The following is a 56,296-nucleotide window of genomic DNA, read 5'->3' as shown; positions in this document are numbered from 1 at the left end:
CGCGACGTCTTCGGACTGCGCATCGTCGGCGAGTCCATGATCGAAGCAGGCATCCACGACGGCGACTACGTGTTCGTGCGCAAGCAGCTCACCGCCAACCGCGGCGAAATCGTCATCGCGCTCGTCGGCGACGAGGCTACGTGCAAGTCCTACTTCCCGGAGCGCGACCACATCCGGCTGCAGCCCGCGAACAGCACGATGGCGCCCATCCTGATCCCCAAGACGGACTGGCGCAACACGCAGATCATGGGTGTCGTGGTGGGCATCTACAGGCGCCTCCACTGAGCGTGTTAACGTCCGAGACGACGCGGTCCCGAGCAACCGTCCGCCGCGGTCCCACGGCGTAGCGCAGGGGCAGCCCCGCGGCCCTTGGGCTGCTATGGAGAGCCTCGATGTTCATCCGAGAGAGCAAGCGCGTGCGTCACTTCGTCGGTCGATGTGAGCGCGGAGAGGACCTCCACGTCGCCCTGCTGCGGCTCGCCGTCGAACACGGCATTCAGGCCGCCTGGGTGCAAGCCGTGGGTTGGCTCGAGTCCGCCGAGCTACGTGAGTACGACCAAGACGAGCGCAGTCATCGGACGCCGACACGCTTCGATACACCCCTGCAGCTGCTGAACCTCTCGGGCACCATCTCGTCGATGGACGACCGACCGTTCGCCGACCTGCACGTCACGCTCTCGCGGGAGACCGACAATGGCGTCCAAGTGTTGGGGGGAGAGCTGGCCCGCGGCGCGGTGTTCTCCGTAGAGTTCCGCCTCGACGCGTACGATGACCTCGCGCTGGTCAGGACGGCTGACGCGGCGACGGGATTGCCGTCCTTCGCGGCCTCGCCTGCAGGTCGGGCGCACGCCCACGAGCGCACGACAGGCCCGGAGCTCAGTCGCGCGGCCGTTCGGCCGGCTGTCGAACCCGTGGTCGAGCGCGCCCCCTTGCGTAGCCGCGACGACGCACGCCGCGCGCCCGACCCTGCGCCGGCTCCCCCACAGCCTTCGGAGAGCCGCGCTCCTCGAGGGGTGACGTGGGCGATGGCCGCGAGCGCGTCCGAGGAAGCTCAGCAGGCGCCCCTCCCCAGCCGCGTGGCCCGCCCCGCGCGACGCGAGGCGGAGGTCTCGGTGCCTGCGCATCGCCCACCTCCCCTGCACGACTCGCCCGCCGACGACACCCGCGCGATGCTGTTCGACGAGCCCATCCCCGAGGTGGGTGAGTATCTGGACCACCGTCAGTTCGGGCTCTGCAAGATCGAGCGGATGGACGAAGACGGGGGCGTGATGTTGCGCATGCCCGACCGGCGCAAGAAGCTGATCAAGCTGGACGTGCTCCAGGTCTTGGAGCCCCGCATCGAAGGCGACCGCATCATCTATCCCGTGCGCCCCCGAGGTCCCCGCAAGGCTTGACCGACCTGTGCGCACCGAACCGCGTGCCGCGCACGCGCAGCGCAACCCGCTCGGCGAGCCGACCCAGACGGACTCCGGGCCGCGACGCGTCGCTCTCCAGCGGAGACGAGCCGTCGGCGTGGGCCATCCGTACGGTGCGAACGTCCCGCGTCAGTAGGGTGCGAACGTCCCGCGACTCTGGCGGCGACCGTTCAGCGCCGACAGCTCTGCGGGGCTGAAGGCGTGCTCGCTCCCCTGGGGGAGGTGACGTCGAACCCACCCCACGATGGCCTCGCGAGCGGCATCTCCGTCCAGGTCGTCTTCGGCACAGTCGTCCCAGAGCGCGAAGATGCGTCGTCGTCGCGCTTCGGGGCTGCGCTCGACCGTGTCCCACGTCTGTTGCGCGCGACCCGCCACCCGACGCGCGAGGGTGGTCCGCGCACGCTCTCGCGCCTCCCGTTGAAGCTCCTCGCGCAGCTCCTCGGTCTCCCGCATGAACCACGCGCGCTCCGCCTGGTACGGGTCCTGACCACGGCGACGATAGGCCGCGTCGGTCAGGTCGAAGCCGAACGACACCGAGACGGAGTCCGGGAGGTCGCCTCCGCCGTTGTAGGCCATGCCCGTGCGGTCGCTGAAGTGCACCTGACCTTCACGGTCGATCTGTGCGGTGAACGCGTGCCCCCGATAGCGGTACGAGCCATCCGCCTGACGACGCACCTGGGGGCGTGGCCGCTCGCTGACCGCCGGCCGGGTGGCCGCCTGCGCCGCCAAGTGGCGGTCGAGCGCGGCCTCGGCGCCGCGAAAGCGTGCTCCAGGGTCGACCGCGTCTGGAACCGCCTGCGGCGCCACCTCGTGAGGCGCCACGTCCAACACCCCGAGCGCGACGGCGCGCGGGTCGAGCGCTCGCGGCGGCACCCGCACGTCAGGGGGCGACGGGGGGGGCCCCTCCGCCGGCAGCTCGGACGGCGCGCTCACGCTCGGCGTCGGTCCGACCTCGGCTGCCGTCTCGCCCGGCTGTGCAGCGACGGGGTCGGCAGGCTGCGCGACCGACGGGTGCACGGGGTCCTCCGCCTCCGGGGGCGGCTCCAGCGGCGCGGGCGGCTCGACGGACTCCGGCTCTCGCACCGGCTCGTACGTGAGCCATTCGAGCTCGACGCTCTCTTCCCGGACGACCCCCGGGCGCTCCGCGCGCTCTTGACGGAACGCCGCCGCCGCGCCGGCCCCGAGCGCGTGCACCGCGATGGAAGCCCCGAGAGCGAGGAGGAAGGCACTGTCACGGTCGAGGGGCGTCAAGGGGCGAGGTGGCGGCTTGGGGCTTGCTCCACGAACCCGCGGAGGCCCCAAGCATTCCACACCCGTGAGGCGATGGCCCGCGAGCGAGACGCTGGAGGCTCGACGGATCTGTCGGATCCGAGGGCGTAGCGCTTGTCCAGCGCAAAATCGACAATCATTCCGACGGTGGCAGATACCCCTACATGGTGCTAGGTGCGGCGACGGCGGGAGTTTTCTGGGCGGCACAGCCGTTGTGTGAAAGAAACACCGCACACCGAGCCTCTGTGATGCCCCGCACTCCGACGAGCCCAGGACCGAGCCCCGTGAACCGACGTACCGTCCTGGTCGTGGAGGAGCACTCGGGCCAGCGTGCGACCCTCGGCCGGGTCCTGCGCGCCGAGGGTCACACGGTCCTCGAAGCAGCCAGCGCCGAGGCTGGCCTGGCCCTGTTGTCCGCGCCGACGGGCGACGCGACCGCCACCCCCGTGTCGCTGGTCGTCGTGGGCGAGGGACCCCTCGGCCGCACGGGGGCACGCATGCTGCGTGGCATGTCGCGGGCCAGCGCCCCCGCCACACCCGCGGTGGTGCTGACCGCCTGTGGGCCCCGAGGCAGTGACGCGGATCTGACGTTCGGCCTCCAGAAGCCGTTTCAGGTCGAAGAACTCCTGGCCCTGGTGAGTGACTTCGCGCAGCGTCGACGCCCCGACTGAGGTCCGCGGCCCCAGACTGGTACGACGCGCCGAGACGCGCTAAGCACGCGAGGGTGGAGCCCGCCACCGACACGCTCAAGAGCAAGCTGATCGCCACCTTCGGGGTGCTGTGCGTCAGCGGCATGCTGCTGCGGGCCATCGTGCGGCTGACGCACGCAGCGTTGGTCCCCATCACCGAGGACATGCTGACGCCCGCCCTCGGTGCCGCGTACGTGCTCTGGCTCGTCTTCCAGGGCTACACCGAAGGGTACCGAGGGTTTCAGCTGCGCTTCTGCCCACGCGTGGTCGCGCGAGCGGTGCATCTCGGTCGCAACCCACGGCCGCTGCACGTGCTGCTCGCGCTCCCCTTCTGCCTCACGTTGTTCCACGCGCCGCCGCGCAAGCTGCTGGCGCGATACATCTTCGTCGCGTGCCTCGTCGCCCTGATCACCCTGGTCCGCCAGGTCCCACAGCCGTACCTGGGCATCATCGACGGAGGCGTCGTGCTCGGGCTGCTGTGGGGTGTGCTGGGCCTGTGGTGGCTGCTCATCCGCTACCTGCTGGGCTACGGCAGCCCAGAGCCCACGGACCTCCCAGCGCCGAGCGAAGCCGAGTCGGGCACCGAGGACCTCGACAGCGCCCTCGCCTGACGCGCGCTCCGCTCAGCGCTCGCGGAGCAGCTCCAGCAGCGCCGTACGCCCCTCGGGCGAGATGGTGTGGGGCCCGTCGAAGGGTACCCAGCGAGCATGCGGATCGTGCCGGCGCAGAAGCGAATGAAGCGCCTCCCCCTGCGCGAATGGCAAGACGGTGTCGCGTTGCCCGTGCGCGACCACGAAGCGAACCCCGGCCGGCGCGCTCTGCTCCCAATGGTCCCGATCGAGCACGGCGCCGCTGAACGCGACGACGCCGCGCAGCAGCTCGGGATGGCCGAGCCCTACGTCCACAGCCAACATCGCCCCCTGGGAGAACCCGGCGAGCACCAGGCGCTCCCGCAAGACCCCGCGTTGCTGCAGCTCCCGAAGCGCCCCCAACACCGCGTCGCGCGCTTCGTCCGCCCCCGCTGGCCGCAGGCGCTCGAGCTCCGGCCAGTCGCCTCGCTCCCGCGCTCCTCGGACGCGTTCCAGATCGATGGGCCACCACATGCGGCCGCCGCCCGAGCGGGGCAAGCGAGCTTCGAGAGCGATGGCCGCCAGCGTGGAGTCTGCGCCGACCAGCCCGCGGGCGAACTCGACGAGGCCGTCGCCGCGGTCCCCGAAGCCGTGGAGCAAGACGACGACCGCCTCCGCCGAACTGAGTGGCGCACCCACGGAGTGCGCGGCCAACGACCCGAGGCGTGCAGGCACGTCATCCCCGCGAGCGTCGTGAGGCTCCAACAGAGGTGCGCTGGGGCGGGGTGCCGTCTCGGGCTCCGAGGCTGCCGTTGCCGCCACCGCGGAGGGAGGCGTGGAGGCCGACTCGGGGGCGACCGACGTGCCGCTGCGGCACCCGAGCAACGCGACGAGCGACCACAAGGCGAGCCCGCGCTGGACGTGCTCGACGCGGAGCACGATCATCGTGCGACCTCGGTCGCCGACCGCGACCAAGCGACGGCGACGCGTGATAGTGCCTCGCGCACCGGCGGAGACTCCACGTTCGCGACCAGGTACCCCGCCAGGGCCGGCTGCTCACGCTCCAAAGCAGCCGCTGGCGTGTCCCCCACGGCGTCCAGCTGCGCGAACGTCACCGGAGCTGGGGGCGTCGTCGCGCGTGCAAAACAGGCTTCCAGGACCGTCGCATGAAAGACGGCCTGCATGGCCTCCTCGGCCCCCACCTTGCGCCCGACCGCCAGGGTGAGGAAACGCGCCGCGTCGGGCTGCGACTCGACGAAGCCGCCGATGCTCACCTGACCGAAGGTGGGGTCGGCGAGCTGAGCGCTGATGTCGGCGACGACGGTCGCCACCACTTCCTCGGTGAGAACCATTCCGAGCACGGTACCAGTTTCTGGCCGGACGGCCGACCGAAGAGTGGTGCCGCTATGGCATACGCCCGAAGGCGATGGCATGGTGCCGCTCCATGACCTCCACGCAGCGCGAAATCGAAGTCTCGTACGACGTCTCCAATGAGTTCTTCGAGCTCTGGCTCGACGCCGACATGCACTACACCTCGGCGAGCTTCCACACGGGCGACGAGACACTGGAGCAGGCGCAGATCCAGAAGTGCGACATCCTGTACGACTACGCGGAGATCACGGCGGACACGCTCACGCTCGACATCGGCTGCGGCTGGGGGTCGAACCTGAACTACCTGCACGGGCGCGGCGTGAAGCGCGCGCACGGCATCACGCTGTCGACGGCGCAGTGCGAGTGGATCCACTCCCGCGGCCTCGAGGGCGTGAAGGCCATCGTGTGTGACTACAAGGACTACGAGCCCGAGGAGAAGTACGGCGCGCTCCAGTCCATCGAGATGATCGATCACCTCTGCTCGCCCGCGCAGGCGAACAAGGGCATGGCCATCGACATCTACCGCCAGTACTTCAAGAAGACGGCCGGCTGGGTGGAGGCGGGCAGCTGCTTCGGCTTCCAGGCCATCCTGCGCAACCGTGTGCCACGCAACCGCAAGGACCTGTCCGACCTCGCCTTCACGGCCGACGTCATCTTCCCCGGCGGGCTCAACCCGCGCCTCGAGGAGCTGGTGGCCGCGGTGAACCCCTACTGGGAGGTCGAGGAGCTGCGCACCCAGCGCGTCAGCTACGGCAAGACCACGGCCGAGTGGCTGCGCCGCATGCAGCAGCACGAGGCGCTCATCCGCGAGAAGTGGGGCGACCAGCTGTACGACGACTACGACCGCTACCTGAGCACCTGCGTGCGCGCCTTCGAGAACCACTACTCGAGCGACGTGCAGATGAAGCTCCGCAAGATCTGAGCGCTCGCTGCGCCGCTTCGCACGATGCGGTCAGCGCTCGAAGTCGCTGGCCGCGTGCCGCTCCCGTAGCTGACCTTCGGGCGGACCCCACACGCGGTTCACGCGCTGGCCGCGCTCCACCGCCGGGCGCGCCGCGATGTCAGCAGCCCAGCGCAGGACGTTCGGGTAGGCCGCGACGTCCAGGAACTCGGCAGCTCCGTAGACCTCGTCGCGGACGACCCCGCCGTACCACGGCCAGCTGGCGATGTCCGCGATGCTGTAGGCGTCCCCCGCGAGGAAGGGGTGCTGGGCGAGGCGCTGGTCCAGCACGTCGAGCTGGCGCTTGACCTCCATGGTGTAGCGGTCGATGGCGTACTCGATCTTCACGGGCGCGTACTTGTAGAAGTGGCCGAAGCCGCCGCCCAGGAAGGGACCCGCGCCCATCTGCCAGAAGAGCCACGAGAGCGCCTCCGTGCGCGCCGCGTGCTCGGTGGGCAGCAGCGCGCCGAACTTCTCGGCCAGATAGAGCAGGATGGCGCCCGACTCGAACACACGCACCGGCTGCGCGCCGCTCCTGTCGAGCAACGCTGGGATCTTGGAGTTGGGGTTCAGCGCCACGAAGCCGCTACCGAACTGCTCGCCCGCGTTGATGTTGATCGTGTAGGCGTCGTACTCCGCGCCCTCGAAGCCGAGCGCCAACAGCTCCTCGAGCATGATCGTCACCTTCACCCCGTTGGGCGTGGCGAGTGAATAGAGCTGCAGCGGGTGCTCACCGACGGGGAGCTCCTGCTCACGCTGGGCGCCCGCCGTCGGACGGTTGATGCTGGCGAACGCGCCGCCGTTGCCCGGGTTCCAGGTCCACACGGCGGGTGGGGTGTATGTCGTTTGGTCGCTCATGGTCGGACTCCGGGGCTCACGGTGAGGTGTGGGCGGAGTCGGACGCACGGGGCGAGCATTACGCCGCGCGGGCTCAGGGGGTGGGCGCGAGCGCCACCCGATACGGCAGGTCGAAGCACGCGTTCATGCTCTGCACGAAGCGCGTCTGGAACGGGTGCGCCTCCAGCTCGAGCTGGCGCAGCACGTCCGCGTGCGGGGAGTCGCCGAGCACGATGCCGTCGGTGGCCCCCTCGTTGACGGTGACCCCGCGCGACAGCAACGCGCCGAAGCGCGTGTTCAGGTGGAAGTCTCCCTCGAACGTGGTGTAGCTGCGCGCGAGCTTGCCCTCGAGCATGGAGCACACCGTGCCCACCTCGCGCATGTGCTTCGGCTTGCCGCTGGTGGGGACGCTGAGCTCGAAGAAGAGCTTCCCGTCGTCGTCCGTGGCGCGCGTGGTGCAGCGCCCGTCCTGCACGTCGATGTCGATGTCCTGCACCGTCTTCGGCAGCCCCCAGAACTCGTCTCCGCGGACCTTGTTCTCGAGCGACGTGACGGGCATGGCGAACACGTAGTAGCCCTTGTTCGGGTTCGGCGTGATGAGCGGCACGACGGGGGGAGCCTTCTTGCCGTCCAGCAAGACGGGCAGCGTCATCGCGACCTCGTTGTAGCCGGGGATGCCGCCGACATTGCGGTACACGTAGTTCGAGATGGTCAGCGCCGCGCGCCCACGAGGCATCCGGATGGGCGCCATGCGGGGATCCGGCAGGAGCGCCTGAGCGCGCGCGTAGTCGCACATGAAGACCGCCACCGAGCACGTCACGTCCCCATAGAACGTGGGGAACTTGTAGCTCTTCTGGATGTCGCCCGGGAGCTGGATGGCGCGTGGCCCTTCGCGCAGCGTGAACTCCTTGAAGAACGGGTGCTGGAAGCGGTCTTGGTTGTCGAGGAGCTGCGGCTCGATGGTCTTGGTGGACTTCATGATGGTGGCTTCCGGTCAGTCGTGGGCGTCGGAGGGTGCGTCGTCGTCGGCACCGTGTTCGTCGGGTGCTCCGGGCTCTTCCGGGGCTGCTCCAGGCGGTGGTGGGAGCGCGGCCCCAGAGAAGAAGTCTGCCAGCAGAGTCTCACGGATGCGGTCGCTGCCTGCACGATTGCGGAAGTTCCCGCGTGAGACCGACCCTGTGCGGAGGTACACGTCCGACGGACGCCCGCCGATCACCTGCGCCCAGCCAGAGTCGGTGAAAGCGATGCGAATGCGCGCGTTGTCCCGCCACACGCTGCGCAGGTTGAGGACCTCACCGTCGCTCAGCCGGTGGACGCGCGCGAGCGTTCCTTGCACGTGACCCAAGAGCCCCGAGTCCGGCGCGATGACGAAGCGGCCCCCCATGGGACAGCGCCCCAGCGGCCCACGCTCCACGCCGTGGTCGAGGTACTGCAGGTAGGTGGACCCCCCGCGACAGGTGACGGCGTAGCGCCCCTGGCCGTCGACGGCGCGCAGGCGCCCCGCCTCACGGCCACCGCTGATGCTCCCGTCTGCCGCGCTGAGCGTGGACGCTTGCCCAGCGGAGTCGAGCACGTGCAGGGCCGTACCATCGGCGTTGTACGCCAGCGCCGTGAGCGTGTGCGGGAGGTCCACGTGCCAGACCTCGCTGCCGTCCGTCGCGCGCAACAACGTCAGCCGCTTGCGCCGCAGGAACGCGACGAGCTGACTGTCGGGGCTGAACGTGAACGACTGACGCGCCTCCACGCTCCGCTCGGGCCCAGCCAAGCGACGCAGGCGCTCACCGGCCAGGTCGTGCAGGCCGACGGAACCGTCCGCCCCGATCGCGACGATGCGCTCGCCATCAGGGCTGAACTCGGCAGAGCCAACGGCAGCGCCCGGCTCCTCACAGCGCCCGTGGACGCACACGGTGCCGTCGCCGCACTCGCCCGCGCAACCACGGCCAGTCCGAAACGACCCGAGGCGCGCGCCGCTCGTCGTGTCGAAGATCTCGACGAGGTTGGCGTGCATGAGGGCGATGCGTCGCTCCTCGCGGTCCCAGCGGACGGAGATCGCGCAGCCCACGTACTCGTCACAGCTGAGCACGTGGGCGTCCGCCAAGGTCACGCGCGTGGAGCGGGTGAGGAGCACCGGTCGGTTGTGGCGGTCCACGCGCAAGACGCCGTGCCGCGTGGGGGAGCGCGCCACGAGACCGTCGAAGTAGCCCTCGTCGTCGTACCCCTCGTCGCCCTCGCCGACCTGGGTGCGTGCGCGCCGCACCCCAGCCGCGCTGAACGCCTCGGCTCCACCGCGCCGGTGCAGCACGGCGCGCCCCTCGCTGAGCTCGAGCGACCACAGGCTGTGCTCGCGACCGTTCTCGCCGGCCTGCCGCCTGTGCTCGGGGTGCAGCCCCTCGTCGTTGAGCGGCACCACGCGCGCCGAGGCCCCGTGGAGAGCGGGCCGGCTGGCGCCGGTGCAGGTCTGATCGGCGATCGGTTCGGCGGAGGGTGTCGTCCCGAGGTGTACATGCACCACGGGCCCGTCGTCCGCGCACAGCGCCACGCGGGATCCGTCGCGGTTGCCGATCATGCGCGTGTGCTCGGGCGCGCCCTGCAGAGACACCTCGCGCGCCACGGCGCCGTCACTGACATTGCGGAGCTGCACCGCCGTCTCGCTCAGCGCGACGAAGCTGCGACCGTTGGGCGTGAAGGCGTTGGACGCGATCCTGATCGCCCCGAGGTCCACCGGCTCGGAGCGGCCACGGACGTCGTACATCGTGGCGCCGCTCTCGCTCTGCGCGATGACGTGGTTGCCGTGCACGGCGAGGACGCGGACAGCCTCCTCGTCGGCGCCGCGCTCGACCGCCTTGTGTGGGTGGCCGCCGGGCGACCACGTGTAGATGGCCTCTCCGCCGTTCCCTTGCGCGCTCGCGAAGACCACGCGCCGCCCACCGCGGGCGACGGCGACTGGGCCGATCTCGTCGACGTCCACGCAGTCGTAGTCGTCGGTCGAGAGGTGCCACAAGCACAGCTCGTTGCCGGCGAACGCCGCGACGTGCGCGGACGAGCCGTCCCACGCGAACGACACGCCGGCGTCGTAGGCGCTCCGGAAGAGGCGCCTCGAGGCGCGCACGACGCCCTGGCGCGCGTCGTAGATGGCCGCCATGCCGGAGTACGAGGAGACGGCGGTCAGCCGCCCGTCAGGGCTGGGGAACGAGCTCTCGACGGTGCCCCCCGCCATGATGTCTTGAGGTACTGCCTCGAACAGGGCGTGCTCGCCACCGCGGGTGGGCGCGGGCGCGTCGAAGGCTGGGTCGACGCTGGGGGGCGGGGCCTCGGGCAGCGGCGGCTCCACCTCGTCGGGGCCGCTCGGAGCTGCTTCTCCGGCCGACGCGGCCTCTGCGGTGGGGGCCCCGCTGGCACCCGCCGGCGGGGTCGCCGGGCTCGATCCCGCCTGGCCCCCGCCGGTCTGACCCGCGCTGGGGTCCGACGACGAGGAGCCGGAGCATCCCCAACACGAAAGAACCAAGAGCAACCAAAGACTACGCCGCATCAGAGCCTCCACACCGACCCACCGCCGGCTGGCCGTGAGGGTAGGAGGTTCCGTCCCGGATTTCTATCGCGCTCTGCGACGCGCGCGTGCCCAGCGAGCGCTGCACGACGCCGCTACCGTGCCGCCGCTGGGACGACGCCCCCGTGCGGCCAGCGCGGCGACTGCGCGCCCCTTCTGCCTGGCGGCCCCCAGCCCGCTCCCAGCCCGGCCAGAGCGGATACTCGGACCTGGCCCGAGCGACTACTCCGCCGCCTGGCCCGAGCGGCGCTCCTCGCGCTCGCGACGCGCCGCGGCGCCCAGCTCGGCGCGGTCCACCCCGAGGCGCCGCAGCGTGGGGAAGAAGACCTTCTTGTAGAACAGGTCGCGGTCGACTGCGCCCTCTTCGCGCATCACCTCGATGCGCGCGTCGTAGTCGGGAACGATGCCCACGCCGGGCATCTCGAAGCCCTTCACCACGAGGTTGATGTCGCGCAGCGTGCCCTCGCGGTCCTCCTCGAGGCAGACCTTCGTCACGTCCTCGTAGAAGCGGGCGTGGGCCACCTCGTCACGCGCGGCCAGGCGGTAGGCCGTCGCGAGCGCCTCGTCGTCGTAGCGCTGCGCGACCTTCTCGTGGCGCAGGTAGATGACGAACGTCGCCATCTCCTGGAACACCCCGTAGATGGTCATCTGGCGCGCGCTCTCGAAGGGCCGCTCCCAGACCTGCTGCATCAGCTTCTGCTGGAAGTCGAACATCTGCGACTCGGTGCGCTTGCCCGAGCGCAGCAGGTACTCGGTGAGCACCATGCTGTGCTTGAGCTCCTCGTAGCCCCAGTTTGCTGCGAACCAGCGCTGGGCCACCGAGCTCGCCCGCACGGCGTCCATGCCGAAGCGGATGTAGTCAGGCAGGTACGCCTCGACACCGAGGAACGTCTCGGCGCACAGGGCCACGTGCTCCGGGAGCTCCGGGTTGATCTTGTCCCAGGGCACGTCTCGGTACGGGTTCCAGCGACGGTTTTGCTCCGCTTCGTCGAAGAAGGTGCGGAACCGTTGGTAGAGCTTCTCGTGGTACTGATCCGAGGCCATGGGGACCCTTTCCCGTCAGCCGATGGCGACGCGCTTCTCGACGAGGTCCAGCAGCTGGCGCACCGTCTCGATGCCGACCAGCTCGTCATCCGGGATCTGAACGCCGAGCTCGCGCTCCATCTCGCCCACGATCTCGAGCATGGCGAGGGAGTCGACGCCGATGTCGGCGATGACGCTGGCTTCCTCGAGGCCCGTCAGGTCCTTCTCGGCGACCTCGCCGGCCATCTTCTGAAACAACGTGAGCAGCTGTGGGCGATCCATGATGCGCATCCTCGTCGGAACAACAGTAACGTAGGCCGGGCCAGGGCGGCTCGAACCGGGTGCCCATAAAGCACGCGACACCGCGCTTGGCAAGTCTGTCGCATCGGCCAAGTGGCCAGAATTCAGGGGTTTTCGGCCGTTGGGCCGGAGTCCGGGCGCTCGCCCTGTGGCGCCTGCGTTGCGGCGGGCGGCGCAGCCTGCATGCTGGGGGGTCATGCGCCCCCAAGCCCGCCTCCCGTCGCCCGCGTTCGCGCTGATCGCGATGTTGGCGTCGCTCGCCGCGGTCGCTGAGAGCGCGGCCGACCTCCCCCACCCGCACACACGCGAGGAGCTCGAACGGGAGCAGGCGCACGCCGAAGGCCACGGGGAGCCCACGGAGGAAGAACAGCGCGACATCGACAGAGAGATCGCGGCCGAGGAAGAGGCGCGGGCCCAGCTGGCGGACACGGCCCCCCCTGCGCCGCCGGCCCCACCCCCATTCAGCGTCGAGGCTATCGTCGGGCACTCCCGCTCGATCTCCATGGGCACGGCCAACCGTGGGCTCTTGCGGCGCGGGGTGCCGATGCCACGGCTGCCCGTCGTGCGTGTCATCTCGGCGGCGCGTGGCGAGCACTTCGGTACGGCGGAGCTGGTGACGCTCATCGTCGCGGGCGCCGAGGCCGTCTCGGCCAGCGCACCGGGCAGTCAGCTGGTCGTGGGAGATCTCTCCCGCGAAGGCGGCGGGCGCATCCGTCCGCATCAGTCGCACCGCAGCGGCCGAGACGTCGACCTCGGGTTCTACGTGCTGGACCACCAGCGCCGTGCCCTCCCCGCTGGCCCCGGCTTCGTGTCCATGTCGAATCAGCTGATGGGCACGCACCGTGGCTCCCTCTATGCCTTCGACGTCGCCCGCAACTGGACCCTGGTAGAGGCCCTGCTGACGCACCCGGACGTGCAGCCCCAGTACATCTTCGTGGCGAACCCCATCATCGCCGCGCTGCTCGCGCACGCGCGGCGCCAGCGTGTCAGCGCCGACGTCCTCACGCGGGCCGAGGCGGTGATGCGTCAGCCCCGGGGCTCGCCCCATCGCAGCCACTTCCACCTGCGCATCTTCTGCCCGCGTGACGACGTACCCTCGTGCGAGGACGACCCCCCCTTCTACCCGTGGACGCGGCGCACGCCTTGAGCGTGTTGCGCACGCCAGCGACCTCGGTGGCCGGCTGGAGGGCCGCCTCGGAAAGAGGCGGATGGGCCGTCAGTGCTTCGCGAGCCGGTCCCGCAAGTCCAGTAGGTCGCCCTTCAGCTTCTTCCCCAGGCCGTCCAGGTCGTGCGCCGCCTGCTTCACTTCGGACCCGACGCCCTTCAGCTCCTTTCCGATCTCCGCCCCGGCCTGCTCGAGTCGAGCCTCGAAGTCGACCAGCTTGGGCTCGACCTCTCGCCACGAGTCCTTGAGGTCCATCCCGCCCAAGTGGACCTTCAGGCGGATCTCGTCGGCCAGGCCGCGCAGCTCGGTGCGGAACCGCTCGAGGTCCTCACGCACACTGGCTCCGAGCTCGACGGCCTTTTCCTTGGTGTTCGACATACGACTCTTCTCCTGGGTTGGTTGGACACCCGTTCACGAAGCACGAAGCACGCCAGCGGTCTCCGCACGGCCACTCGCTTGCGCCATGCGCGCGGGCGCCGTCCGCGCGTGCCACGCCACCTCGGTCCCGCCTCGTCGCCGTGGTGCAGGGATTGCGCGGAAGGTGCGCCACGCGCAATCCCCGCCTCGCCAACCCCCGCCCCCGAGCGGGTGAGGGCCCTGACGGATCCCCAACCGTCAGGGCCCTGGTCCTCGGCACGAGAATCGCTAGCCTCTGGCACATGACCACCCCGTACGAACAACTCGGAGACGACGGAGTGCGGGCGCTCGTCGCGCGCTTCTACGACGTCATGGGCGCACGCGCCGACGCGACCACCATCCGTGCCATGCACCAAGGGGACCTCGCCGAGATGACCGACAAGCTGGCGACCTTCCTCATCGGCTGGATGGGAGGCCCGCAGCGCTACAACGAACGCTTCGGACGAGTGGTCATCCCGGCGGCCCACCAACGCTTCGACATCGGCCCGAGCGAGCGCGACGCGTGGCTGGCGTGCATGCGCGATGCGATGGAGGACAGCGCGCTGACCCCCGACATGCGCCTCCGCGTGATGGCCTCCTTCGAGAAGATGGCGGACATGTGTCGGACGCGAGACTGACGCTCGCGCCTCCATCGACGACCCGTGGCGGGCGACCCCCAGTTGCGCGGTTGAATGTGCCCCAACCCACGGCATAGACTGAGCGGACATGGACCTGCACGGGCACCTCTGGACGTTCCGGCCCTACGTGGCGCATGTGCTGCGGCCCAAGGCGCCGCCTCCATCTCGCCACTTCCGCGTCCACGTCGACGACCCCGTGCGCGGGCCTGTTCGTCTGACGGGGCGGCTGACCCTCCCGGCGGGCTCGTTCGAGCCTGGGGAACTGGATCTCGTCGTCGCCATCCACGGCATGGGGGGCAGCCATCGCAGCCACTACATGGTGGCCGTCGCTCAGGACGCACACGCGCTGGGGATGGCCTGCCTGCGTGTGAACCTGCGGGGCGCCGACCGGCACGGCACCGACTACTACCACGCAGGCCTCACGGCCGACCTCGCGGCCGTGCTCGAGAGCCCTGAAATCACGGTGTTCCGGCGCGTCTTCGTGCTGGGCTACTCCCTCGGTGGGCACATGGCGCTGCGCCACGCTGCGGAGGGTGGACACCCGCGGATCGCGGGGCTGGCAGCCATCTGTCCGCCCATCGACCTGGCGGCCGGCGTCGTCGAGATCGACAAACCGAAGGGGAGAATCTACCGGCGCAACGTGTTGAAGGGGCTCAAGGACATCTACAAGAACGTCGCGGCGCGGGTGGACGTGCCCTACCGCGTGGATCTCGCGGAGACCATCGACACCCTGCGCGAGTGGGACGAGCGCGTCGTGGCGCCGCGCCATGGCTTCAGTTCGGCCGACGACTACTACGCGCGCACATCCGTCGCGCCGATCCTCCACCAGATCGAGGTGCCGACGCTGGTGGTCGCCACCACGAAGGATCCCATGGTGTTCGCGCACGTCGTGCGCCCCGTCCTCGAGGAATGCCGCGCGGTGCGCACGGTGTTCCTCTCTCGCGGTGGCCACGTGGGCTTCCCGCAGGGCACGCGCCTCGGTCTCGGCGACACCGGGAGCGTCGCCACCCAAGCGCTGCGCTACCTGCAGCGTCGCGCTGGTCCCTCGCGCGCCATCGTTTGAGCGAGCTCATGTCAGAACCCACCTCTCCTGCCCCCCCGCGCGACGCGCGCTGCCTGCGCGCGCGCCCGTCGCCTGCGCGTGGGCGCGGGGTCGCTGCGACGGCGCACCTGCTGTGTGCATACCTGTTGGGCTGCGGCGGCCCGAGCGATGGCGAACCCGAGCCCGCCCCGGAGCCCGCGGCGGGCAGCGAGGCGAGCACCGCGTGCCCCGCCCAGGCGCGCGCCCCCGAGCGGCTCCCCGGGGTGCTCGCCGAGCACGAGCGCTTGGACTACTGGATCACGCGTGCCGCCGCCTATGGCGACGTGGACGCTCCGCTGCTCTCGGCCGACGAGGTGCGCGACCATGCCCTCTCCATGGCACACGCTGGCGGCGACGACGGCCCCATTGGCCAGGTCGATCTGCTCGAGCCGCTGCGCACCGACCGGCTCCTCACCTCGGTCAACGAGCGCTTCGCATTCCTCCGGGAGCGCTTCGCCAGCGGCGCGTTCGTCCACGCAGACGGGGGGCCATGGAGCGGCGAGGAGCGCCGGGCGCTACGACGACTCGACACCCTGCCCCCCGTGGCACCCAGCCTGCACGTGGCCCTCGAGCCGATCGACCTGCGCTGCGCTCCCTTCGAGACGGGCTACTTCACCCCCACGCGCGACCTCGACTTCGACCGCAACGCATGCAGCACGGTGCGGCCCCAGGAGGTGGTGCAAGTCCTGGCGCGCTGGCCTGGAGGGCTGCGGCTGGCACGCACGCGCTACGCCATCGGCTTCATCGCGGACGCCGCGGCGCTCTCCCCGCCTGTGCCCGTCGAGCACGAGCAGGCGTTCGTGCGTGGCCCCTTCGTGTTCATGCGGGGCGCGGCCACGCTCCGTGGGAGCGGTGGCGCGAGCGTCACGTTGCCAGCCGGCGCACGCGTCCCAACGCCGGCCCCCGGTGAGGCTCTCGGCATGACGGCCATGGGGGTGGTCCGCGGCCGCTTGGACGCCGAGGGGGTGCTCACCGAGCGCCCTCTGACGCGTCGCGGGGTCCTCACGGAGGCGTTCGCGCTGCTCGGGACCCCTTATGGCTGGGGCGACCACGCGGGCGGCCGCGACTGCTCGCGCTACCTGCTCGACATCTTCGACACGTTCGGCCTGCCCATGCCGCGGCACAGCGCTCAGCAAGCTCGCGCGGGCTCGTTCGTGGTCGACGTGGAAGGCATCGTCAGCGAACGCGACAAGCTGGAGGTCATCGAGGAAGCAGCCCGCTCGGGCATCGTGCTGCTGCACTTCCCTGGGCACATCATGCTCTACCTGGGTCGCGACGCCGCGGGCACGCCCATGGTGATCCACTCGTTCAGTGAGTACCTGTCGCCGTGCCAGCCGGAGGGCGAGACGCTCATGCGTGTCGATCGCGTAGCCGTGAGCGACCTGACACTGGGCGCAGACACTACCCGGCGCTCGTTCATGGCGCGCATCACGAAGGTGATCGTGCTCGGACGTGCGCCGACTGCGGGGCTCCAGGGCGCAGCCGAGAGGCGCCCTGCCGCGCCTCCGTCGCAGGCCCCGGAGGCGTGCGACGACTCGGTGTCGGTCGCCTTGTTCCAGTCACCGCGGCGTCCCAACCCGCAGCAGCCGCTGCGCGTGATGGTGAGCAGCAGCGAGGATCTGGGCCCCATCGCGCTCGCGCTGTTCGACCCGGCGGGCCAGCGCCACGTGCCGGCCGTGCACGTGCTGGGGGGGCCGCCGTTCACCTACTGGGCCGAGCAGCCGAGCCCCGTCGAGGGGACCTGGACCGCCGTGGCGGGCGACGGCACCCGCGTGCTCGCCTGCGAGCGCATCCACGTGCGCGGACACCGCGGCGGCCTGCGCCGGCACGAAGCCGACGTCGACCCAGCGTGGCGCTCCGTGTGGCGCTGGGACGAGGACACCGAGAACCTCTACGCCGGCTTCGTGGAGCAGCTCTTTGCGCCCACGACGCCCGGGCAGCGCGAGGCCCCACCGGAGGAGTCGACCTGGCCGAACCTGAGCGTGCTCGTCCGGGACCCGGCGCGGAACCTGCTGCACGATCACTTCGGCGCCCGCGAGGACGAGCGCGTGCGGCTGCGCCCGGACTGCGCCGACCTGCCCTACTTCCTACGCGCCTACTTCGCGTGGAAGCTGCACCTGCCCTTCGCGTTCCGCGCGTGCAACCGCGGCGCCGACGGTCGGCCCCCGGCGTGCGACGGAACGCCGCAGCACAACCACCTGCCCGTGCCCGGCACGGACGAGGTCAACGCGTTCCAGGAGTTCTCGCAGCGCGTGGCAAACACGGTGCACTCGGCCAGCGCCCGCACGCACCCGGACTCGAACGCGACGGACGTGTACCCCGTGCCTCTGCGGCGCGAGAGCCTCGCGCCCGGGACGGTCTTCGCCGATCCGTACGGTCACCTGCTGATCATCGCGCGCTGGATCCCTCAGACGGCGACCGAGTATGGCGTGCTGATCGGCGCAGACGCCCAGCCCGACGGAACCGTGGCGCTGCGCCGCTTCTGGCGCGGCTCGTTCCTGTTCTCTCCCGACACCAGCAGCGCGGGCGCGGGGTTCAAGGCGTTCCGGCCAGTGCGGGCGCGCCGCGAGGGTGTGCAGCCGCGCGCGAACGACGCGCTCGTCGGTGGCCCTCGGGCGTGGTCACGCCAGCAGTACGCGGGCAGCGCGGACGACTTCTACGACCGCATGGAGGCGCTCATCAACCCGCGCCCCCTCGAGCCCTCGGGGCAGCTGCGGGTGCTGGTGGACGCGCTCGACGAGGCCGCCCAGCGGCGCGTGCAGTCGGTGGACAACGGCGAGGCGTACGTGCGCCAGAACGGCCCTTCGGTGCCCATGCCGGAGGGCTACGCCATCTTCGAGACCACGGGTCCGTGGGAGGACTTCGCGACGCCCTCGCGGGACATGCGCCTGCTGATCAGCATCGACGCGGTCACCGGGTTCCCTGCGAGCGTCGTGCGGCAGCCGGGACGCTTTGGGGTGGGCCCCGCGGACGCCGCCGCCGTGGCCTCGCGGCTGGAGGGCGAGCTGAGCACGCTCTTGGCCGGGCGCGCCATCACCTACCGACGCAGCGACGGTGCCGCCCAGCGCGTGACCCTGCAGGATCTCGTCGCCCGGCAGCGCGCGCTCGAGCTGGCCTACAACCCGAACGACTGCATCGAACAGCGCTGGGGGGCCCCGGCGGGGAGCGCCGAGGCCAGCAGCTGCCGCCGCCACGCGCCCCCCGAGCAGGCGCGACGCATGGCCGAGTACCGCGCCTGGTTCGCCCGCCGTCAGCGGCCCGCCCGATAGCCAAGGCCACCGGATTTTTCCCGGGTAGGAGTTCGCCGCGACCTGCGTATACTCGCGCTGGAGCATCACACCGGTGGGGTGACCGCCAATGGAGGACGTATGAGCAGCGAAGAGAAGAAGGATCCACAGAACAAGCCTGGGCAGCTGACGCTCACGGACGAGGACATCACCAGTGAGCGCGCGATGGGTCGTCGTGGGATGCTCCAGACGGTCGGCGGCTCGTTGCTCGCCGGCGCGGTGGTGACCCTGGTCGGGGCGCAGGTGAAGGCCGAAGAGCCCACCGAGGCGGCGACGGACAGCGACCCGAACGACGCTGCGGGTCGCGGCCGCACCGGCCGCACGGACAACGACTCGGGCAGCAACGCCGACCAAGCTGGTCATGGGCGTGGCCGTCGTCGCGGGGGCGGGGGCGGCGGCAGCCGTCGCCGCAGCGGTGCCACCGACAGCGACTCCGGCGCCAACGCCGACGCCGCAGGGCGCGGGCGTACGGGCCGCACCGACAGCGACTCGGGCAGCAACGCCGACCAGGCCGGTCACGGCCGCCGCTGAGGTCGTCGGTGGGGAAACGCCCCGCCGCGTCTGGCTCGCAGCCAGCGGAGCCCACGTCACCCCCCTCGCTCGAGGTGCGGGTCGCGTGGGCTTCGTGCGTCTGGTTCGTGCTGGTGGGGCTCGCGCTCGCGCTCGCAGGGCGCACGTGGGCCTTTGCTCCATGGCGCGAAGCCGCCGCCGACGTGCTCTTCGGGACACCCACGTTCCCTGCCGCGCTCGAGCCCTTCGCCGCGCTCACGGACGTCATCATCGGTGGGTCCATCGTAGGCAAGTGGGTCGCCGCCGCCTGGCTGGTGGCCCACCCGCTGCGCGCGGGGGAGCGTTGGGCACACCGCGCCTTGGTGGCCGGGCTCGTCTGGTGGTTCGCGTGGGACTCGGGCATGTCGCTCGCGGTCGGGGCCACCTTCAACGTGTGGATGATCAACCTGCTGCCGTTCATCTCCTTCGGCGCCTTGCTCGCGTGGGCGCACCGCCGGGGCGCTCTCGACGCGGCGCGCGTCATGCGACCGCCCCACGCCCCCATCACTGCCAGCTGGCGCGCGTTGACCCTCGTCTGCTGGCTGTTCGTCGCCGTGGGCGTCGCGCTGAGCCTGGGTAGCACCTCGCTACTTTTCGGGGTGTACCAGCGCGCGGTCGCAGAGGCGTGGTTCGAAGGCGCGCTCACCGTAGAGGCGCTGACGTGGATGCGCTTCAGCTACGGCATCATCGGGGCCACCTTCGGCGCGCACTTCCTGATGTTGGCCCTCGCGCTGCACGGCGCGCCGGGACAGCGCTGGGTGCTCACGGCCGTCGCCACGTCGATGCTCGCGTGGTTCGTCGTGGACGCCACCGGGAGCGCGCTGCACGGCGCCTGGTTCAACGTGTGGTGGGTCGACGCCCCGAGCCTCGTGGCCGTGGCCATCCCATGGGCCCTCGCGCGGCGAGAAACACGGGCGCGCCAGTCTGCCACGCCCTGACGCTCTGTGCGCTCCGTCGACCACACCCGGAGCCTCGAGCCTGGACCGAGTACGCGGAGGGGAGCACGGTCACGCGCTGGAGCGGGCTCGTCGGCGCCCGCTGCGACATGGGGCTCCTCTCCGAGACTCAGGGGAGCACGGTCAGATGCTCGCTGCGCTCCTCGCGCACCACCATGTGGAAGTTCTGCGTCTGGCCCTGGGCCGAGACGGAGAAATTCACGTCCACCACCACGCTCAGCGTGCCGGTGGGAGGTCGCGTGCTGCCGTCCACGGGGAACGCTCCCGTCGCGTTCATCTGCATGGTGCCGCTGCGGAAGGAGGCCGAGGGGGGCAAGTTGGGCAACCCGCGCAGCTGGCCCTGAATGTTGGCGGTCAGGGTGAGGCAGGGCAGCGTGTCGACGGTGACGAGCTCGGTGGCGCGCACCTCGCCGCGCAACCGCATGTCGGGGGCACCGGTCGCCGCCAGCTGCTGCTGCGCCGCCGTCGCGTTCACGTTCCAGCGCTCACCCACCCGACGTGGGGTCTGTGAACCGAAGACCTCGTCGTCCGTGGTGTCGGTCGCGCTGCGGGAGAGCACGATGGAGAGCGCTTCCGCGACCTCCTCCGAGACGTCGCGACCGTTCACGCGCATGTGGCCGTCGCCCCCTGGCTGCGTGGACCGCTCCAACGTCAGCACCGTACCGACGGCCAAGGGGGTGGTCCGCGTCCCGTCCCGTGTGATCTCGAAGGCCTCGATGGTGTACTCGAGCGTGGTCGCCTTCCCGATGGCGCTGATCGCTGTGACGCGCTCCACCGCGACGAAGCGCACCTGCACGGTCTCATCGCGCACGGACTCGCGGTTGCGCCCGTTCACGCGTTCCATGGAGATCTGCTTGCTGCCGGTGAGCTCGACACGCGCGCGGGCGCCAACGGCGAGCGGCCGATGAAAGTGGATGTCGTAGCGCTGCGCTCCGCCCCGCTGGGCGGAGAGGGTCGCGGCGCTCGCGAGGACCACGGCGCAGGACGCGAGAGAGAGGGAGAGCGCGCGCGTGACGCTCGGGCGAAGATGGCGTGTCGTGAACTGCATGGGACCTCCGTCACCACCGGCTTACGTCGGGGCGCGGGGAATCTACCACGGCGTGTCTCCTGCGGGCGACGACGGAAGCCGCGGAGCAGGAGGGCATGCGTCGCGTGCCGCGCTTCGCTCAACGGCGGATGGGCGTGCCCGTCGGGCCCATGATGCTGACGCCCTGGTTGTTGCTGACCGGTGTCCCGGGGGCCGCCTGCACCGGCCGGCCAGCGGGAGCGGAGATGGCCTGCCCTGCGCGGGGCGCGATGGGCACGGCGTTGCCCCCCATCGGGTCCACGGCACCCGGAGGCAGCTCACGTGGGGTCTCGACGGGCGTGCGGGTCGCCTCGACGCCCTCCGCGGTCCGCCGAAACGAGACGACGGTGCTGACGGTGATGGGCGCGCGCGGCACGGGCGATCGAAACCTGACCGAGAGGGCCCGTGCCTGCATGCAGGCGAGGCCGCCAGGGGAGAGCCCACCAGAGACCGTCGCCCGCAGGACGGATCCGCCTTGGTCGACGACGGTCGAGACGCGCACGTCGATGGTGGCCGCGTCCGGCGCGCCCGCCACGCACTGGACGGGTTGGCCCAACGCCGCGTGAAGCTCGGCGCTGAGGTCGCGTGGTGGTCCCTGGGGCACGCCGTTCTCGATGCTGGGCTCTCCCGAAGACTCGCTGGGTGGCGCGTCGGTCGGGAAGGGCGCGGGGCTGCCGAACGCCTCGCCCAGGGGACGGCGGCCTGGGGGACGCGCCCTCTGACCCTCGTCGGCAGACGGCAGGTTCGCCACTGCAGCAGGGTTGGGTCCCTCGAGCCCACGGCCGGGTCGCTCGCGGACCTCGTCGGGCTCGCAGGCGGACGCAGGGAACAACGCGCCGATCAGCACGAAAGGGAGCAGGCGTGAGAGCGCGGAGGACAACGGACGGTCGGCCATGCGCAGCAGCATATCGCGGTCGGGCGGACGTGCGTGCGCGTCGTCAGTACGACTTCGGCAGCTGCAGCGAGTGCTGCGCGATGAAGTTGAGGATCATCTCGCGGCTGACGGGCGCGATGCGGAGCGTGCGGGCGACGCCCCACAGCGCCGCGATGCCGTACTCCTCGGACATGCCGTTGCCGCCATGCGTCTGGATGGCGGCATCGACCGCAGCGAGCGCAGCCTCCGCAGCGGCGTACTTGGCCATGTTCGCGGCCTCCGCGGCGTCCAGCCCCTGGTCGAACAGCCAGGCGGCCTTGGTGGTCATGAGGCGGGCCAGCTCGACCTCGATCTTGGCCTGCGCGAGCGGGTGGGCGATACCCTGGTGCGTGCCGATGGGCGCGCCGAAGACGGCTCGCTCGTTCGCGTAGCGAGCCCCCGCCGAGAGCGCGTAGCGCGCGATGCCGTTGCCCATGGCCGCCCCGAGGATGCGCTCGGGGTTCAGCCCGATGAACACCTGCTGCAGCCCATGCCCCGGGTTGCCCACCAGCCGCTCGGCCGGCACGCGCACGCCGTCGAAGAACAGCGTGAACTGACGCTCGGCCGCGACCAACTCCATGGGGATGGGGGTCTTGGTCAGGCCGGGCGCGTCGGCGTCCACCAGGAACAGGGACAGGCCAGGACGCCCGTCTGCGCCCTGCGTGGCCGCCACCACGAGGATGGCGTCCGCCTCGTCGACGCCCGAGATGTAGTACTTGGTGCCGCTCAACACCCAGTCGTCGCCGTCGCGCTTGGCCACGGTGGAGATGCGATGCGAGTTCGATCCGGCGTCGGGCTCGGTGATGGCGAACACGAGCTTGGTCTTGCCGGTAGCCAGGCCGGGCAGCCACGTGTCCTGCTGCGCCGGGGTCCCGAAGCGCGCGAGGATGGTGCCGCAGATGGCGGGGGAGACGAGCAGCAGCAGCAGCGGACAGCCCGCAGCCGCCAGCTCCTCGCTGACCATGGCCAGCTCGGTGATGCCCAGCCCGCCACCCCCGTGCGACTCCGGGATGTTGACCCCCAGATATCCCGCGTCGCCCACGGCGTTCCAGAGCTCGTCGAGCGGCTCCCCCGCGCGCGCCTTGGCCAGGTAGTACTCCCGCCCGAACGGCTTGGCGAGCGCACGGATCTCTTGGCGCAGGAGGGTCTGCTCTTCGGTCTCTTGGAAGTTCATGACAGGCCACGTACCACCGCTGGGGCGAGCGGCCCACCAGAAAATGAATGGCGGTTCATTTTCGCGTCGTGTGACAGTCGGCACGCTCCGCTTGCGAGCGCCACCGACCTGACCCAGAACGAGGCCTCGCCGCGTGGAAGCGCCGGCCTGCTCGGCAGCCCGTTCTCGGACAGGCCGCGAGCGAGAGAAGAAAGGGTGCGTCGCGATGAGTAGGTGGATGCTCTACGGAGCCAACGGATACACCGGCCAGCTGATGGTCGAGGAGGCCGCCCGCCGTGGCGAGCGCCCCGTGCTGGCCGGCCGACGCGTCGAGGTGATCCGCCCCCTGGCCGAGCGCCACGGCCTCGAGTACCGCGCCTTCGACCTGAGCGACCCGGCGGCCATCGCGGGACAGCTCGCGGACGTGGACGCCATCGCGCTCGCCGCCGGGCCCTTCTCGGCCACCAGCGCGCCCGTCGTGGACGCCTGCCTGCGGAGCGGCACGCACTACACCGACATCACCGGCGAGATCGACGTGTTCGAGGCATGCGCCGCGCGCGACACCGACGCGAAGGCGCGCGGCGTGGTCCTGCTGCCAGGCGCTGGCTTCGACGTGGTGCCCACCGACTGCGTGGCGGCGTCGCTGCATGCCGCGCTGCCCGACGCGACCGAGCTGGTCTTGGCGTTCCGTGGCGACGGCGCGTCCAGCCGGGGCACCACCAAGACGATGATCGAGGCGCTCCCGCACGGCGGCAAGGTCCGGCGCGACGGGCGCCTGGTGTCCGTCCCCACGGCCCACGAGACCCGCGAGATCCCCTTCCGCGACAAGACGCGCCTGGGCGTCGCCATCCCCTGGGGCGACGTGTCGACGGCCTACCAGTCCACGGGCATCCCGAACATCACCGTGTTCCTGGCGCTCCCGCCCGGTCAGATTCGCGGCATGAAGGCCCTGCGCCACGCGGCTCCCGTGCTGGGCACGAGCCTGGTCCAGCGCGGCCTGAAGGCGCTCGTGGAGGCCACGATGACCGGCCCGGACGCGCAGCTGCGCGAGCGCGCCAGCTCCACCATCTGGGGCCAGGTGCGCAACGCCGCGGGAGACCGCGTGGAGGCCACGCTGACCACGCCCGAGGGCTACACGCTCACGGCGCGCACGGCCGTGGATGCCACGCTGCGCCTGGCCAACGGCGAGGTGGAGGCCGGGGCCAAGACGCCATCTTTGGCGTTCGGCGCGGACTACATCACGTGCTTCGAGGACTGCGACCTGCGTGTGGGGGCAGTCTCGTGAGCCGCGTCACGCTCTGGCACAACCCACGCTGCAGCAAGAGCCGGGAGGCGCTGGCCCTGCTCGAAGGGCGCGGCGCGACGGTCACGGTGCGCCTCTACCTCGAGGACCCGCCAGACGCCGACACGCTGCGGGCCGTGCTCAAGAAGCTGCGCATGACGCCGCGCGAGCTGCTGCGCCGCAAGGAGGACGCGTACAAGGAGCTGGGCTTGGCTGACGAGTCGTTGTCCGACGACGCGCTCATCGACGCGATGGTGGCGCACCCGAAGCTGATCGAGCGCCCCGTCGCGCTCGCGGGGAAGCGCGCCGCGCTGGGTCGCCCGCCCGAGGACGTGCTGCGCATCCTGTGACGACCCGCGACGCCGCCAGGCACTCCGCGTGCGCCAGCCGCCCTGGTGAGTGCATGGTGCGCGGCCAACGCGACGCGCACGGCGAGGCGCGACGCGCTCAGCCCTCGAACAAGGTGAGCTGTCGACGCGGCTCGATGGGCCGGGCGAAGGGGCTGGGCCCGAGGGGCTCCGGGCCGCGCTGCAGGTCGTAGCCGAGACGCAACGCCGTCTTGCGGAACAGCTGCTCGACGAGCTGGTAGTGCTCACCCTCGCCGCGCATGCGCTCGTGGAAGCCCCCGCGCTGCCCGCTGCGCATCTCCCCCACGCGGCGCAGCACCTTGTCGGCCCGCTGCGGGAAGGCCTCGCGCAGGCGCTGTTCGAACACGGGGCGCACCTCGGCCGCGAGGCGCACCAGCGTCATGAAGGCCTTGTCCGCGCCCGCCTCGCGCGCACGCTCGAGGATCTCGGGGATCTGTGCGTCGTTCAGGCCGGGGATGGTGGGGGCTAGCGAGACCGTCGTGGGGACGCCCGCGTCGCGCAGCACCCGCAGCGTCTCGAAGCGCTTGCTGGGTGGCGAAGCGAACGGCTCCAGCAGCCGCGCGTCGTCGTCGTCGGCGAACGGGATGCTGACGGCGACGCGTGCATCGGTCTCGCGCGCGAGGCGCCCCAACAACGCCGCGTCGCGGCGCACGAGCTTGCTCTTGGTGATGATGTAGACTGGGTTCTTGTACTCGGCGCACACCTCGAGGCAGCGCTTGGTGAGCTCGTAGTGCGCCTCGATGGGCTGGTAGGGGTCCGTGTTGCCGCTGAACACGAGCGGGCGCCCCGCCCAGCTGGGCTTGCGGAACGCCTCGCGGAGCCGCTCGGGGGCGTTCACCTTCACGACGATCTTGCGGTCGAAGTCGGTCCCAGCGCCGAAGTCGAGATACTGGTGCGTGGGCCGGGCGTAGCAGTACGCGCAGGCGTGGAAGCAACCCCGGTAGGGGTTGAGGCTGTACTCGAAGCCGATGTCGGGGCTGTCGTTGCGCGAGAGCACGCTGCGCGCGTTCTCTTCGAACAGCTGCAACTCGGCCGGGGGCACGGGCCCGTCCCACTCGAGGCTGTGGTGCGCGAACGGGTTGGGTGGGTTGCTGACGAGGCGCATGCTGAACATCCGTATAGCACCCTCGCGGTTCGTCGCGCTACGGGTCAGGGCGAGCTGGGTTCGCTGGCGGGCGACAGGGCCTCTTCGGTCGGGCTGAGCAGGACAGCCACCCACGCCAGGTCCGTGGTGTGCTCGAGCCAGTGCTTGAGCATCATGGTGAGGGGGGCGCTGAAGAGCGCTCCCACGGGCCCGAGCAGCCAGCCCCACACGAGCATCGACAGAAAGACCACGAGCGACGACAGCCCGAGCGCTCTGCCCATCCAGCGGGGCTCCAACATGTTGCCGATGGTGAAGTTGACCGCGAGGTAGCCGGCTGCAACCGCCAAGGCGGCGCCGACCCCGTGCTGCACCAACGCCAGCAGGACGGGCGGGACGGCGGCGATGATGCTCCCGATGTTCGGGATGTAGTTGAGCAAGAACGCGAGGAGACCCCACAGCAGCGGCAGGTCGACGCCGCACACCCAGCACCACGCGGCGACGAGCGCGCCCGTCATCGCGCTCGTGCCGCTCTTCACGTACAGGTACTTGTGCACGTGCCCTACCCCGTCGCGCAGGTCGCTGAGGTCGGCGCGGTCCTCCACCACGCGCACCAGCTTGCGCTCGATGCCGACGGCCTCGATCAGCATGAACGCGACCATCAGCAGCATGATGAGGATGCGCGAGAGCAGCTCGGCCACGCTCTGTACGACCGAGCGCGCCATCCCGACCAGCACCCCCGGGTCGACCACCTCGCGCAGCGCAGCGAGTGACACGTCGACCCCGTGCGAGAGCAACCAGTCGGAGACGTGGGTGCCCAGCGTGCTCATGCGCTCCTCGTACATGGGCAGGCGCTGACTGAACGCGGTGACCGAGCCCGCGACGAACGTGATCAAGCTCGCCACGAGCGCGACGTCGACCAGCACGCCAGCCGCGATGGCTAGCGCCACGGGGACACCGCGGCGTCGCAGCCCGAGCACCAGCGGGGCCGTGACGGTGGCTAGAAAGGCCGCCAACACCAGCTGGCTCAAGAGAGGAGAGGCGAGCTTGATCCCTGCGGCGATCACCACCACGCAGGCGACCACCAGGGCGACGTTGGAACCTCGGCGTTGGACCACGCACCGACTGTAGCAGCCAGTGGGCGTCGCGGTGGGCACAGCGCATGCAGAGGCCGGACGTGCCGCCACCGTCGGGCGGCGAATTCACCGACGATTCCGCCTCGCGCACTTCGGACATCCTGTCTAGGTGTGACAGAATGTCCAAGACCGCTGCCAAAACGACCACGGACCACCGATGAGCCTCAGCGACCTCCCCATCCTCGTCGTGGACGACGACACCGCCAACCTCGAGAGCCTGCGCCGCATCTTCGAGCGTGAAGGCGCTCGCGTGCTGACCGCCACCAGCGGTCGGGCGGCGCTCGACGTGTGCCGCCAGCACCGCGTGGCCGTCGTGGTGACCGACCTGATGATGCCAGGCATGAGCGGGCTCGAGCTCCTCAAAGCGCTGGCCACGGTCGCGGCCGACGCCGAGGTGGTGCTCATGACGGCCTACGGGACCATCGAGACCGCCGTCGAGGCCATGCGCGGCGGCGCCTACGACTTCGTCGAGAAGCCGCTCAAGCGCATGCAGATCGTGAAGACGGTCGAGAAGGCGGCGGAGCGCTATCAACTGGTGGCGGAGAACCGCGACCTGAAGCGCGAGCTCACCGCGCTCAAGTCGCGCACCATCGTCGGTTCTTCCCCTGCGTTGCGCCACGCGTTGGACATCGCGTCCCAGGCGGCGCCATCGACGGCGACGGTGTTGGTGTTGGGCGAGAGCGGCACGGGCAAGGAGCTCTTGGCGCGCTACATCCACGAGCAGAGCCAGCGCACGGGCGCGTTCGTGGCCGTGAACCTGGCGGCCCTGCCCGAGACCATCGTCGAGAGCGAGCTGTTCGGGCACGAGCGCGGGGCCTTCACGGGCGCGCACGCCAAGCGCGACGGGCGCATCGCGCAGGCCGCGGGCGGGACGCTGTTCCTCGACGAGATCGGGGAGCTGCCACCCGCCGTGCAGGTCAAGTTGCTGCGCGTGCTGCAGGAGGGCGAGTACGAGCCCCTCGGCGGCAAGACCCAGCGGGCCACCTTCCGGCTGGTGGCCGCCACGCACCGGGACATGCGCGCCGCGGTGGCCAGCGGTGACTTCCGTGAAGACCTCTACTACCGGCTCAACGTGATCGCGCTGACCAGCCCGCCGCTGCGCGCGCGCCGCGACGACATCCCCATCTTGGCGGACCACTTCCTCGACGTGTACGCGCGCAAGAACGGCAAGCCGCCGCTGAAGCCGTCGCGTGAAGCGATGGCGCAGCTGGCCGAGTACGAGTGGCCGGGCAACGTGCGCGAGCTGGAGAACGTGATCGAGCGGGCCGTGGTGCTGAACCGCACCGGGACGCTCGGGCTGGAGGACCTGCCCGAGCACGTAGCGCACGCGCAGCGCCGAGGTGACCAGCTGGAGTTCGCCGTGGGCACCACCATGGCCGACCTGGAGCAGCGGGCCATCGACGCCACGCTGGCGCACACGGACGGGGACAAGCAGCTGGCCGCACAGCTGCTTGGGATCAGCGCCCGGACGATCTACCGCAAGCTCGCGGAGCGCGACGCCGCCCTGGGGATCGAGGCCGGCGCTCAGCCCAGCCGTGACATTTTGTCATAGGCCCGGGAGATCTCCGCGGCACGCGTGACAGGTTGTCCCGCCGCGGGTCCCTCACACCCCCGAACACGCGAGAAACATGGGTGTTTCGCTGGTGTCGGGGACATTTTCGGAGTAGGCACGCCCGTTGCTTTGCACGGGAATGAGTTCGTATGGGTACCCCTCGACAGCAGCGCGTCGCCGCCGTGATTCTCCTCTCCACGCTGGGGATGTGCGCCCTGTTCTTGGCGCAGGGCGCCACCAACCTGATGGGGGCGGCGCTGATCGACCGCGCACCCGTGGTGGGGGGGGACGAGCACGAGCGGCTGACCACCCCTGGCGCTGACGCCGTCGCCACCAACCGGCGGGTCGATGTCGACCACGACAAGGTCAAGCTGATGCTGCAGGGTCCTCCGCCGCCCGTGGTCGAGGAAGACGCCGGCGTCCCAGAAGAGGCCATTGCCGGGCCCAGCGACTGTGTCGACCACCCCTGCGACGTGCCTGCGTGCGTCGGTCAGGCCGTGCTCACGGCGGCCATCGTGACCGCCTCGCAGGCGCACTCCCTCGTGGCCATCACGCTCAACGGCGCGTCGCGCCTGTACCGCGTGGGCAGCACCGTGGATGGCAAGACCATCGAGTACATCGACCGCCACCACGTGTTCATGATCTCGGGCACGCAGCGCTGCTACATGGCCATGTTCGAGCCCGAGACCAGCGGCGCCCCCGGGGCGGCCGCCCCCGCGGTCGCCGAGGCCACCCCGACCCCGACCGCCACGCCCGCCACCACCGCCGAGAGTGGCGACGGAATCTCCAACGAGGACATGGAGTCGGGCATCACGCGCCAGAGCGACCGCAACTTCACCGTCCAGCGCAGCTTCCTCGAGGAGGTCATGCGCAACCAAGAAGAGATCATGCGCACCGCCCGCGTCATCCCCCACGAGGAGAACGGCCGCGTGGTGGGCGTGAAGATGTACGGCATCCGCCGGAACAGCGTGCTGGGCCGTCTGGGCATCCAGAACGGCGACATGGTCCGCACCATGAACGGCTTCGACCTCACCAGCCCCGACACTGCGCTCGAGGCCTACACGCGCCTGTCCGGCGCCGACTCCCTCTCCCTCTCGGTCGTCCGCCGCGGACAGCCGCTCACCATCGACTACAGCGTTCAATGAAGCTCACCACCGCGCTCCCCCTTCTGTGTTTCTCCGCGTCCGTCATGCTCGCGGGGCTGAGCTACGTCGACGCTCAGGAGGCCCCGCCCACGGGCGCCCGCGCGCGCATCCGCCGCGCTCAACCCAGCGTGCGCACGCGCCCGCCCAACCCTGCCGCGAACGGCACCTCGGGGGCCGAGGGCGTGACCGAGTTCGACAGCGGCGTGGACTTCCGCCCGATGTCGCCGCGCGCGCGCGTCACGTTCAACCTGGAGGAGGCCGACCTGCCCGACCTGGTGCGCCTGATCTCCAACATGACGGGCAAGCGCTTCATCCTCCCGGGCAAGGTGCGCGCGATCAAGGCGACGGTGTACGCGCCCACCAAGGTGACCGCGGCCGAGGCGTACAACGCGTTCTTGAGCATCCTCGAGGTCAACGGCCTGACGGTGGTGCCGGCCGGCCGCTACCTCAAGATCATGGAGACCGGGGGCATCGAGACACAGCCACTCGGCATGTCCGACAGCGGCGCCATTCCCGCACAGGACCGCTACATGACGCGCCTGCAGCGCCTCGACAACGTCTCGGCCGAGGACGTGGCCAACCTGCTGGGCCGCTTCAAGTCGAGCGACGGCAGCGTCATCGCGTACGCGCCGACGAACACCGTCATCATCACCGACACGGGGACGCAGATCCGCCGCATGCTGCGGCTGATCGAGGCCATCGACGTCGAGCGCACGGGCGAACAAATCTGGATCGAGCCCATCCACTACGCGACGGCGGCGGACCTCGCGGCGCGCCTGATCGAGATCTTCCCCCCCGCCGACGGCTCTGGGGGGGCGGCTGCCCAAGCGACGCCACAGCCCCGCCGTCGCGCTCGGGCGCCGCAGCCGGCCACGCCGGATGGCGCAGCGGCCGCTGGCGGCGCGACGGCCACCGTGGGTGAAGCCGGAGGACGCAGCGAGAGCAGCAGCATCACGAACATCATCGCGGACGAGCGCACGAACTCGCTGATCATCATCGCGACCGAGCGCGCCTACCTGCGCGTGCTCGAGATGATCCGGCAGCTGGACATCCCGCTCGAGGGCGAAGGCCGTATTCACGTTCACTACGTGCAGAACGGCGACGCCGCCGAGATCGCGGGCGCGCTGCAAGAGCTGATCGGCGGCGTGACCTCGACGCCTGCGACGCCGGGGCCGGGTGGCCGCGCAGGGGCTGCCGGGGCCGCGGGGGCCACCCCCGACCTCTTCGAGGGGGCCATCCGTGTCACTTCGTACGAGCCCTCCAACGCGCTCGTGATCACGTCGTCGCTGCACGACTATGCGGCGCTGCGGACGGTCATCGACCGGCTCGATGCGCCTCGTCGGCAGGTGTTCATCGAGGCCGTCATCATGGAGCTCTCTGTGAGTCGCTCCAACACGCTGGGCTTCACGTTTCACGGCGGCGTGCCTGACTTCCCCAGCAACGGTGACCTGACGCTGCTCGGCTTCGACGCGGCACGGACGGCCGTGCCCGGGATCTCGCAGGACATGCTGACGGGTGTCGCGCTCGGCATACGCGGCCAGAACATCGAAGTGCCGGGCGTGGGCTTGAGCGTCCCCGGCTTCGGCGTGCTGGTGACCGCTCTGGCATCTTCGGGCGACGCGAACGTGCTCTCCACACCGCACATCATCGCGATGGACAACGTCGAGGCCGAGATCAGCGTGGGTCAGAACATCCCCCTGCAGACCTCGGGTATCCCGTCCAGCGCGCTCTCGAGCCTCAGCGGCCTCGGCGGTCTCGCTGGGGGCACGACGGGCACGACCAGTGCGCTCGGCGGGCTCGCGGGTCTGGCAGGACTGGCCGGTAGCAGCGGCGGTTTCGGCTCGGCTCCACGCCAAGACGTGGGCACCACCATCCGCATCACGCCGCACATCAACCAGAGCAACCAGATCCGCATGGAGATCGAGGAGGAGATCTCGGAGCGCGGCGCCACCGAGGGCGCCCTGCAGGTCGTGAGCATCAACCGGCGCACAGCCAAGACCGAGGTCATGGCCCGCGACCAGCAGACCGTCGTCATCGGTGGGCTGATCCGCGACTCGGTCAACACGAGCGAGACCAAGGTGCCCGTCCTCGGCGACATCCCGCTCATCGGCGCGCTGTTCCGGCGCACCACCAGCCAGACGCAGAAGACCAACCTCCTGCTGTTCCTGACGCCCTACATCATCCGCGACCCGGCCGACCTGCGCGCCATCTTCGAGCGCAAGATGCGCGAGCGCCAGGAGTTCCTGGACCGCTACTTCGTGTTCGGAGGCGACGACTACGAGCCGCCCATCGACTACTCGCGCACGCGCGGCCTCATCGCCGAGATGATGCAGAACCTGCGCGAGCTCGAGGCGGCGCGCGTCCTGGCCGAGGCCGCCGAGGCGGAGCCGCCTCCGGAGCACGTGCCCCGCGCCCCCGTCGGCATCTTCATCCGCGACGCCGCGGGTGGGGAGGACGTGATGCTGATCGAACCCGACAGCGGCGACGCGGACGATGGCGGCAGCGCTCCGACCGCCGCACCCGTTGTTGACGGTGCGGGGGAGGAGTGACGGGCTCGTGAACGTCGACTCACAGCGGTTCTTGGGTGAGATCCTGGTGCGCCGTGGGGCGCTCTCGGAGGCCGCGCTCGTGGAAGCGCTAGCCAAGGCCGAGGAGCGCGACGTGCCGCTCAAGGAGCTCTTGCTCGCCGCCCAGACGGTGGAGGAGGAGATCCTGGTCAAGGCGCTGGCCGACGAGATGGGCATGCCCTTCGCGCGCGAGATCGCGGTCGGCAGCGTGCCGGAGGACCTCGTCGCCAAGGTGCCCATCCAGTTCGCGCGCCACCACCGCGTGGTCCCCATGAGCGACCGCGGCGGGCGCGTGCAGGTGGCCGTCTCCGACCCGATGGACCCCTACGCTCTCGACGACCTGCGCGCGCTGCTGGGCCGCAAGGTCCAGCCCATCGCCGTCCCCGCGATGGCCATCGACGACGCCATCAACCGCATCTACGAGCGGCGCGACGAGGCGGCGCTCAACGAGGCGAAGGACAACAGCGACTCCGAGGAGCTGCTCGACATCATCGACATGACCGACGAGGCGCCGGTCATCCGCTGGGTCAACAACCTGTTCTTCACGTCCGTGCGCGAGCGCGCGTCCGACATCCACATCGAGCCCACCGACGACAAGGTCGTGGTGCGCTACCGCATCGACGGCAAGCTCGTGCCCTGGAAGGAGGCCCACCGCGGCTTCCTACCGTCCATCGTGGCGCGCGTGAAGATCGAGGCCGGGCTCAACATCGCCGAGAAGCGCCTCCCCCAAGACGGGCGCATCACGAAGAAGATCGCGGGCAAGGTGGTGGACGTGCGCGTCTCGACCATCCCGACGGCCAAGGGCGAGCGCGTCACGATGCGTCTGCTCGACAAAGAGAACGTCATGCTGGACCTCTCGGACCTCGGGTTCGCGAGGCGCCAGCTGGAGAGCATCAAGCACCTGGTGCACCGCCCGAACGGCATCGTGCTGGTCACGGGTCCCACGGGCTCCGGTAAGACCACCACGCTCTACGGCTGCTTGAACATGATCAACGAGCCGGACGTGAACATCCTGACGGCCGAGGATCCCGTCGAGTACGAGCTCCCCGGCATCGGCCAGCTGCACGTGCAGCCCAAGATCGGGCTCACCTTCGCGGCCGCGCTGCGCAGCTTCCTCCGTCAGGACCCGGACGTCATCATGGTCGGTGAGATCCGCGACCAGGAGACGGCCGAGATCGCGGTCCACGCGTCGCTCACGGGTCACTTGGTGCTGTCCACGCTGCACACCAACGACGCCCCGGGCGCCGTCACCCGCCTCGTGGAGATGGGCGTCGAGCGGTACAACATCACCACCTCGGTCATGGCGGTGCTCGCGCAGCGCCTGGTGCGGCGCCTGTGCCCGTACTGCCGGGTGCCCTACCGTCCCACCACCGACCACTTCCTCGAGCTGGGCCTCGAGATGGATCACCTGGACGAGACGCTGGCCGACCTGCGTCGCGCGGCCGCGAGCACCGTGCTGGGCAGCGACTCGGCGGGCGTGGCCAAGAGCAGCGCCGAGGGCGAGCTGCTCTTCTACCAGCCGTCCACCAACGGCTGTGAGAACTGCGGCCACAAGGGCTACCGCGGCCGCATCGGCATCTACGAGCTGATGATGCTCGACGACGAGGTGCGCAAGGTCATCCTCGACCCGGCGGCCGACTCGAAGGCCATCCAGCGCGCCGCGCGCCGCAACGGCATGCGCGTGCTGCGCGAAGACGGCGCGCGTCAGGTCATCGCCGGCATCACCAGCATCGAAGAGGTGCTCGCCGCCACTCAAGCCGGGGAGATGTAGTGGCCGTCTATGCGTACAGAGGCATCGACGCCAAGGGCAAGAACGTCAAGGGCGTGCGTGACGCGGACAACGCCAAGGCCGTGCGGGCCCTCTTGCGCAAAGAGGGCATCCTCGCCACCGAGGTGCTCGAGAAGGCCGACGCCGCCAAGCGCGCCGCGCGCGAGGTGGACTTCAAGAAGTACTTCAATCGACTCGGCACCATGGAGGTCGCCGTGGCGACGCGGCAGCTGGCCATCCTGCTGCGCAGCGGCATCCCGCTCGTCGAGGGCCTGACCGCGCTCATCGATCAGGTCGAGCACCCCGAGCTGAAGGCGGCCTTCACGGAGGCACGCAACCGCGTCAACGAAGGTGAGGCGTTCGCCGACGCCCTCAAGGCGCACCCGAAGGTCTTCCCCAACCTGTTCGTGAACATGGTGGCGGCGGGCGAGGCGTCGGGCACGCTCGAGGTGGTCTTGGCGCGCCTGGCCGACTTCCTGGAGAACCAGGCCAAGCTCAAGGGGAAGGTGGGAAGCGCCATGGCCTACCCGGCGTTCATGACGATCATGAGCCTCGGGATCATGGCGGTCATGATGACGGTGGTGGTGCCCAAGGTGACGGGCATCTTCGAGGACTTCGAGCAGGCGCTGCCCTGGTACACGGAGGTGATGATCTTCGTGAGCAAGGTGCTCACCGACTACTGGTGGGCGCTGCTGGGGATGATCATCGGCGGCGTCGTGTGGTTCCGCCGCTGGCTGGCCACCGAGGCCGGACGCGCCAAGTTCGACCACCTCTCGCTGCGCGTGCCTCTGTTCGGGAAGCTGCTGGTGATGGTGGCGGTCACGCGCTTCGCGCGCACCCTGGCCACGCTGCTGCGCAGCGGCGTACCCGTGCTGCGCGCCATGGAGATCACGCGCAACGTGCTCGGCAACCAAGAGCTGATGGCCGTGATCGACGTCGCCCGTGAGAGCGTGCGCGAGGGCGAGGGCCTGGCGAAGCCGCTCAAGGCCAGCGGCGCGTTCCCGCCGATCGTCACGCACATGATCGCCATCGGCGAGCGCTCCGGTCAGCTGGAGGAGATGCTCGAGAACGTCGCCGTGGCCTACGACCAGCAGATCGAGGTGCGGGTGCAGGCGATGACCGCGATGCTCGAGCCGCTCATCATCGTGTTCATGGGGGCCGGCTCGGGTGGCATCGCGTTCTCCATCCTCATGCCCCTCATGCAGATCTCCGAGTTCGTTCAGTGAAGGTGCGCGTAGATGGCTCGCAGGCGACAACAAGCAAGCTCGGTGCGGCTCCCCTGGGAGGACCGCCGTGGCATCCGTCGCTTCCTCGAGCGCTCGCGCCTGAGCGTCGTGCTGGGGCTGCTGGTGCTGGGGGTGCTGGCGCTGCTCGTCACGCGCGCCGCCGCCAACCGGCAGCGCCGCAGCGACACGCGCGCGACCATCGGGCAGATCCACCGGGCAGTGTCACGCTTCCGCGCCGACCTGGGGCGCTGTCCGCGCAACATGACCGAGATGCTGCACCCGCCCCGCGGGCGCATGACCTATCTGCACGGCGAGCCCCGCGACGCGTGGGGCAACGCCATCCTGTTGACGTGCCCCGCGCCGGACGACCCAGACACCCAGGAGGTGGTGTCCGCGGGCCCGAGCGGCGACTTCCTCGTCGACGACAACATCCAGTAGCCCCGCTCCCTCTGGCCGCGTCCACGGACGCAGAAACGAGACCAACATGACCCGCCCGAACGCCCCCGTTGCCCTCACCCCCGCCCTCCCCGCGCCCTCCCCGCGTGCACGGGGCCTGGCCCGCCTGGCGCGCCTCGTCCGTGCCCGCAGCACGCGCGGCATGACGCTGGTCGAGATCATGATCGTCGTCGTGATCATGGCGCTCATGGCCACCGCCGTGGGCGTGGCCGTCATCCCGCGCCTGCAGCGCGCGCGCGTCACGCAGACCCGCACGGACGCCATGACCGTCACGAGCGCGGCGCAGCAGTACTTCATCGAAAACCCCGGCGAGGGCTGCCCCACCATGGAGGACCTCGCAGGCGGCTACCTCAGCAGCAGCACGCGCCTCAAGGACGCGTGGGACAACGACTTCAGCATCGAGTGCAGCGGCAGCGAAGTGACGGTGCACTCCGCCGGGCCCGACGGGAACATGGGCACGGAAGACGACATCTGAGCCATGACCCCCGCCCTGCGCATGCTCGACACAGCCCCGCCGCACGGCTCCCCGAGGTGCCGGGGGCGGTCGCGCGCGTGGCGTGCGGGGGGCGCGGGGCGCGCAGCGGGCATGACGCTGATCGAGGTCATGATCGTGGTGGTGATCATGGCGCTCGCGGCGGGAGGCGCGACCATCGCCCTCAACTCGGTGACCCGCGCCAAGCTGCGCTCGGCGTGCGTCCGCACGGTGGCCGGCGCGCGCTTCGCGTACCATCGCTCCGTCGTACGCGGGCGGACAGTGCGCATGGTGCTCGACATCGACTCGGGCAGCCTGTCGTTCGAGGAGGCGGACGGCCGGGTGTTCCTGGCGCGGACGGACGACGACACGCGCGTGGAGCTGGACGAGACGGACGGAGACCTGGCCGCCGTGGACCCGTGGTCGGCTGCGCAGGCGCGCCTGGTGGACACCTTCACGCCCAGCTTCGGGCGCTCACCCTTCGGGCCCATCTCCAACGAGGACGGCGAGGCTCTCGCCCGCTACCAGCCGCAGGCCCTGGGCGACAACATCCGCATCCTGCGGGTCATGACCCCGCACGAAGAGGAGCCCCGTGAAGCGGGGCGCGCGTCCATCTACTTCTTCCCCGGAGGCCGCACGCAGCAGGCGGTGATCCACCTCGCAGACAGCTCGGACCGCGTGTTCTCGGTGGTCATCCACCCGCTGACGGGCCGCGGGCGCATCTACAACTACGCCTACGAGCCCGAGGAGCTGTCCGACGAGGGCCCGCAGGAAGTGAGGGACCCGGGATGACGCGGCGTGCCCTCACCGCTGGTTTCACGCTGCTCGAGGTGATGGTCGCCGTCGCGATCCTGGCGCTGTCGCTCACGGCGATCTTCTCGAGTCAGGTGGGCGCCATGCGCACCGCCGCCCGCTCACGGAACATCAGCACCGCGTCGCTGCTGGCGCGCTGCAAGATGGGCGAGGTGGAGGAGCAGATCGCGAACGAGGGCCTGCCCGCCATCGACGATCACGGGCGTGACGAGTGCTGCGAGGGGGCCGAGATGCCGGGCTTCCGTTGCGAGTGGCACATCGACCGGGTGGTGCTCCCGAGCGACATGGGTGGCGGCGAGGACGGCGCGACCGCCGGCCTGCCCGGCATGGGCGACGACGAGGGTCCCGCGCTCGCAATGGGTGACTTCCTCGGCGGCGGCACGGACACGTCGGGTCTGGCCGAGATGGCCATCGGCATCGCGTACCCCGTGCTCAAACCGCACATCGAAGAACAGGTACGGCGCGTGACCGTGGAGGTCTTCTACACGGAGGGCGAAACTGAGCGCAGCTTCGACGTGGTGCAGTACGTGGTGGGCGAGCAACCGCCCGCGGCCCCTGACGCCGGGGAGACGACGACACCATGAGGCGGCGCACGCTCCGTGGTATGCGCGTGTCGCGCGGCATGACGCTCATCGAAGCGATGATCGCCATCACGATCATGGGCATCGTCGCGACCATGGTGTGGACCGCGTTCTCGCAGACGTCGCGCAGCAAGGCGCGCGTCGAGGCAGACCTGGATCGTATGCACGTCATCCAGATGGCCCTCGAGCGCATGGCGCGCGAGCTGAGCATGGCCTACGTGTCGACGCACCGCCCCAGCAGCCCGGCGCTGCTCACGGTGCACACCGCGTTCATCGGGCACGACCACAGCGGCCACGACCGCGTCGACTTCACGTCCTTCTCACATCAGCGCCTGTACCGGAACGCGCACGAGAGCGACCAGAACGAGCTCAGCTACTTCGTCACGCGCGACCCCGAGGACAGCCGCCGGCAGGTGCTGGCGCGGCGCGAGCAGAACCGCATCGACGACGACCCCACACGTGGGGGTCAGGTCGAGATCATGGTGGAGGACATCCACTCCTTCGACCTCGAGTACCTGGATCCCACCAGCAAGGAGTGGGTGCGCAGCTGGGACACCACCCAGGGCACGGGCCAGGTCAACCGCCTACCGTCGCAGGTGCGCATCACCCTCGAGGTGCCGCACCCACGCGACCGCAACCGGACCGTGACCTACGGCACACGCGCCTCGCTGCCGATGGTGTGGGCCCTCAACCACGCCAGCTACAACCCATGACCGCCCGCCGCCACACCCCGCGCGGGTTCGCCCCGCTCGCACGCTCCGCCGACTCGCGCGCCCACGCGCGGCGGACGCGTCCGCGCAGCGCGCAGGGGGACCCGCGAGAGAAGGGCATCGCGCTCATCATCGCCATCACGGCCATCACCATCCTGTCGGTGCTGCTGGCCGACCTGCACGAGACCACCGGCGCGGCCTTCGCGACCTCTGCGCAGGAGCGCGACTCGCTGCGCGCCGAGTACATGGCCAAGAGCGGCCTCAACCTGACGCGCCTGCTCGTCGCGAACGAGCCTGCCATTCGGCAGGTGGTGCTGCCCATCTATCAGGCGATGGTCGGCCGCCCGCCGCCGCAGCTGCCCGTGTGGACCTACGCCGACCTGCTGCTGCGCCCCTTCTGTCGGAACGACCGCGCGGGCCAGGCGGCGCGCGAACAGGCCGAGGCGGACGGCGAGCCCGCCGAGGTGCCGTTCGACTTCGGCACCACGCAGGGCCTCGACGGCACCCCGGGGCGCTGCGAGATCGTCGCGCTGGCCGAGAACTCCAAGATCAACGTCAACCAGCCGCTGAACCTGACCGGCGACGACGCGCGCCGCAGCGTGGCCATGCAGGTGTTCGCGATGGTGGGCGGCTACCAGCAGCCGAGCCCCTTCGACCCGCTCTTCGGCCGCCAGGACGCGGACGGTCAGTTCTCGTCGCGTCAGGACATCGTGTCCGGGATGATCGACTGGTGGGACGGCGACACCGACCAGACCACGTTCGACCCGGGCGCCGGCACCGTCGACAACCAGGGGAGCGAGGACAACCCCTACCGGCGCTTCGACGACCCCTACGACCCCAAGAACGCACCCTTCGACTCGCTCGAGGAGCTCCGCTTGCTGCGCGGCGTGGGCGACGACTTCTGGGCCACGTTCATCGAGCCACGGCAGGACGACCCCGAGGCGCGCGCGGTGACCATCTACGGCAGCGGCTCCGTGAACCCGAACGAGGCGCCTCCCGAGGTGCTGCTCGCGCGCGTGTGCTCGATCATCCCGCAGCAGACGCTGTGTACGGACCCGGGCGAAGCCGCCAAGTTCATCCAGCTGACGAACACGGCGCGCAGCATCATCCAGGTGCCCTTCTTCACGCGCTCCAGCGACTTCCTCAACTTCCTCGAGGGGCGCGGCGGTTCGCGTGACCTCTACCCCATGCTGCGTGGCTTCCTCGGCGAGGACAACCCGCTGCTCTTCACGCCCGTGACCATCCCCCAGACCGCGCGCGCGGACCTCGACCGCTCGTTCGTCACCGCGGCACGCATCCTCACCATCCGCGTCACCGGTAGCTCGGGCCGCGCGCGGGTCAGACTGAACACCGTCATGAACTTCCACGACCGCTGGACCCCTCCCCCGCCCAACGGCGGCTCCATGCCGGGCCTCGGCATCTTTCACTACTACCGGGTGGACTGATGGCACGCATCCTTGGACTCGAGATCGACAGAGGCGTGGTGCGCGGAGCGCTCATCAACGTCGCGCTGCGCAGCACGGTGCTCGAGCGCTACGTCGAGGCTCCCATCCGCCCGGCGGTCGCCTTCCCACCCCCGAGCCCCGCGAATCCGCTCGGGCAGGTGCCAGCGCCCATGCAGCCGAACGTCTTCCCGACGCTCGCCGCCGTAGACGGCCTGGACGACGACGACATCATCCCAGACGCGGACGAAGCCGACGACGCGCGGGAACGCGGGAGCGACGGCGACGAGGACGTCCCGCCCGCCGTGCCGCTCACCCCCGTGGCGCTGGCCGTGCGTGAGGTGCTGCAGCAGTGCGGACGCACCCCAGACGGCATCCACGTCCACCTCGACGGACGGCAGGTCAGCCTGCGACCCATCACGCTCCCGGCGGGCGCAGCGAAGCGTCTGGACGACGTGCTGCCGGGCGAGCTCGAGGGCGTGCTCCCGTTCGACGTCTCCGACGCCGTCATCCATCACCAGGCTATCGGAAGCGCCGAGCTGACCATCACGCTGCTGGCCGCGGCCGTCCGTCGAGAGCACGTGGCCGAGAGCCTGCGCGAGTTCTCCCTGGCTGGAGTCGAACCGCGCCAGCTGGCTGCGGGCGCCGCCACGTTGGACGGTCTGGTGCCCCTGCTCACGGCGCTGCAGTCCCCCGCGCCCGTGCTGCTGATCCACCTCGGGCACGAGAGCATCGACGTCTGCATCGTCGAGGCGGGCCGCACCGTGCACGCGCGCACGCTGTCGGTGGGCATGGACGCAATCCGTGAGGGCGAGGCGGGGGCGGTCGAGGAATTGGCGGGGTCGCTGCGGCGCAGCGTCGCGAGCCACCGCATGAAGGGCGGCGCGCCTCTCGAACGCGTCCTGGTGGGTGGTGAGAGCAGCACCGAGGCCGAGACGCGCGACTGGCTGAGCGAGACGCTGGGACACGACGTCGAGACGGTGGCGCTGCCAGCCGGGGACGGAATGGTTCCGGAGGCGCTCCTTCCCGCGTTCATGCGCGTGGCGGCGCTCGCCGGACGCGCGGCTGTCAAAGGGCAACGCATCAACCTGCGGCAGGGCGAGTTCGTCTCACGGCACGCGGCCGGGGAGCTGCGTCGCTACGGGAAGCTGCTCGCGTTCTCCGCGGCGGCGGTGCTCGCGTGCTTCGCCATCTCGTTGTACACGCGCTACACGGTGCTCGACACGGAGCGGGGGGAGCTCCGCGCAGAGCTGGGCGCGATGACGCACCGCATGTTCCGCCAACGCACGGAGTCTCCGGAGCAGGCGCGCACCCTCATCCAGGGCGGCGCGAGCGAGCGCGACCCCATGCCGCGGATGGGCGCCTATCAGGTCATGGGCGCCATCGCCGAGCTGATCCCCGCCGACGCCGAGCACACCACACGCCGTCTGACCATCTCCTTCGATGACGAGGCCCGCGACGGGGACCTGGAGATCCAGGGCACGGTGGCCAGCGTGACCCAGCGCGACGCGATCGCCGCGGCGCTCGAGGCGCACGACTGCTTCACGGACGTGCGTCCCGGGGCCACCAGCTCGCGCAACGACATCCTCTCCTACCGCATCGAGGCAGAGATCCGCTGCCCGGGCGACCAACCAGACCCCGAAGCAGAGGGCTCCGCGGGAACCAACGGGAGGCGCGGCCGTGGCAATCAGTGACGTCTTGAAGCCAGCGCGAGACGCGTACGAGGACCTCACCGAGCGAGAGCGCCGCCTGGTCGCGCTGCTCGGCGTGGTGTTCGTCGCCATCGTGGTGTTGCTGCCCATCTTCTTCATGACGGCCGCCGTGTCGGACATGGAGACCGAGAACGAGGAGCTGCGCGCCGTGATGCGTGAGATCGAGCAGGCCCGACCGCGCCTGGCACGCATCGCGGCAGAGAACGAGGCCAACAACGAGCGCTACGCCAACCGGGCCCCTGCGCTGGGTGGCTACGTGGAGCAGCGCGCGCAGGCGTACGGCCTCGCCCTGCGCGAGATCAACGACCAGCCAGAGCTCGCGCTGGGGAACTACATGCGCCGCGGCGTGCGCGTGCGCATCCCGGACGTGGGCATCGACGGGGTGCTCCAGATGCTGCGGGACATCGACCGCAGCGAGTACCCGGTGGCCGTGTCCCGTTTGCAGATCGACCGCTACCGAGACGCGGGCAACTTCAACGTCGAGGTCGGGGTGAGCGCCTACGACAAGCAGGTCCACTCGCCCCGAGCGGCCGCTGGCGACACGGAGGCGAACTGATGGGGCCGCGAGCTCGCAAGGCGCTGCGCTTCATGGGCTACTCGACGTTCTTCTGGACGTTCTTCTGGCTCTTCGCGTACCTCACGTTCCCCTACGAGCGCGTGCGCGACCGCATCGTGCAGGAGGTGGAGTTCCCGAAGGACGCGCGGGGCAACCGGCGGCCCAGCGGGTACCAGCTGGAGATCCTGGAGCTCGAACCGTCGTGGTTCACCGGAGTCGAGGCGCGCGGCGTGCGCGTGATCAGGCCAGGTGAAGGCGAGGAGCCCACGGTCGACGTCGTCTTCGAAGAGGTCAACGCGCGCATCTCGCTGTTGTCGCTGCTTTCGGGGACGGTCGCGGTCACCTTCGACGCTCGGCTCGCGGGCGGCGCCATCGAGGGCGAGCTCGAGTACGGCGACGAGAGCTCCCTCGTGCTGAACGTCGTCGAGCCCGTGCGCCTGGGGGGCGTGTCCATCATCCGCGCGTTCTTGGGCCTCCCGCTGGGTGGCACGCTCTCCGGCAACATCGACGTCACGCTCCCGGAGGACATCAGCGCGGCGTCGGGGCACGTTGACCTGCGCACGGAGGGCCTCACCATCGGCGACGGGCAGGCCAAGCTGCGGCTCCCGGGGATGCCCAACGGCATCACCCTCGAGCGCATCAACGCCGGGCGCATGACCATCCGACTCGCCATCGAGGGCGGCGTCGCGACGGTGCAGCGGCTGCGGTCTCGGGGCGAAGACGCCGAGCTGGACGGCGAAGGCAGCATCAACTTGATGCAGCCCCTGCGTCAGTCGCGGCTGGACCTGCTCGTGCGCCTGAAGATCCTCGACGCCTATCGCCAGCAATCGGATCGCGCGAGGGCGATGATCAGCCTGCTCGACTCGGTGCCGACGCTCGCGCGCGCCCGTACGTCCGACGGGGCCCTTCAGTACCGACTGGGCGGCTCCATGGGGGGTGGCATCCGCAGCAGCGCGGCGGGCAGCACGCGCATGAACATCGCGCCAGACGACGAGGACGACAGGCCGCCTGCGACGGTACCGACGAGGCCCGCCGAAACAGCCGCTCCGGCCCGCCCCGCGCCGACACCTCCACCGACGCCCGCAGCGCCAGCGCCACCCACTCCGCCGACCCCCACGGATCCCGCGCCAGCCGCTCCGCCGACCCCCACGGCGGCACCCACGGCAGCGCCGGCGCCAGCGCCGAGCGACGGTGCCGACGGTGTGCACGACGAAGGTGATGACGAAGACCCCCCGCCGGGAGCGGACGCGGAAGAGGAGGCCCCATGAGCAAGCGCCGCGACACGCTGCTGTTCTTCCACCACCCCACGTGCAGCACGTGCAAGCAGGCGGCGCGCTGGCTCGCAGAGCACGACGTCGCCGTCGCCGCGCACCCGATCGCGACGACCCCCCCAACGGCCTCTCAGATCGAAGACGCCATCACGCGCTCCGGGCTCCCGCTCAAGCGCTTCTTCAACACCAGCGGTCAGTCCTACCGGGGCGGCGGGTGGGCGGACAAGGTCGACGGGCTCTCGCTGCGTGAGGCCAGCGAGGCGCTCGCGGCCGACGGCATGCTCATCAAGCGCCCGCTGCTGATCGGGCACGACGTGGTGCTCGTGGGCTTCAAGCCCGACGCGTACGCCGCCGCGCTGGGCTGAGCGCGCGTCGGATCGGTCAACGTGACGCGCGCGGCTTGAAGCACGAGAGCGCCGACCAGCCCCGCGGACGTTCCCGGAACGAGAGGGCCTCGGCCATGACGCGGGGTCCCGATACGGGCAGTCCGTGACCGGGAAGCAGGTGCTCGACGGGCAGCTGCCGGAGCAGCTCCTCGGTGCACGCCGAGGCGGCCTCGTCGACGTACTCCGGGTTGAACCACGCGCGCCCGTTGACCGAGACCACCGTGTCCCCCGAGATGAGCGTGCGCGTCTTCGCGTTCCAGAGGCAGGTGGAGCAGTCGGTGTGTCCCGGCGTCTCCAGCACCTCCCAGTCGGGCGCGCCAGGCAGCTCGCGCCCGTCGCGCAGGTAGCCGCGCACGGGCGGGTCGAAGCGGAACTCCCCTACCCCGAAGCCCGCGTCCTTCGCGGTGTCGAGCGCCTCGCGCAGGGCTGCCCAATGCAACGGCTGCTGGAACAAGACGGGTACGAACTGCAGCATGGCCCGGGGACCAGGGCTGCGGGGCGCCTCCCCCTGCACGTAGTCCTGCACCTTGCGGGGCAGCCAGATGCCGGCCGCGGTCGCCTCGTGGAGCAGCGGCAGACCCGCGACGTGATCGCTGTGGGCGTGCGTGGCCGTGAGGACCGCCTCCGAACCCGCGCCGAGCTCGCGCAGCGACGTGAGCGCGGCGCGGCCGTTGAGCGGTATGCCGGCGTCGACCACACACGGCGCGCCAGCCCCGCCATCCTCGACGACGTAGCAGTTGAAGATGTAGTGCGCGTGGAGGCGCACGCCGATGTCGCGCAGGCTGCTCATCACCCGCGAAGGTAGCGGACCAGACCCCTGCCGCGCTACGGCAGCGCCTCCGTCACGACCCGACCATCGTACGACGCGCTGCTCTCGATCCCGAGGTAGCGCAGCACGGTGGGCGTCACGTCCATGTGGCTCGCTGCGTCGAGCGTCGCAGGCGTCACGCCCGGACGCACGAACAGCAGCGGGATGGTGCGGTTGATGGGGTTGCGCGCCCCGTGCCCCGTGCCCTCCCCGCCATGGTCGGTCACGAGCACGAACATCCACGCCTCCTCGGCGTAGGTGGGCCGGGCCAAGACGCCGTCGATGACGGTCGCCACGTTCGCGTCCACACCCTCGACGGCCGCGATGTAGTCCGGGTTCTCGGGCCCGTAGCCCGTGGCGTGCCCCGCGTGGTCGCAGTCGTCGAAGTGCAGGAACAACAGGTCGCGGGGCTGCGTCAGGTAGCGCACCGCGGTGCTCGCGACGATGGGGTCGTCCCCGAAGCGGAAGCCCGCGGCGGGGCCGCTCTCCACCAGCAGCGGCAGCTGTAGCCAGTGCACGATCAGCCCCGTGTCGAGGCCCGCGTCGAACGCGGACCCGAGCAGCGTGGGGACGGCGCGGCTGATGCCCTCCATGACGGCCGTCTCGTTGCTCGTCACGCCGTGGCGTTCCACCTCCGTGCCCGTGAGGATCGACGCCCAGCCTGGACCCGACACCGTGTCCCCCGTGAGCTGCGTCTGGGCCGCGAAGGTGCCCACCCCGTGCGCGAAGAGCATGTCCAACGTGGGCGTCCGAGCGGGCGCGATGGCGTCGGGGCGCAGGCCGTCCACGCCGAGCACCACCACATGGCGGCTGGCGTCCCGTGGGGGCTCGGGCAGGTGGCGCAGCGTGAGCGTCAGCTCGGCCGACACGTCCGCCCCGGCGAGAGAGACCTGCACGTGGTGAAGCCCCGCAGGAGTTCGCGGCGAGAGCTCCACCTGCAACTCCCCCGCTGCGTCGTCGTAGGTGGCCGTGACGCCCGCCGTGTCCGTGCTCGCTTCGAGACGACAGGCGGTGTCGCCCGTGCGCGTGACCACGTACGTGGGACGCGGCGCTTCGTCGCCCGCCCACCAGTAGAGCGCATCGGACGTCGGGAGGCTCACGGACACGTCGGCCGCGGAACAGAGAGGCGCGGCCCCGTCGCACCCGGCGACCGCGAGCCCCCCCAGCAGCAGCGCGACCCATTGCGCGAGCGAGCGCCGTGCCGAGGAGAGCGCGCATGGGCGTGTGAGGACGAGGCGGGGAGAGCGGAACGTGGACATCAAGGGCGTCACCATGATGGACATCCTGCGCCGGGGCCACGGCGGAGCCAAGACTGGGCAAGAGCGGCGCACGAGCGGGTGAAGGTTGGGCTGGGCAGCGGCTGGGACCGCCGCAGGGCCCGGCGCAGTGGAGGCGTTCACGGGAGTCGGCGGATGAGGCAACCTTGGTCGAACCGGAGGATGCCGTCACGGTCGAGGCCGAGGGGGCCCCAGTGGCTTCCATCGAGAAGCTGACGGGTCGAGCCGCCGGAGCGCGGCACCGCGAGGAGCTCGCTCCGGGCGCCGTCCCGGTCGATCGGCCGGTTGTTGACGAAGACGACATCCCGGTCGGTGATGAGGAGCTCTTGTGGCATGTTGAGGTCGCGCGCCATGGTCGTCGGAGCCGATCCGTCGAGAGGCACGCGAACGAGCCGACCGGAGCGGTCGTTGTCGTCGCGACGATGGTGGAGGAGCACGTAGGCAACATCGTCGTCGAGCGCGACGTCCCGGGGAGCCAGCTCGCTCTCGAGGAGCGTGGTCGGAGCCTCGGGCGCTGTCCCGGTCGGGTGCGGGAGCCGCTGCACGCGCCGCTGGCTGCGGCTGACCCAGACCACGTAGCGATCGTTGACGGCGACCCGGTCGGCTGACTCGGCGAGCCGAACCAAGCGGCCGTCCGCGACGACGTGGAGCCACCCCCCGCTCACGACGTAGATGTGCCCTCCTCCGACGGCGACGTCCGCGACGCCGAACAGAGGGATCTCCCAGAACGCGAGTCGTTCTCGGTCACCGACGACGAGGCGGCCCCGCATTTGGCTGTCGGTGATGTGGAAGACGATCCAACGGCTGTCGAAGGCGAGACGATGCGCGTGCCCCGCTGCGGCGAAGAGGCGCCGCTCTCGACCGTCGTCGAGGTCCACCTGCCACAGCTCGCCCGGCTCGTCCCGGGCGCCGCGGACGAGGAGCAGCTCGCGCCCGTGGGTCGCGAACGTGTGAACGTCGTCGAAGCGGGTGACCGTGCGACCCCATCGCAGCGGGAGATAGACCGCGACGTAGAGCGCGACGGCGAGTCCGACGACGGCGGCGAGGACCAACGCGATGAGCCCGACCCTGTGAAGCCGACGTGTCGCGGGTTTCAGGGCGTCCCGAGGGCCAGGGGGTTCTGCGTCGGGGCGGAGCATGTCCGTGCGTTGGTCCGTCTGCGAGGTCCTAGAGCGTTGCCTCGAAGGCGCGCAGGCGCTCGGCCACCTCGGGGCGCGACGCGGCGACGATGGCGCTGCGCAAGGCCGGGCGGGCCTCCTCGCCGAAGTAGGTGCGGATGAGGTTCGCCGCGCCGTCGTGGTAGGTGGGCGACTCGAGGATTCGCAGCAGGATGCGGAGCACGTGCGGGTCGCCGCGCACGCTCGGGTCCATGGCGAGCGCCCGCTCGAGCTCGGACAACGCATCCCTCAGCCAGTCCTGGGCCTCGAACGCGCGCGCCAGCAGCAGGCGGGGGCGCGGATCGGTCGGGTGGTTGCTGGCGTAGGCCGCGAGCCGGCCGAGCGACCGACGAGACGGCTGCGAGCCACGCTCGAGGCGTGAGTAGACGCTCTGCATCTGCTCGTCCAAGCGGCGGCGGGGGCGCCACGGATCACGGGCCGGTGGCAGCGCCGCGGGCTGCTCCTCGGCAGCGACGACGGGCTCCTCGGCGGCGACGATGGGCGGAGGCGCGACGGTGGCAGGAACGTCGTCGGCCTGCGACCCGAAGTACCACAGCGCCAGTGCGCCGAGCGTCAGCAGGCCCCCGCCAGCGAGCGCGGCCAACCCAACGAACAAGCGGACGCTGGAACCCGAGGACACGACGGCGGCGCCCTCGGTGCTCGACGTGAGCGCCACGCTACGCCCCGTGGACGTGCTCCGCTCCCACGATGGCACAGCGCTCGCCACGGGCATCACCGCCACGGGCCCAGCACCCGGACCCGACGGGAACGCTGCCGAGGATGGAGGAAGCGCGGCCGCCCCGCTGATGGACGCGCCGCTGTACCGCAGCAAGTCCAAGGGCAATGCATCCAAGGCCTGCAGCATCTCACGCGCATCGTCGAACCGGTGGTCCACCTCGGCTGCCAGGGCCCGATCCAGCAAGCGTTGCAGCTCGGGCTGCTCACCCAGATGCGGCGCGGCCACCGACAACGGCGGCGAGGGCTCGACCAGGCGCTTGCGCAGCAGCTCGGGCCCCGAGCACTCGGCGAAGGGGGCCTGCCCCACCAGCATCTCGTACAGCAACAGCCCGGCGCTGAAGACGTCACTGCGAGCGTCCGCCGGGACACCGCACGCTTGCTCGGGCGACATGTAGGCCGGCGTGCCCACCATCGCGCCAGCCGTGGTGATGGCGGCGTCCACCTTGTCCTCGTCCAAGAACTTGGCGAGCCCGAAGTCGAGCACAGCGACGTGTTCGCTACCGTCGGGGAGTACGCGCACCATCACGTTGGATGGCTTGAGGTCGCGGTGCACGATGTGCAGGGCATGGGCGTAAGCCAGCGCGGAGAGCACCCCGCGCATCAGGAATAGGGCGCGACCGATGTCCGGCCGCTCACGCTGCAGCAGCTGGGCGAGGTCATGACCCGCCAGCAGCTCCATCACGACGAACGCCCGCTCGCCATCCAAGCCGAAGTCGGTGATGGTGACGATGTTGGGGTGCGACAGCGCTGAGAGCGCGCGCGCCTCCCTCTCGAAGCGCGCCCGCAGGGAAGGCGTCTCCGCGTGCTCCGCCAAGAGCACCTTGATGGCCACCTGCCGCCCCAGGCGCTCGTCCATGGCGGCGTACACCCGCCCGAGCCCCCCCTGCCCGAGCACGTGCTGCACCCGATAGCGGCCATCCACGAGGCGACCCAACGTGTCGTCGTGCACGGTATCGAGCAGGCTCGGGTCGTGTGGGTTCATGGGAGAGGCCTGGGTTCCTTGGCGCTCACCGGAGCCATGCCGCGGGGTGCGGGACCGACGCGAGCGCCGCGTGGAGCGTCACGGCGTCGGCGTAGCGTTGGTTGGCGTCTTTCGCCAGCGCTCGCTCCACGACGGCGTGCAGCGCGGGGCTCAGCGTGAGCCCGCGCCTGTGCTGATCGATCGGCGGCAGCGGCGACATGGCGTGGGCACGCACCAACGCGAGCCGGTCAGCGCCGTCGAACGGGGGCGCGCCGGCCAACATCTCGAACAGGACGACCCCCAGCGCGTAGACGTCGGAGCGCGTGTCGGCCTTCTGTCCGAGGCTCTGCTCTGCCGGCATGTAGAGCGGCGTGCCCAGCACGGCGCCGTCACGTGTGAGGGACTCCTTCTCTGCCCAGCGGTCTCGGTCGAAGAAGCGCGCCAGACCGAAGTCCAGCAGCTTGGCGAGCGGGTGCGGGCTGTCGGGCTGGACGACGAAGATGTTCTCGGGCTTGACGTCGCGGTGTACGACCCCCTCCGCGTGCGCCGCAGCGAGCCCCGCGGCCACCTGCCGGGCGAGGGCGACGGCTTGCTCGGGGGGGATGGGACTCTCGGCCAATACACGGTCCAGCGAGCGCCCCTCGAGCAGCTCCATCACCAGATAGGGCCCGAGCTCGTCGAAGCCGAAGTCCAGCATGCGGATGATGTGGGGGTGCTCGAGGCCGTTCAGCGCCCGCGCCTCCCGCTCGAAGCGCGCCCGCGCCTCGGCATCCGCGGCGTGCTGCAAGTGCAGCCGCTTGAGCGCTACCTCGCAGCCGTCGCGCAGACGCGTAGCTCTGAGCACGGCCCCCACGCCGCCCGCGCCGAGGCCTCCCTCGACGCGGTACGCCTGGTCGATGATCTCGCCGCGCGAGGGGGTGTGGGGGACGACGGCCATGGTTCGCTCGGGGCCTGCAGGCTACCACGTGAGCGACGGATGCCGACCGCTTGATGCGTCTGCTCACGGCGCGCGCGCTGGGCTGCGCCATGGCAGCCACTGCGATATCGTCGCCGCGATGGCACCCTCGGAGACCGCCGCACCGCCGACGCCGAGCGCCCTCCCGCGATGGAACGCGCTCGCCTGGTTGGCGGTGCTGACGCTGCTCGCCTTCACCGCCACACGCGCCGCGTTCGGCGACGAGCGCTGGCTGCTCCTCGTCTGGGGCGCGTACACGCCGTTCGTGCTGCTGCCGGCCTACGCGACGCTGGCCTACGGTCTGGCGCGCGCGCAACGCGCGCTCACGCTGCTGTCGCTCGGTCTCGTTGCCCTGCACCTCGTGCGGGTGGTTCCGCAGATCGCGCTCCGCGCTCCCTCGGACGCTCGGCCGCGGTCCGCGCTGCGCGTCGCGACGGTGAACGGCAACGGGTGGAACGAACGCCCGGAGCTCACGCTGCTGCCGCTGGAGCGCCAAGCCCCGGACCTCGTCTGCCTGCAGGAGCTCTCGCCCGCCTGGGCCGACGGGCTGCGGGACGAGGGCTTCCTCGACGAATACCCGCATCAGCACCTGGTGGTGCGCGAGGGAGTATGGGGCATGGGCCTGCTGTCGCGCTATCCGCTCCACGACGTGCGCGCCCACGATCTCAACGAGGCGCCCGCCATCGAGGCGGGTCTCACGCACGAGGGGCGCACACTGCGCGTGCTGTGCGTGCACCCGGCGCCCCCCGCCGGGGACCTCCTTCCGTCGCACCTGGATGCGCTGCGGCAGATCCTCGCGTGGACCGAAGCGCACCGAGAAGTGTCCGCGGTGGTCCTGGGCGACCTCAACAGCACGCCGTACAGCCGCTTCTCGGATGCCATGCGGGCGTACGTGAGCGACGCGTGGGAGTTGGCCGGTGCGCGTGGGTTCGGGCACACGTGGCCGAACAACGGCATGCTGTATCCGCCCGCGCGGCTGGACCACATCTACGTGACGCCCTCGCTCGGGGTTGCCCACGCCGAGCTGGGGCTCCCTGGTCTGTCGGACCACGCGCCCCTGGTGGCGGACATCGTGCTGCGCGACGCGCACCAACCGTAGCACGCGGTTCGAGCGCGAGGCGAAGCGCTCATGCCGCCGAGCGCTCCGTGGACGACGGGTGGCAACCTGACCGCGCGGCACGCGGCGACGGCTTCAGCGGGCCGGGGTCCGGCGCGCCACGAGCACGTTGGCGAGGTAGAAGCCGAGCTTCACCACCAACCAGCCACCCACGAAGCAGAGGCTCCCGAACATGCTGGCCTGAAACGCAGTCTCCATGACGCCCGCCACGGCCGGGTCTGCCTCCGGCCCAACGAGGAGCCCGCGCGTGACGCGCGCGGTCTCGACCTGCTGGAGCACCGTGACGGTCCCGAGGCCGAGGTCGACCAACACGTTGGCGCCGCACGCGATGACCGTCAGCAGCACCGCCTGCTGGTGCGCGCTCAGCATGAAGGCCCCCGCGACGATGAGCAGCGTCGAGGCGACGGCGTTGAGCAGCTGGACCAGGACCAGGAACGGCCCGTACTTCGCCGTCACCTCCTGCATCGCCGCGACCATGGCACGCTGCTGCTCCGCGTTCGGCATGCCCTGGGCACCCAAGACCTGCCCCTGAGCCTCGAGCATCGAGCTGCTCGCCATGTTGCCCATCGCCCCGCAGCAGCCGCCCAAGACGCCCAGCGAACCGAGCATGATGGCCACCACCGCCAGCGCCTTCTGAGCGGTCGACGCGCCCGGCGGGTGTGGTGCGGACTCTGGATAGGCTTCAAAGGGCTGCATCGGGCAGAGGATACCAGCCGCCTCGCCCCCGAACACGGCAAAGCCGCGCCGTGCTACACGCTTGCCATGGCCGGCCTGCTCTCGCTCGTCTCGACCCCCATCGGGAACCTCGACGACATCACCCTGCGTGCTCTCCGGGTGCTGCGGGAAGCCGACGTCATCCTGGCCGAGGACACCCGCCGCACGGGGGTGCTGACGGCGCATCATGGCATCCCCACCCGGCTGCGCTCATTGCACGCGCACACGGCGGACGCGCAGCTGGACGGCATCGCCGCAGAGCTGGCCGCGGGGGCTCGCATGGCGCTGGTCTCGGACGCGGGCACGCCCGTGGTGAGCGACCCGGGTCACGCCCTGGTCGCGCGGGCCATCGCGCTCGGCGTCCGCGTCGAGGGCATCCCCGGGCCCAGCGCCGTCACCACCGCAGTGGTGGTGTCGGGCCTGCCGTGCGACCACTTTCGCTTCGTGGGCTTCCTGCCGCGCACGGGCAGCAAGCGGGCGGCGGCGCTCGAGGGCATCGTCCAGGACACGGCAGCCAGCGTGTTCTTCGAGGCCCCCTCGCGGGTGGGGAAGACGCTCTCGGAGCTGGCTGCGCTGGCCCTCCCCGAGCGCCGTGCCGCGGCCTGCCGCGAGCTGACCAAGCTGCACGAGGAGGTCCGCCGCGGCACCCTCTCGGAGCTGGCTGCGTACTTCGAGGAGAGCGCCCGCGGCGAGTTCACCGTGGTCGTGGAGGGCGCCCCGCGCGACGCCGCGCCCGACAGCACCGACGACCTCGAGGCGCGCGCGGCGGCGCTGCTGGCGGACGGAATGTCGGTCAAGACCGTGGCCAAGGCGCTGGCAGCGACCACGAGCCTGTCACGCACCGCAGCGTACGACCTGGCCCTGCGCGTGGCGCGCCCGGACGGCAAACCGGACGGCGAACCCGACGCAGCGAAGGACGAGCCCTGAGGGCCGCTGAGAGCGCCGCCGCCAGCAACGACGTCACCGACACCCGCGGCGAGCTGCGGGGGTCGGAACCGCACCGACCGTCCGCGGCAGGGCGGCTTCAGGCCCTCGGCCTGCGCGGCCTCGTCCGCGGCGCTCAGGCCGGCTCGTACACGTCGATGACGGCCTGACCCAGCTCCGCGCTGAGGTACTCACGCAGCTTCCCGAGCAGGCGCTTCTCCAGCTGACGCACGCGCTCGCGGCTGACGCCGAACTCGGTGCCCAGGTCCTGCAGCGTGCGCGGATCCTCGGCCAGCAGGCGCTCCTCGAAGATGCGCTTCTCCTTGCCCTCGAGCAGCTCACCGAACTCGTGGATCTTGCCCTTCAGCTGGTCTCCCAGCTGCTGCTCGGCCAGCACGTCGTCCATGCCCGCGCCGCCACCCGGAACCAGCTCCACGCGGGCCACCTGGCGACCGTCGCCGGCGCCCACGGGCGCGTCCAGCGACGCCTCGCCGGCGCTCAGCCGTCGGTCCATCGAGATCACCTCGTGCTCGGGCACGTTGAGGCGCTCGGCGATGCGCTCGGGTGTCGGCTCGATGCCCATGGCGGAGAGTCGCGCCTTCTCCTTCTTGAGGTTGAAGAAGAGCTTCCGCTGCGCCTGGGTGGTGCCGACCTTCACCAACCGGTGGTTGTTGAGGATGAAGCGCAGCATGTAGGCGCGGATCCACCAGGCGGCGTAGCTCGACAGCTTGACCCCCTTGTAAGGGTCGTACTTCTTGACCGCCTGCATGAGGCCGATGTTGCCCTCCTGCACGAGGTCCAGGAGGTTCTTGTAAGCCTGGCGATAGTCGTAGGCGATCTTCACCACGAGCCGCAGGTTGCTGGTGACCAGCTCGCGCGCGGCGTCCAGGTCGCCCTCTTCGGCGTACTTCACGGCGAGCGAGTGCTCTTGCTCCGGCGTGAGCAGCTTGTAGCGGTGTACGTCGCGCATGTACGCAGCGAGCGGGTCGCGCTCGGCCAGGGACGCCTTGCTCGAGACGATGGCGTCCGAGGAAGCCCGCCGGAGGAGCTTCTGCGGGATCGCGCCGCCGTCCTCGTCGACCAACTCGGCCTCGATGACCTCCGAGTCATCGAAGTCGTCGAGGTCGTCGCGACCAGCCGCGTTTCGGTCGTCGTCGTCGCCGTCGCCGGCATCGAGCTCCAGCTCGTCTTTCGGGTCACCGATGTGCACTTGCAGATCCATACGTGGGGAGCGGGTGGGTGTAAAGCGGGCCCGCGAGTCCACAACAGTCGCTGACCCGGCTTGTTCCGTTACGGCGCCGCGGGCCTACCCCGCCGAGCGCTCAGAACTGTGCTCGCATCGACGCGAAGAGGTCGATGCGCAGCTGACCCCCGAGGGAGAAGCGCTGGCCGGGCGTGTCGAGCACGACACGGTAGTGCGGATCCACGATGCCGCGCGCGCAGCCCGCGATGCGCGGATCGGAGGCGTCACGGGGCGCGGCGTCGCCGTTGCAGCGGTCCGTCCCGGTGATCTGGTGCGGCGTCGTGTAGAAAAAGGCCCCCCCGAAGCCGAACCGCACGAAGCGCGCGGCCTGCAGCTCGAGGGCCACGCGCCCACCCAAGCGTCCATGCGCCTGCACGTCCGTGAGGCCGGTGAAGGGCACCAGCCGCAGCCCCCCTGGATCACCCGTGCAGTCCAGCGCGTCCGCTGGCGCGCCCTCGCAGCTGGGGTTCGCGAGCGTGGGATCCATCGACGTCCCGAGCGCGTCGAACAGCGGCGAGTAGTCGCGCCCCTGGGCCACCCACTGCGCGTTCAGGCGCACGTCGAGGGTCAGACGCTGCCACTTCCCGCGGTGTTCCCAAGGGATGAGCGCCATGCCGGCCACGAACTCGCCGATGAGCGGAGGGTTCACGTGGCGATAGCCCGGGAGGTCCCCGCCCGGCGCGAAGGCCCCCGCGGCGCGCCCGCGGAACTGCGCCGTGAAGCCAGCCCCCCCGTACGGCTCGGCGTAGCGGAAGCGGTGCGACATGCGCGTCTCGAAGGTGAGCGCGTGCGTCCCATCGCTCACGCCACAGTCGCTCTGACCCGCCACACAAGGATGCCGTACCTCGCCCACGGCGATGCGGCTGCTGAGCCGGAACACCCAGGTGGGCGAGTGAGGGTCGCGGTACTGGTTGAGCGGCGCCCAGCCCACGCTCAGGAGCAGCATGTCGATGCCGGAGCGCGTCGGCGACACGAGCGGCGAGGCTTGTACGAGACCCGCTGGCAGGGCGCCATCGACCAGCCCGAGGCGCCTGTCGTCGCTCAGCACCAGCGGCAGATCGACGCTCAGCTCGAGGTCCCGGAACAGGCCGATGTCGAGGCCCAGCTGCAGCTCGTGGCGCACCATGCGGTACGCTCCCACCCGTTCGAGCTCGGTGCGTCCGGTGCTGCTGGGGCGCTCGCGACGGACGTCGGCGCGGTCCTGCAGGCGGCGGAACAGCACCCTCACATTCAGGTCGAAGGGATCGCGGCCATCGGCAGCGTCCGCGACGTCGGTGTAGGTGGCGGGGGTCTCGAGCAAGTACAGGTCGCGCTCGTCGGCGCGCGCGCGTTGACCACCACACAGGCCGCAAACAAGCAGCGCAAGCCATGCCCAGGCGCGCACGCGGCGCCCCGGATCCAAGCGCGAGGACGACCCGGGCGAGCGCGGACCGGGTGCCTTCAACGCGGCCCCCCGGGGACCGCGTCGCCCGTGGGCGCGAGCGAGTCGATCATGGCGCGGAAGGCGGCCTGCTCGGTGGCGACGGCGTCTGCGGGACCCACGAGCTTGAAGAACACGAACCCACCGGGCGCCACGACCGCCGCCGCGAGCATGCGCTGATGCGGACGACGGGCCGTGTCCACGCTCGGCCCAGCGTGCATCCCGGCGTTCGCGCCCTCGATGTCCAGCGTGGTGACGCTCAGCCCGTGCACGCCCTCGGTGTGGACCTGGGCGCGCTCCTGAGCGGCCTCGTCGAACTGCCCCTTCCAGCGCTCGATGTTGGCGCGCACCGTCTCGCGCATCTCCGGGAAGTGGAAGACGGCGATGTTCACGCGGCCGTCGGTGGAGGCGTACTCGGCGGCACGCATCGAGTTCGAGGGGGTGAGCGCCACGAAGCTGGCCGGCGGGGTCCACGTGATGCCTGCCAGGGGGGGCGCCTGGGGCCGCGGCGCCTGGGCGGGCGTGGGCGCGCTGTCGCCTTCAGGTTCGGCGGGTTCGGCGGCCGCGACGGACGGGCGTGGGTTCACGGGTGGATGGTCGGGCGGGAGCTCGCCGCTGGGCGCGTGAGCGAGACCAGGGTCGGCCGCTCGCGCCGGTCCCTCGGCGCGCTCTTGGGGAACTGGCCCGCGAGGGCAGCCTGTGAGCAGCACGAACAACGGAGCGCACAGCAGCGACGACGTATGGAGCCGCGCGCGACCGCGCGCCACCCCCTGAGAGGAGCGAGCCAGCATGGGTGCTTCCTACGGTACCCGTCGCCCCTGGTCGAGGCGCGAGAAAATCGCCACGCGCGTTATTGACTTCGATTCAATACCGCTTAGGCTGATGTCGTGGAGCCGCTCATGACCCCCTCTCCGTCTGCCCAAGACAACGCCAACGTCGCCGGTCGCACCGACCGGACTGCGTTGCGCGAGGAGGCCAACCACGCCCCCGCGCGGCGAACGGGCAAGGCGCAGCGCGGCGCCATCTCGCTCGCGTGGGAGGCCTTCGGCCACCCGGGAGACCCCGTGGTGCTCATGATCGCGGGCATGGCCCAGCAGCGCATCGCCTGGCCCGACGCGCTGTGTGAGGCCATCGCGGCCGAGGGCTACCACGTGGTCCGCTACGACAACCGCGACGTGGGCGAGTCGAGCTGGACGCCGGGGCCTCCCCCGCCCACCCTGGGCAAGCGCTACGTGCAGGCCATGTTCGGGCGCCGGCAGCACATCCCCGTGGGTCCTGGGCGGGAGGCGCTCTA

54 protein-coding genes (1 of these 54 cut by a window edge) are annotated in these 56,296 nt (G+C 70.7%); 31 read left to right on the top strand and 23 right to left on the bottom strand.

Annotated elements, in window-relative coordinates:
• Window positions 1-285 carry the end of a transcriptional repressor LexA gene (gene lexA / locus H6726_26710; protein ID MCB9661269.1) on the top strand. 519 nt of this gene lie to the left of the window's left edge, so the window shows 285 of its 804 coding nt (coding positions 520-804); its start codon lies beyond the left edge, outside the window; it ends in the stop codon at window positions 283-285.
• Window positions 286-392: 107 nt separating this feature from the next.
• Entirely contained in the window at window positions 393-1,394 is a 1,002-nt protein-coding gene (locus H6726_26705) for a DNA-binding protein (protein ID MCB9661268.1), read from the top strand.
• Between the two features lie 150 nt (window positions 1,395-1,544).
• On the opposite strand, the gene H6726_26700 is transcribed toward H6726_26705, so the two are convergent.
• Window positions 1,545-2,666: a hypothetical protein gene (locus H6726_26700; GenBank protein MCB9661267.1), complete on the bottom strand. Its 1,122-nt coding sequence runs from the start codon at window positions 2,664-2,666 to the stop codon at window positions 1,545-1,547.
• Between the two features lie 302 nt (window positions 2,667-2,968).
• Here H6726_26700 and H6726_26695 point away from each other — a divergent pair, with 302 nt between their 5' ends.
• Together H6726_26695 and H6726_26690 are read left to right on the top strand one after the other, a co-directional pair.
• A complete protein-coding gene (locus H6726_26695) occupies window positions 2,969-3,355 on the top strand; it encodes a response regulator transcription factor (GenBank protein ID MCB9661266.1) in 387 nt (128 codons plus the stop codon).
• 53 nt (window positions 3,356-3,408) lie between these two features.
• Complete coding sequence (locus tag H6726_26690; protein MCB9661265.1) at window positions 3,409-3,984, top strand: hypothetical protein; 576 nt, start codon at window positions 3,409-3,411, stop codon at window positions 3,982-3,984.
• Window positions 3,985-3,996: 12 nt separating this feature from the next.
• Here H6726_26690 and H6726_26685 read toward each other — a convergent pair whose 3' ends face one another.
• Both H6726_26685 and H6726_26680 read right to left on the bottom strand, forming a co-directional pair.
• Window positions 3,997-4,887, bottom strand: a complete 891-nt coding sequence (locus tag H6726_26685) for a hypothetical protein (protein MCB9661264.1) — start codon at window positions 4,885-4,887, stop codon at window positions 3,997-3,999.
• The gene (locus H6726_26680) at window positions 4,884-5,294 is read right to left on the bottom strand and encodes a hypothetical protein (GenBank protein ID MCB9661263.1); all 411 of its coding nucleotides are present in this window, start codon (window positions 5,292-5,294) and stop codon (window positions 4,884-4,886) included. Before H6726_26680 ends, H6726_26685 begins: the two co-directional genes overlap by 4 nt.
• Before the next feature lie 92 nt (window positions 5,295-5,386).
• Between H6726_26680 and H6726_26675 the strand changes: the two genes are divergently transcribed.
• Window positions 5,387-6,235, top strand: coding sequence for a class I SAM-dependent methyltransferase (locus H6726_26675; GenBank protein ID MCB9661262.1), 849 nt, complete (start codon window positions 5,387-5,389; stop codon window positions 6,233-6,235).
• A 30-nt stretch (window positions 6,236-6,265) separates the two neighbouring features.
• On the opposite strand, the gene yghU is transcribed toward H6726_26675, so the two are convergent.
• The 5 genes from yghU to H6726_26650 form a co-directional block, all read right to left on the bottom strand.
• On the bottom strand, window positions 6,266-7,111 hold the full coding sequence (gene yghU / locus H6726_26670; GenBank protein MCB9661261.1) for a glutathione-dependent disulfide-bond oxidoreductase: 846 nt from the start codon (window positions 7,109-7,111) through the stop codon (window positions 6,266-6,268).
• A gap of 73 nt (window positions 7,112-7,184) precedes the next feature.
• Window positions 7,185-8,069: an acetoacetate decarboxylase family protein gene (locus tag H6726_26665; GenBank protein ID MCB9661260.1), complete on the bottom strand. Its 885-nt coding sequence runs from the start codon at window positions 8,067-8,069 to the stop codon at window positions 7,185-7,187.
• Between the two features lie 15 nt (window positions 8,070-8,084).
• Window positions 8,085-10,619 carry a hypothetical protein gene (locus H6726_26660; GenBank protein MCB9661259.1) on the bottom strand — a complete coding sequence of 845 codons (2,535 nt, stop codon included), beginning with the start codon at window positions 10,617-10,619 and terminating at the stop codon, window positions 8,085-8,087.
• Window positions 10,620-10,859: 240 nt separating this feature from the next.
• Entirely contained in the window at window positions 10,860-11,681 is an 822-nt protein-coding gene (locus tag H6726_26655; protein MCB9661258.1) for an acyl-ACP desaturase, read from the bottom strand.
• Between the two features lie 15 nt (window positions 11,682-11,696).
• A complete protein-coding gene (locus H6726_26650) occupies window positions 11,697-11,942 on the bottom strand; it encodes an acyl carrier protein (protein ID MCB9661257.1) in 246 nt (81 codons plus the stop codon).
• Between the two features lie 214 nt (window positions 11,943-12,156).
• Here H6726_26650 and H6726_26645 point away from each other — a divergent pair, with 214 nt between their 5' ends.
• Complete coding sequence (locus H6726_26645) at window positions 12,157-13,107, top strand: penicillin-insensitive murein endopeptidase (protein ID MCB9661256.1); 951 nt, start codon at window positions 12,157-12,159, stop codon at window positions 13,105-13,107.
• Between the two features lie 69 nt (window positions 13,108-13,176).
• Here H6726_26645 and H6726_26640 read toward each other — a convergent pair whose 3' ends face one another.
• Entirely contained in the window at window positions 13,177-13,503 is a 327-nt protein-coding gene (locus tag H6726_26640) for a hypothetical protein (protein MCB9661255.1), read from the bottom strand.
• Window positions 13,504-13,784: 281 nt separating this feature from the next.
• Here H6726_26640 and H6726_26635 point away from each other — a divergent pair, with 281 nt between their 5' ends.
• The 5 genes from H6726_26635 (at window position 13,785) to H6726_26615 (ending at window position 20,014) form a co-directional block, all read left to right on the top strand.
• Window positions 13,785-14,159 carry a group II truncated hemoglobin gene (locus tag H6726_26635; GenBank protein MCB9661254.1) on the top strand — a complete coding sequence of 125 codons (375 nt, stop codon included), beginning with the start codon at window positions 13,785-13,787 and terminating at the stop codon, window positions 14,157-14,159.
• Between the two features lie 88 nt (window positions 14,160-14,247).
• Complete coding sequence (locus tag H6726_26630; GenBank protein MCB9661253.1) at window positions 14,248-15,222, top strand: alpha/beta fold hydrolase; 975 nt, start codon at window positions 14,248-14,250, stop codon at window positions 15,220-15,222.
• An 8-nt stretch (window positions 15,223-15,230) separates the two neighbouring features.
• Window positions 15,231-18,509 carry a C40 family peptidase gene (locus H6726_26625; protein MCB9661252.1) on the top strand — a complete coding sequence of 1,093 codons (3,279 nt, stop codon included), beginning with the start codon at window positions 15,231-15,233 and terminating at the stop codon, window positions 18,507-18,509.
• A gap of 99 nt (window positions 18,510-18,608) precedes the next feature.
• A complete protein-coding gene (locus H6726_26620; protein MCB9661251.1) occupies window positions 18,609-19,058 on the top strand; it encodes a hypothetical protein in 450 nt (149 codons plus the stop codon).
• Between the two features lie 8 nt (window positions 19,059-19,066).
• Complete coding sequence (locus H6726_26615) at window positions 19,067-20,014, top strand: hypothetical protein (GenBank protein MCB9661250.1); 948 nt, start codon at window positions 19,067-19,069, stop codon at window positions 20,012-20,014.
• A gap of 127 nt (window positions 20,015-20,141) precedes the next feature.
• On the opposite strand, the gene H6726_26610 is transcribed toward H6726_26615, so the two are convergent.
• The 3 genes from H6726_26610 to H6726_26600 all read right to left on the bottom strand — a co-directional run bounded on the left by H6726_26610 (window position 20,142) and on the right by H6726_26600 (window position 23,185).
• Entirely contained in the window at window positions 20,142-21,080 is a 939-nt protein-coding gene (locus H6726_26610; protein ID MCB9661249.1) for a hypothetical protein, read from the bottom strand.
• A gap of 118 nt (window positions 21,081-21,198) precedes the next feature.
• A complete protein-coding gene (locus H6726_26605) occupies window positions 21,199-21,993 on the bottom strand; it encodes a hypothetical protein (protein MCB9661248.1) in 795 nt (264 codons plus the stop codon).
• A 43-nt stretch (window positions 21,994-22,036) separates the two neighbouring features.
• Complete coding sequence (locus H6726_26600; protein MCB9661247.1) at window positions 22,037-23,185, bottom strand: acyl-CoA/acyl-ACP dehydrogenase; 1,149 nt, start codon at window positions 23,183-23,185, stop codon at window positions 22,037-22,039.
• Window positions 23,186-23,390: 205 nt separating this feature from the next.
• Here H6726_26600 and H6726_26595 point away from each other — a divergent pair, with 205 nt between their 5' ends.
• Both H6726_26595 and arsC read left to right on the top strand, forming a co-directional pair.
• Complete coding sequence (locus H6726_26595; GenBank protein ID MCB9661246.1) at window positions 23,391-24,449, top strand: NAD(P)H-binding protein; 1,059 nt, start codon at window positions 23,391-23,393, stop codon at window positions 24,447-24,449.
• Window positions 24,446-24,796: an arsenate reductase (glutaredoxin) gene (arsC, locus tag H6726_26590; GenBank protein MCB9661245.1), complete on the top strand. Its 351-nt coding sequence runs from the start codon at window positions 24,446-24,448 to the stop codon at window positions 24,794-24,796. The genes H6726_26595 and arsC overlap by 4 nt, the downstream gene beginning before the upstream one ends.
• Window positions 24,797-24,893: 97 nt before the next feature.
• Here the strand turns inward: arsC and H6726_26585 are convergent, their stop codons facing one another.
• Together H6726_26585 and H6726_26580 are read right to left on the bottom strand one after the other, a co-directional pair.
• Window positions 24,894-25,919 carry a PA0069 family radical SAM protein gene (locus tag H6726_26585; GenBank protein ID MCB9661244.1) on the bottom strand — a complete coding sequence of 342 codons (1,026 nt, stop codon included), beginning with the start codon at window positions 25,917-25,919 and terminating at the stop codon, window positions 24,894-24,896.
• A 44-nt stretch (window positions 25,920-25,963) separates the two neighbouring features.
• On the bottom strand, window positions 25,964-27,013 hold the full coding sequence (locus H6726_26580) for an AI-2E family transporter (protein MCB9661243.1): 1,050 nt from the start codon (window positions 27,011-27,013) through the stop codon (window positions 25,964-25,966).
• A 175-nt stretch (window positions 27,014-27,188) separates the two neighbouring features.
• Here H6726_26580 and H6726_26575 point away from each other — a divergent pair, with 175 nt between their 5' ends.
• From H6726_26575 to H6726_26505, 15 genes are all read left to right on the top strand, one after another.
• On the top strand, window positions 27,189-28,583 hold the full coding sequence (locus tag H6726_26575) for a sigma-54-dependent Fis family transcriptional regulator (protein ID MCB9661242.1): 1,395 nt from the start codon (window positions 27,189-27,191) through the stop codon (window positions 28,581-28,583).
• Between the two features lie 149 nt (window positions 28,584-28,732).
• The gene (locus H6726_26570; GenBank protein MCB9661241.1) at window positions 28,733-29,728 is read left to right on the top strand and encodes a hypothetical protein; all 996 of its coding nucleotides are present in this window, start codon (window positions 28,733-28,735) and stop codon (window positions 29,726-29,728) included.
• Complete coding sequence (gspD, locus tag H6726_26565) at window positions 29,725-32,277, top strand: type II secretion system secretin GspD (GenBank protein MCB9661240.1); 2,553 nt, start codon at window positions 29,725-29,727, stop codon at window positions 32,275-32,277. The genes H6726_26570 and gspD overlap by 4 nt, the downstream gene beginning before the upstream one ends.
• A gap of 7 nt (window positions 32,278-32,284) precedes the next feature.
• Window positions 32,285-34,066: a Flp pilus assembly complex ATPase component TadA gene (gene tadA, locus H6726_26560; GenBank protein ID MCB9661239.1), complete on the top strand. Its 1,782-nt coding sequence runs from the start codon at window positions 32,285-32,287 to the stop codon at window positions 34,064-34,066.
• On the top strand, window positions 34,066-35,289 hold the full coding sequence (gene gspF / locus H6726_26555; protein ID MCB9661238.1) for a type II secretion system inner membrane protein GspF: 1,224 nt from the start codon (window positions 34,066-34,068) through the stop codon (window positions 35,287-35,289). The genes tadA and gspF overlap by 1 nt, the downstream gene beginning before the upstream one ends.
• 12 nt (window positions 35,290-35,301) lie before the next feature.
• Window positions 35,302-35,727 carry a type II secretion system protein GspG gene (locus H6726_26550; protein MCB9661237.1) on the top strand — a complete coding sequence of 142 codons (426 nt, stop codon included), beginning with the start codon at window positions 35,302-35,304 and terminating at the stop codon, window positions 35,725-35,727.
• A gap of 46 nt (window positions 35,728-35,773) precedes the next feature.
• On the top strand, window positions 35,774-36,220 hold the full coding sequence (locus H6726_26545; protein MCB9661236.1) for a type II secretion system protein GspG: 447 nt from the start codon (window positions 35,774-35,776) through the stop codon (window positions 36,218-36,220).
• 111 nt (window positions 36,221-36,331) lie between these two features.
• On the top strand, window positions 36,332-37,009 hold the full coding sequence (locus H6726_26540) for a prepilin-type N-terminal cleavage/methylation domain-containing protein (GenBank protein MCB9661235.1): 678 nt from the start codon (window positions 36,332-36,334) through the stop codon (window positions 37,007-37,009).
• On the top strand, window positions 37,006-37,614 hold the full coding sequence (locus H6726_26535; GenBank protein MCB9661234.1) for a type II secretion system protein: 609 nt from the start codon (window positions 37,006-37,008) through the stop codon (window positions 37,612-37,614). The genes H6726_26540 and H6726_26535 overlap by 4 nt, the downstream gene beginning before the upstream one ends.
• A gap of 20 nt (window positions 37,615-37,634) precedes the next feature.
• Window positions 37,635-38,324 carry a prepilin-type N-terminal cleavage/methylation domain-containing protein gene (locus tag H6726_26530; protein MCB9661233.1) on the top strand — a complete coding sequence of 230 codons (690 nt, stop codon included), beginning with the start codon at window positions 37,635-37,637 and terminating at the stop codon, window positions 38,322-38,324.
• On the top strand, window positions 38,321-39,766 hold the full coding sequence (locus tag H6726_26525) for a general secretion pathway protein GspK (GenBank protein MCB9661232.1): 1,446 nt from the start codon (window positions 38,321-38,323) through the stop codon (window positions 39,764-39,766). Before H6726_26530 ends, H6726_26525 begins: the two co-directional genes overlap by 4 nt.
• Window positions 39,766-41,457, top strand: a complete 1,692-nt coding sequence (locus tag H6726_26520) for a hypothetical protein (GenBank protein MCB9661231.1) — start codon at window positions 39,766-39,768, stop codon at window positions 41,455-41,457. Before H6726_26525 ends, H6726_26520 begins: the two co-directional genes overlap by 1 nt.
• Entirely contained in the window at window positions 41,444-42,031 is a 588-nt protein-coding gene (locus H6726_26515; protein MCB9661230.1) for a type II secretion system protein M, read from the top strand. The genes H6726_26520 and H6726_26515 overlap by 14 nt, the downstream gene beginning before the upstream one ends.
• A complete protein-coding gene (gene gspN / locus H6726_26510; protein ID MCB9661229.1) occupies window positions 42,031-43,299 on the top strand; it encodes a type II secretion system protein GspN in 1,269 nt (422 codons plus the stop codon). Before H6726_26515 ends, gspN begins: the two co-directional genes overlap by 1 nt.
• On the top strand, window positions 43,296-43,667 hold the full coding sequence (locus H6726_26505; GenBank protein MCB9661228.1) for an arsenate reductase family protein: 372 nt from the start codon (window positions 43,296-43,298) through the stop codon (window positions 43,665-43,667). Before gspN ends, H6726_26505 begins: the two co-directional genes overlap by 4 nt.
• A gap of 16 nt (window positions 43,668-43,683) precedes the next feature.
• Here H6726_26505 and H6726_26500 read toward each other — a convergent pair whose 3' ends face one another.
• From H6726_26500 to H6726_26480, 5 genes are all read right to left on the bottom strand, one after another.
• On the bottom strand, window positions 43,684-44,478 hold the full coding sequence (locus H6726_26500; protein ID MCB9661227.1) for an MBL fold metallo-hydrolase: 795 nt from the start codon (window positions 44,476-44,478) through the stop codon (window positions 43,684-43,686).
• Window positions 44,479-44,513: 35 nt separating this feature from the next.
• Window positions 44,514-45,770 (bottom strand): alkaline phosphatase family protein, encoded by a 1,257-nt coding sequence (locus H6726_26495; GenBank protein ID MCB9661226.1) that lies wholly within the window; start codon window positions 45,768-45,770, stop codon window positions 44,514-44,516.
• A gap of 122 nt (window positions 45,771-45,892) precedes the next feature.
• Window positions 45,893-46,912 carry a hypothetical protein gene (locus tag H6726_26490; protein ID MCB9661225.1) on the bottom strand — a complete coding sequence of 340 codons (1,020 nt, stop codon included), beginning with the start codon at window positions 46,910-46,912 and terminating at the stop codon, window positions 45,893-45,895.
• A gap of 28 nt (window positions 46,913-46,940) precedes the next feature.
• On the bottom strand, window positions 46,941-48,650 hold the full coding sequence (locus H6726_26485; GenBank protein MCB9661224.1) for a serine/threonine protein kinase: 1,710 nt from the start codon (window positions 48,648-48,650) through the stop codon (window positions 46,941-46,943).
• A 25-nt stretch (window positions 48,651-48,675) separates the two neighbouring features.
• Window positions 48,676-49,566: a serine/threonine protein kinase gene (locus tag H6726_26480; protein MCB9661223.1), complete on the bottom strand. Its 891-nt coding sequence runs from the start codon at window positions 49,564-49,566 to the stop codon at window positions 48,676-48,678.
• A 118-nt stretch (window positions 49,567-49,684) separates the two neighbouring features.
• On the opposite strand from H6726_26480, the gene H6726_26475 reads away from it, so the two are divergent.
• The gene (locus tag H6726_26475; protein MCB9661222.1) at window positions 49,685-50,683 is read left to right on the top strand and encodes an endonuclease/exonuclease/phosphatase family protein; all 999 of its coding nucleotides are present in this window, start codon (window positions 49,685-49,687) and stop codon (window positions 50,681-50,683) included.
• A 93-nt stretch (window positions 50,684-50,776) separates the two neighbouring features.
• Here H6726_26475 and H6726_26470 read toward each other — a convergent pair whose 3' ends face one another.
• Entirely contained in the window at window positions 50,777-51,397 is a 621-nt protein-coding gene (locus H6726_26470) for a hypothetical protein (GenBank protein MCB9661221.1), read from the bottom strand.
• A gap of 66 nt (window positions 51,398-51,463) precedes the next feature.
• On the opposite strand from H6726_26470, the gene rsmI reads away from it, so the two are divergent.
• Window positions 51,464-52,342 carry a 16S rRNA (cytidine(1402)-2'-O)-methyltransferase gene (gene rsmI, locus H6726_26465; GenBank protein ID MCB9661220.1) on the top strand — a complete coding sequence of 293 codons (879 nt, stop codon included), beginning with the start codon at window positions 51,464-51,466 and terminating at the stop codon, window positions 52,340-52,342.
• A 133-nt stretch (window positions 52,343-52,475) separates the two neighbouring features.
• Here the strand turns inward: rsmI and H6726_26460 are convergent, their stop codons facing one another.
• The 3 genes from H6726_26460 to H6726_26450 form a co-directional block, all read right to left on the bottom strand.
• Complete coding sequence (locus H6726_26460; GenBank protein MCB9661219.1) at window positions 52,476-53,309, bottom strand: RNA polymerase factor sigma-32; 834 nt, start codon at window positions 53,307-53,309, stop codon at window positions 52,476-52,478.
• Window positions 53,310-53,661: 352 nt separating this feature from the next.
• Window positions 53,662-54,966: a hypothetical protein gene (locus H6726_26455; GenBank protein ID MCB9661218.1), complete on the bottom strand. Its 1,305-nt coding sequence runs from the start codon at window positions 54,964-54,966 to the stop codon at window positions 53,662-53,664.
• A 56-nt stretch (window positions 54,967-55,022) separates the two neighbouring features.
• Window positions 55,023-55,793 carry a hypothetical protein gene (locus tag H6726_26450; GenBank protein MCB9661217.1) on the bottom strand — a complete coding sequence of 257 codons (771 nt, stop codon included), beginning with the start codon at window positions 55,791-55,793 and terminating at the stop codon, window positions 55,023-55,025.
• 108 nt (window positions 55,794-55,901) lie between these two features.
• Between H6726_26450 and H6726_26445 the strand changes: the two genes are divergently transcribed.
• Window positions 55,902-56,296 (top strand): hypothetical protein (locus H6726_26445; protein MCB9661216.1); only part of this gene is annotated, 395 nt, incomplete at its 3' end.

Source organism: Sandaracinaceae bacterium, from assembly GCA_020633055.1.
GTDB lineage: Bacteria > Myxococcota_A > Polyangia > Polyangiales > Houyiibacteriaceae > JADJJE01.
Note: the sequence above shows the minus strand (reverse complement) of the source record. Positions and strands in the feature narration are given on the sequence as shown.

Bases quoted from the DNA above. Each gene is read 5' to 3' on its own strand.
- H6726_26705 (MCB9661268.1), top strand. From the start codon at position 393: ATGTTCATCCGAGAGAGCAAGCGCGTGCGTCACTTCGTCGGTCGATGT.
- H6726_26685 (MCB9661264.1), bottom strand. From the start codon at position 4,887: ATGATCGTGCTCCGCGTCGAGCACGTCCAGCGCGGGCTCGCCTTGTGG.
- H6726_26680 (MCB9661263.1), bottom strand. From the start codon at position 5,294: ATGGTTCTCACCGAGGAAGTGGTGGCGACCGTCGTCGCCGACATCAGC.
- H6726_26675 (MCB9661262.1), top strand. From the start codon at position 5,387: ATGACCTCCACGCAGCGCGAAATCGAAGTCTCGTACGACGTCTCCAAT.
- yghU (MCB9661261.1), bottom strand. From the start codon at position 7,111: ATGAGCGACCAAACGACATACACCCCACCCGCCGTGTGGACCTGGAAC.
- H6726_26665 (MCB9661260.1), bottom strand. From the start codon at position 8,069: ATGAAGTCCACCAAGACCATCGAGCCGCAGCTCCTCGACAACCAAGAC.
- H6726_26660 (MCB9661259.1), bottom strand. From the start codon at position 10,619: ATGCGGCGTAGTCTTTGGTTGCTCTTGGTTCTTTCGTGTTGGGGATGC.
- H6726_26655 (MCB9661258.1), bottom strand. From the start codon at position 11,681: ATGGCCTCGGATCAGTACCACGAGAAGCTCTACCAACGGTTCCGCACC.
- H6726_26650 (MCB9661257.1), bottom strand. From the start codon at position 11,942: ATGGATCGCCCACAGCTGCTCACGTTGTTTCAGAAGATGGCCGGCGAG.
- H6726_26645 (MCB9661256.1), top strand. From the start codon at position 12,157: ATGCGCCCCCAAGCCCGCCTCCCGTCGCCCGCGTTCGCGCTGATCGCG.
- H6726_26640 (MCB9661255.1), bottom strand. From the start codon at position 13,503: ATGTCGAACACCAAGGAAAAGGCCGTCGAGCTCGGAGCCAGTGTGCGT.
- H6726_26635 (MCB9661254.1), top strand. From the start codon at position 13,785: ATGACCACCCCGTACGAACAACTCGGAGACGACGGAGTGCGGGCGCTC.
- H6726_26630 (MCB9661253.1), top strand. From the start codon at position 14,248: ATGGACCTGCACGGGCACCTCTGGACGTTCCGGCCCTACGTGGCGCAT.
- H6726_26625 (MCB9661252.1), top strand. From the start codon at position 15,231: ATGTCAGAACCCACCTCTCCTGCCCCCCCGCGCGACGCGCGCTGCCTG.
- H6726_26620 (MCB9661251.1), top strand. From the start codon at position 18,609: ATGAGCAGCGAAGAGAAGAAGGATCCACAGAACAAGCCTGGGCAGCTG.
- H6726_26610 (MCB9661249.1), bottom strand. From the start codon at position 21,080: ATGCAGTTCACGACACGCCATCTTCGCCCGAGCGTCACGCGCGCGCTC.
- H6726_26605 (MCB9661248.1), bottom strand. From the start codon at position 21,993: ATGGCCGACCGTCCGTTGTCCTCCGCGCTCTCACGCCTGCTCCCTTTC.
- H6726_26600 (MCB9661247.1), bottom strand. From the start codon at position 23,185: ATGAACTTCCAAGAGACCGAAGAGCAGACCCTCCTGCGCCAAGAGATC.
- H6726_26595 (MCB9661246.1), top strand. From the start codon at position 23,391: ATGAGTAGGTGGATGCTCTACGGAGCCAACGGATACACCGGCCAGCTG.
- H6726_26585 (MCB9661244.1), bottom strand. From the start codon at position 25,919: ATGCGCCTCGTCAGCAACCCACCCAACCCGTTCGCGCACCACAGCCTC.
- H6726_26575 (MCB9661242.1), top strand. From the start codon at position 27,189: ATGAGCCTCAGCGACCTCCCCATCCTCGTCGTGGACGACGACACCGCC.
- H6726_26570 (MCB9661241.1), top strand. From the start codon at position 28,733: ATGGGTACCCCTCGACAGCAGCGCGTCGCCGCCGTGATTCTCCTCTCC.
- gspD (MCB9661240.1), top strand. From the start codon at position 29,725: ATGAAGCTCACCACCGCGCTCCCCCTTCTGTGTTTCTCCGCGTCCGTC.
- H6726_26550 (MCB9661237.1), top strand. From the start codon at position 35,302: ATGGCTCGCAGGCGACAACAAGCAAGCTCGGTGCGGCTCCCCTGGGAG.
- H6726_26545 (MCB9661236.1), top strand. From the start codon at position 35,774: ATGACCCGCCCGAACGCCCCCGTTGCCCTCACCCCCGCCCTCCCCGCG.
- H6726_26540 (MCB9661235.1), top strand. From the start codon at position 36,332: ATGACGCTGATCGAGGTCATGATCGTGGTGGTGATCATGGCGCTCGCG.
- H6726_26535 (MCB9661234.1), top strand. From the start codon at position 37,006: ATGACGCGGCGTGCCCTCACCGCTGGTTTCACGCTGCTCGAGGTGATG.
- H6726_26530 (MCB9661233.1), top strand. From the start codon at position 37,635: ATGCGCGTGTCGCGCGGCATGACGCTCATCGAAGCGATGATCGCCATC.
- H6726_26525 (MCB9661232.1), top strand. From the start codon at position 38,321: ATGACCGCCCGCCGCCACACCCCGCGCGGGTTCGCCCCGCTCGCACGC.
- H6726_26520 (MCB9661231.1), top strand. From the start codon at position 39,766: ATGGCACGCATCCTTGGACTCGAGATCGACAGAGGCGTGGTGCGCGGA.
- gspN (MCB9661229.1), top strand. From the start codon at position 42,031: ATGGGGCCGCGAGCTCGCAAGGCGCTGCGCTTCATGGGCTACTCGACG.
- H6726_26505 (MCB9661228.1), top strand. From the start codon at position 43,296: ATGAGCAAGCGCCGCGACACGCTGCTGTTCTTCCACCACCCCACGTGC.
- H6726_26500 (MCB9661227.1), bottom strand. From the start codon at position 44,478: ATGAGCAGCCTGCGCGACATCGGCGTGCGCCTCCACGCGCACTACATC.
- H6726_26495 (MCB9661226.1), bottom strand. From the start codon at position 45,770: ATGGTGACGCCCTTGATGTCCACGTTCCGCTCTCCCCGCCTCGTCCTC.
- H6726_26490 (MCB9661225.1), bottom strand. From the start codon at position 46,912: ATGCTCCGCCCCGACGCAGAACCCCCTGGCCCTCGGGACGCCCTGAAA.
- H6726_26485 (MCB9661224.1), bottom strand. From the start codon at position 48,650: ATGAACCCACACGACCCGAGCCTGCTCGATACCGTGCACGACGACACG.
- H6726_26480 (MCB9661223.1), bottom strand. From the start codon at position 49,566: ATGGCCGTCGTCCCCCACACCCCCTCGCGCGGCGAGATCATCGACCAG.
- H6726_26475 (MCB9661222.1), top strand. From the start codon at position 49,685: ATGGCACCCTCGGAGACCGCCGCACCGCCGACGCCGAGCGCCCTCCCG.
- H6726_26470 (MCB9661221.1), bottom strand. From the start codon at position 51,397: ATGCAGCCCTTTGAAGCCTATCCAGAGTCCGCACCACACCCGCCGGGC.
- rsmI (MCB9661220.1), top strand. From the start codon at position 51,464: ATGGCCGGCCTGCTCTCGCTCGTCTCGACCCCCATCGGGAACCTCGAC.
- H6726_26460 (MCB9661219.1), bottom strand. From the start codon at position 53,309: ATGCGCGACGTACACCGCTACAAGCTGCTCACGCCGGAGCAAGAGCAC.
- H6726_26450 (MCB9661217.1), bottom strand. From the start codon at position 55,793: ATGCTGGCTCGCTCCTCTCAGGGGGTGGCGCGCGGTCGCGCGCGGCTC.